The organism is Streptomyces sp. NPDC051109 (assembly GCF_044455885.1).
In the GTDB taxonomy this organism is placed as follows: domain Bacteria; phylum Actinomycetota; class Actinomycetes; order Streptomycetales; family Streptomycetaceae; genus Streptomyces.
The window spans coordinates 57672-111811 of record NZ_JBITFF010000014.1 but is presented as its reverse complement, the minus strand read 5'-3'; the positions used below and the strand labels follow the sequence as shown (position 1 = coordinate 111811).

The following is a 54140-nucleotide window of genomic DNA, read 5'->3' as shown; positions in this document are numbered from 1 at the left end:
CGCGGCTGCCGGTGCCCCAGGCCGCAGGCGAGTCCGCCTGGGAGAGGAGGTGCTGGTGGAACTGGACGGCGTGGCGGTCCCTCCGGTAGCCGATCGGGTGCGGCGCCGCAGACGCAAGCTCCGCATCCGGCCTCCCTTCTCAATCGCCGGGGGCTCGCTCGCCCTGCGGCCAATCCAGCCCCCGTTGAGCTGCGCACACTTGAAGCCTGACGCGGGCCGAATCCAGCCGACGCCGGCGATTTTGAGGCGCGGGGGCTGGCCGAAGGCGCGGCGTCGGAGCTCGTCTGCCGGGAGGCCGGTGATGCCCCAGTGGCCGGGGCCTTGCCGAAGGCCCTGACTGTAGGTCCGGCATCCCGGCGATGATCTCGGCCCTCCGGGTCGGGGTCCCGCCTTCACGGGTGATCTTTACGTTGGCGTACCCCACCCGCGGCGGCTCAGACGGCCCGGCCGGTGACGTGGCCGCCGTCCACGCGCAAGGCGTGACCCGTGATGAAGCCCGCGGCCGCCAGGTACAGGACGGCCTCGGCGATCTCCGAGGCCTCACCGACCCGGTCGAGGAGGGCGAGCCCGCCGAAGGAGTCCACGTCGGATCCCTCGTGCAGCGGGGTGCGGATGATGCCGGGTGCCACGAGGTTGACGCGGATGCCGTCGGCCGCCAGCTCCGCGGCCAGGCTCGTGGTCAGCCCGTGCACACCGGCCTTGCTGACCACCGGCGCGCTGGCCGGGAAGCCGGCCAGCCCGTGGTCCACCAGGACGGTGCCGATGTTGACGATGCTGCCGCCCTCGCCCTGCGCGCGCAGCGCCCGCACCACGGCCTGCGTGGTGAGGTAGGTGCCCTTGAGGTTGCCCGTCAGGAAGCCGTCGAGTTCGGCCTCCGTGACCTCGGTGAAGGGCTTGGAGGCGAATGTTCCCGCGTTGTTGACCAGTACGTCGATACGGCCGAAGCGCTCCAGCGCCGTACGGACGAGGGCCTCGCCGGTCTCCCGGTCGGCGATGCTGCCTGCGGCCCACGCGGTCCGCTCCGGGTGGCCGAGTCCGGCGGCGGCCTTGGCGAGGCGGTCGGCGTTCCGGCCGTTCAGGACGACGTTCGCGCCGCTCGCCAGGAAGGCCCGGGCGATGTCCAGGCCGATGCCGCTGGAGGATCCGGTGATGAGAGCAGTGGTCATGGTGAGTGCCTTTCGGGGTGTATCGGCAGATCGTCGGATCGGTTCGTCCGGCTGACACCACGAAGCTATGGGCCCTCAACCCATAACACCACGACGGAATTTGGAGCATGTGATAATCCAGCGTTATGGATGTGGACTTGCGTGACCTGGAACTCCTCGACGCCACCGCCGAAGCCGGCTCGTTGACTGCCGCCGCCGAGCGGCTCTACGTCAGCCAGCCGGCCCTCAGTCAGCGGCTGACCCGGCTGGAAGCGCGCCTCGGCATGCCCCTGTTCGACCGCGAGGGCCGCCGGCTGGTGCCGAACGCCGCGGGCCGCCGGCTGCTCGTAGCCGCCCGGCAGGTCCTTGCCGAGCTGCATTCGGCCAGCCGCGACCTGCGGGAAATCCGCGACGGGCGCGACCGGCGGGTCCGTTTCACCGCGCAGTGCAGCACCACCTTCCCGTGGCTGCCACCCGTGTTGCGCGCTTTCCGTGAGCGCGAGCCGGGCATCGACGTGCGCATCGAGACGGTCGCCGACGATGCGCCGGTCCCGGCGCTCCTCGCCGACCTGGTCGACGTAGCGCTCGTCACCAAACCCGACGTGCAGATGGACCGGGTGTCGCTGACCCGGCTCTTCGAGGACGAGATGGTGGCCGTGGTGCCCGCCGGGCACGCCTGGGCCGGCCGCAAGCACCTGACCGCCCGCGACTTCGACGGGGCCGAGCTGGTCCTCTACGACTTCTACGACCAGAAGCGCATCCCGTCGTTGCCGCTGCCGATCCCCGCCGGGGCCCGGCCCGGCCGGATCACCACGATGCCCGTGGTGACCGACCTGGTCGTCGAGATGGTGGCGGGCGGCCAGGGCGTGACGGTCCTGCCCAACTGGGTGGCCGCCCCGTACGTGGCCTCGCACGACCTCGCCGTGGTGCAGATCGGCGCGAAACCGCTGACCCGCACTTGGTTCTGCGCCACCCGGACCGGCGAACTCCCGCCGCATCTTCAGGTGTTCGTCGAGGAGCTCGTGGGCCGTCTCGGAGCCCCCCGAGGGGACCGGTGAGGTCATGGACTGGTGCTCCGACTGCTTGGCCTCCGGCTACGGACAGTGCAAGAAACCGTTTGGCAGGCGACCGCGACCACTGCTACGTTTCCGGAGGCCGTGCGAGAGAACGAGGAGGTGGTACCCGTGAACATTTCGACATGGGTGCTCTCCTTCGGGGTCACGGTCGGGCGATAGGTCGTCGTCCGGGAGCGCCATCTCTGAGCACTCCCGAAAGGCACGACCATGCACTTCACTTCTGAGCAGCGCCTCGACGACGGCGTCGTCGAACGCGAATTCACGCTCGGTGAGATCCCCGGCATCCTGTGGACGCCCAAATCCGCTTCCGCGGCCGCACCGGCGCCGCTGATCCTGCTCGGCCACCCTCCCCTCGGACTGCGCAAGATGTACCCCCGACTGGTGGCCCGGGCCCGGCACGCCGCGGCGGAAGGATTCGCCACGGCCACCATCGAGCTCCCCGGAAGCGGCGACCGCCCCCGTTGGCCCGTCGTCGAGCAGGCCCGCGCCGACCTGCGCCGGGCGATGGAGGCCGGTGAGCCGGTCGGCGACGAGATCATCGACGCCCTCGTCCTCCCGCTCGTCGACAAGGCGGTCCCGGAATGGCAGGCCGCCCTCGACGCCCTCCTCTCGCTGCCCGGGATCGGCGGCCCGGTCGGGTACTCGGGGGGAGTCATCTCCATCGGGATCCGACTGGCGGTGGTCGAGCCGCGCATCTCGGCCGCCGTCCTGTTCGCCGGCACTTTCGTACCTCGCGTCATGTTCGAGGAGGCCCGCCGGGTCACCATCCCGCTTCACGTCCTGTTGCAGTGGGACGACGAAGGGAACGACCGGCAGGCGGCCCTGGATCTGTTCGACGCCTTCGGCACCAAGGAGAAGACCCTGCATGCCAATCTCGGCGGGCACACCGGCGTGCCGCAGTTCGCGGGGGACGCCGCGGACCAGTTCTTCACCCGCCATCTGAAGTGAAGCCGGGCCGTGGGGCCACCAGCTGACGGTAAGCCGCGCTGAGCAGGAAACGGCTCGCCGCGGGACCGGCCCCAGTACTCCTCTGACGCAAGTACTCCTCTGATGCCCGTACCGTGGGTCCCTGCCGACGCGGCAGGGACCCACGCCGCGCCGCCTCATCGCCACGGGCGTGGGGCGGTGGCCGCTGAGAGCAGGAAATCAGCGAAGTGCTCGGTGAGCGGCTCCCCCGTCAGGGGCTCAAGGAACAGGAACTGGCCTTGGGGGTTCACCTCAAGCCATACCGGCTCACCCTCCGGTGTCAGCTTGAGATCGACCACGCCCATGCGCAGCCCCAGCCTGTGCAGCACCGTGCCCACTTTTCGACCGAGGTCTTCGGGGACAGGCCATGAGGACATGGGCACGTTGAGGTCGGGGCGCCAGTCGAGCGCATCTGTCTGAATGAGAGCCGCATACATCTGCTCGCCGAAGCAGTTCAGTCTGATGTGCCGACGGCCCTTGATGTACTCCTGATACATGGCCGGACATATCTCGAAGGACGCGGCCGGGATCGTTTCGGGGGCGTCCAGCCAGCGGGTGTAGAGCGCCGGCCCGCGAGCGCCGACAACCGGTTTGACGATGGTTCGCTCGACGGATCGCGAGAACGCGATCACGTCTTCGCGGGACTGTGAGACGAGGGTCCTGGGCACTCGGAACCCGGCTTCTCGGGCCACGCTCAGCTGGTACAGCTTGTCGGCAGCCTGGTCGGTTGCCTGAGGTGGTGAGATCCACTGCCCTCGAAAGGCGGCAGCGAGGACTCCGCCCAGTGCGCCGCGGCAGTCGTTGTTGACGAGGCTGCGTTCATGGGCGGTACCCCGGTGCGCGGTGGTCTCCTGGTCCATCTTGGGCCGGCGCCACCACAAAAGTTCCGCTTCCTCGACGGAGATCCTGATGTTCTCCGACGTAAGGAAGGTCCCAGCAGCGGGCCCGTCTTCTTCCTCGCCGTGCGAGTTCCAGGAAACTCCCTCTCTGCCGCTGATGTTGTCGGACTCCACGATATGGAAGTCGCGGGACCCCCTGGCGCGCACTGCGTGTTGAACGGCGAGAGCGTGCAGGTCATCGCGGTGGGAGACGGCCACTATCACGTCATTGCATTCCGGAGTCGTCGCTGTTGCACGCCTTTCCGAAGTTCGACCCGGTCTCGCAGGCAACCCCCGCGAGGTTTTCGGCGACGATCTCAAGTCCGGTGGTGAGCCGCACGTTGGCTTCCCAGGTCCGAAGCTGTTCAGGCGTCCGCATGGGGACGAAAGAGTTGGCCTGAACACTGAGGACAACGGGGGGAGGCATCTTTACGAGACCCTCCGCATCGTCATCCAGTGGTTCACCGATCTTGAATTCTGGCATGATTCCCACCTCGGATCATTCCCCGATGTGCGCTGACACTCCTCTCCATCAAAACACCAACGGGTCTCCGTCGCCCACCCAACTGCACCCTGGGCCACGGGTGGTGGTGGAAGCTTGAACTACCAGAACGCAGTGAGTCTTCGAGATTCGCCGCGTCGGTGAACAGGCCATGGCCGGCCGCTCATTCCAGCATTCCGAGGGCGGCGTCGGGCCGGCAATGAGGGCAGGCGGCCACCCCTTCGGCCAGCGCCCGGCGCGCCTCCTCCATGGTCGTGGCCCTACAGCGCTTCCTTGTATCCCAGCAGGTCCCGGAGTGGACGCGGACCGGCAGCCGCCCCGCGCCGATGCCACGCTCGATCAGCCACGCGGGCGGCTCGGGCGGCGGCCGCCCGCGCGCGGCGCGGGCCTCGGCCTCCTCGGCCGCGCTCAGGGCCCGCTCGGCCCGGCCGAGCTCGCCGCGCAGGTAGGTGACCAGTGTTCGCAGCCGGGGCAAGTCGGGCGGCAGTGTGGACATGCGGGTCAACTCCCGTTGTGCGCCTGCCGGGTGTCTTTGCACGTCGCGCACGAGGGGCTCGCCGGAGCTCCGTAACGCGCGCACCCCGCGCCGTACTTCGCACCCGGGCCGGGCTGGGACGGCGCCCACGTGGTCGGCCGGGCGGCCCGCGGGCGGGCGTATGCCGTCTGTGCGGTCATGCTCCCTCCCGTCCGTTGCGCGCCCGGCCGAGGGCGGCGCGGCGCAGCTCGATGTCCGGCCGCCGGCCGGGGTGCGCCGTCCAGTAGGGGTGGGCGTGCAGGTACCCGGACAGAGTGATCAGCCGACGCCGGAGTGCGGTCGTACCGGCCGCGGCCGGCGCCTGGGCGAGGTCGGCGTAGGCGGTGAGCCGGGCCCGTTCGAGGGCGAGGAGATCCTCGGGGAAGCGGAATGGTGCTCTCACCCCTACATTGCAACACATGTTCGATTATCTTGGGAAGTGCGGCAGTGGCTTGCGGGGCCACCCGCCGCCTCCCTCGGGTCGACCCCCCAGGCTTCGGGTCTTCATCCGTGTGTGGAATACCGGGGAGGCGCTCCTGGTTCCCGGGTATAGTTGAATCGTAAACAACATTCGGAAGGGGAGCCATGCAGTTCGGGATCTTCACCGTCGGTGACGTCACGGCCGATCCGACGACCGGACGTGTGCCCGGCGAGCACGAACGCATCAAGGCGATGCTCGCCATCGCGCAGAAGGCCGAGGAGGTCGGCCTCGACGTCTTCGCCACCGGCGAGCACCACAACCCGCCGTTCGTCCCCTCTTCGCCTACGACGATGCTCGGCTACATCGCCGCGCGCACCGAGAACCTGGTCCTGTCCACCTCGACGACACTGATCACCACGAACGACCCGGTGAAGATCGCCGAGGACTTCGCGATGCTCCAGCACGTCGCGGACGGCCGCGTCGACGTGATGATGGGCCGCGGCAACACCGGCCCGGTCTACCCCTGGTTCGGCAAGGACATCCGCGACGGCATCGACCTCGCCATCGAGAACTACGCGTTGCTGCGCCGCCTGTGGGACGAGGACGTCGTGACCTGGAGCGGCAAGTTCCGTACGCCGCTGCAGTCCTTCACCTCCACCCCGCGCCCGCTCGACGGCGTGGCGCCCTTCGTGTGGCACGGCTCCATCCGCTCCCCGGAGATCGCTGAGCAGGCCGCGTACTACGGTGACGGCTTCTTCCACAACAACATCTTCTGGCCCGCCTCCCACACCAAGCAGATGGTCAACCTGTACCGGGAGCGCTACGCCCACTACGGCCACGGCACCCCCGAGCAGGCCATCGTCGGCCTCGGCGGCCAGGTCTTCATGCGCAAGAACTCCCAGGACGCGGTCCGCGAGTTCCGCCCGTACTTCGACAACGCACCCGTCTACGGCCACGGACCCTCCCTGGAGGAGTTCACCTCGCAGACCCCCCTGACCGTCGGCTCGCCGCAGCAGGTCATCGAGCGCACCCTCTCCTTCCGGGACTACGCCGGCGACTACCAGCGCCAGCTGTTCCTGATGGACCACGCCGGCCTGCCGCTGAAGACCGTCCTGGAACAGCTCGACCTGCTTGGCGAGGAAGTCGTACCGGTGCTTCGCAAGGAGTTCGCGAACCTCCGCCCGGCCGGCGTGCCCGACGCGCCGACGCACGCCGCCCGCGTGGCGGCGGCCACGAACGTCACCGAGCCCCAGGGCGGCGCGAAGGACGCGAAGGACGCGAAGGAGGAGACTCGGGCATGAAGCTCATCGTCGTATCGGCCGGACTCAGCTCGCCCTCCTCGACCCGCCTGCTCGCCGACCGCCTCACAGCCGCGACCCTCAGCCACGTGGACGCCGAACCCGAAGTGATCGAACTGCGGGACCTCGCGACGGACATCGCGCAGCACTTCGTCACGGGGTTCCCGTCCGCCCGGTTGGCCGCCGCACTCGACGCGGTGGCCGCCGCTGACGGCCTGATCGCCGTGACCCCGGTCTTCGCCGGCTCCTACAGCGGCCTGTTCAAATCGTTCTTCGACGTCATCGACAAGGACGCCCTCACCGGCAAACCCGTCCTCCTCGGCGCGACCGGCGGCACGGCCCGGCACTCCCTGGTCACCGAACACGCCCTGCGCCCCCTCTTCACCTACCTGCGCGCCCTCGCCCTCCCGACGGCCGTCTACGCCGCGTCCGAGGACTGGGGCGACGAGGGCCTGGCCCGGCGGGTCAGCCGAGCGGGCGCGGAACTGGCACGCTTCATGGCGCCCGCCACCGGGGACGCCGCTCTGAATGTCGACACCGCCGGCGCGATCGCGCCGCGCTCCCTCACGGGCGCGATCACGTCGGTGGACCCGGCGGGCGGTTTCACGGTGGTGCCGTTCGAGCAGCGACTGGCCGCGCTCAGGGCCGAGTGACCGCAGTCAGAGGTTGCCCCTGGGGAATGCGAGCCACACACGGAACCCGGCCGCCGCCATGCCGGCCAGGGAGCCCGCCACGCCGGACAAGGCTGCCGCCCCGAGCCCGACGATGAGGCGCGCCCGGGCGTCGTGCCCGTCACTGGCCCGGGCGTGCGAATCACCCTGATCCGGTGATGTCTCCGCACCCGCCTGGTGGAAGGATCAGGGTGGCCCGCCTCCCGGCGGGAGCGGCGCCGACGTCACCGTATGGCGCAAGGCAGGGACCGCTCCGTTCCTGCAGCTCGCCCTCCCAGCGCATCATCCGCATCGTGAACGACAGGAGTTCGACATGAGCGAAGCAGTCGACCGGAACGCGAAGGTCATCGCGGAGTTCCGGGCGAACGAGGGCAGGGTCGGCGGGGTCTTCGAGGGCGCTCCGCTGGTTCTCGTCCACCACCGCGGCCGCAAGAGCGGGCAGGAGTACGTCAGTCCGATGATGTACCTCCCGCACGACTCCGCGCCGGACATCGTGTACGTCTTCGCGAGCAAGGGCGGAGCACCCACCAATCCGGAGTGGTACCGCAACCTGACCGCCGCCGGCGAGGGCACGGTCGAACGCGGTACCGAGACCTACCAGGTGACCGTGCGAGAACTGAACGGCTCCGAGCGCGACAGTGTTTTCGCCGAGCAGGCGCGGCGTTATCCCGGCTTTGCCGAGTATGCGCGCCAGACTGACGGGATCCGCGTCATTCCCGTGCTCGAACTGCGACGGGCGTAACCCGCGCCACGGTCGCGCCATCCGCGCCGGGACGTCCCAGGCGACGGGCACGGCAGGCAGATGCGGGCTTGTGGGCCAACCGTCTCGAAACGCCCCCGATGGTGCGGCGGGGCCCCATCGATCACTCTGGATGCATGGGGTCGATCATCGTGTTGTTCGAACTGGAAATGGACCAGGCCATCGGACCGGACGGTGTGGAGCCGGTCGTACGCGGGGTCCACGCGGCGGGCGCGGACCCCGACGCGCCCGAAGACCCGCTCCCGCAGACCCTCTGTGGCCTGGACACCGACGCGATGGAGCACTCCCACTACCGGCCGGCGGGGCCGGGCGAGCCGTGGTATCCCCCCGCACTCCACGAGCAGCGGTGCCACCAGTGCGAGGCAGCGCTCCGCCTCGCGTGAAGGCCCGGGACACGGCCCCGTCGCGGCCAGGAGGCCGGACCGTGCCCCGGTACCGGACCCCTACCCGGGGGCGGCCCTGATATCGGCTCCGACAGCAGCGGGTCCCGCAAGTCACGCAGGTGTTCGTACGCAGGAGGGGCATGCGCGGGGGGCGGTCCCGGTTCAGGGGCGCGGGGATTCGGTCATCGGCCGGTCCGCGCCCGGCTCGCCGCCTTCGGCGACCGCAGTACGCGGGGGGCGCGGCGCGTACCGGGACACCGCAACACCGGCCAGGCAGAGCACGCCGCCGAGGAGGGTCAGCCAGGCCGGTACCTCGCCCAGGAGCGCCCAACTCAGCAGGACGACGACGGCCGGGACGGCGTACGTGGTCGACCCCAGCTTGCCCGCGGGCATGCGGGCCAGGGCGTAGGTCCAGGTCGTGAAGGCGAGGGCGGTCGGCACCACGCCCAGGTAGACCATGTTCCAGGTGGCGGACGCCGGTGCCCGGGGCAGTTCAGCGAGCAGCTGCCCGCTGAAGGGCAGGCAGGCCGCGGTTCCCGTCAGGCAGCTGTACGCGGTGATCTGCAGCGGTGTGCCGTACGAGAGGGCGGGTTTCTGGGAGATGACGCCGGTGGCGTAGGCGACGGCCGCGAGCAGGCAGAGCACGACCCCGAGCACCGAGGTCGAGCCACCGCCCCCGGATGACATCGACAGCCCCACGACCACCGCTCCGGTGAAGGAGACGGCCATGCCCGCCATCAGTCGCGGCGGGAGCGCCTCGCCGAGGAGGCGGGCCGCGAGGAGCGCCATGAGGATCGGCCCGGTGTTCACGAGCAGGGACGCGGTACCCGCGTCGACCAGCCGCTCACCCCAGTTCAGTGCGACCGTGTAGCCGCAGAACCACACCACGCCGGACACCAGGATGCCGCGCCAGGCCTCGCGGGGCGGCAGGCCTTGGCGGCGTACCAGGAGCAGGACGGCGAGCACCAGCGAGGCGGCCAGCAGCCTGCCGAGGGCCAGTGCCCCGGGTGAGTAGGCGGCGCCCGCACTGCGGATCGAAACGAAGGCGGAGGCCCAGGCGAACACCGTGAAGGAAACGGCGCCGACCGTGAGGACGCCGGACGGGAGGGGACTTGAGCGGAACGTCATCGCTCCACCCTACGGGGCGAACGTTTCGGTGTCGACCGAAATGTTGACCCGGCTTCGGCTCCGGGTCCGGCTCCATATTCGGCTCAGCTCCACGCCGGGGGCGTGATCCCCAGCAGCTCCCCGAAGGCCCGCTCCCCGGCCGCCGTGACCTCCAGTCCACGACCGCCGCCCGCAGGCCGTACCACCCACCGGCCGTCCAGCGCCCGCGCGCACAGGCGTGCTCCGGCGAGGCCGCCCAGGTGGCGGCGGCGCTCGGTCCAGTCCAGACAGGAGCTCGCCAGCGGTCTGCGACCCGAACCGACCCCGACGAGGCTGATCCCGGCCTCGGTGCACCAGGTCCGGCCGTCCTCCGTCAGCTCGAACACGTCCTCGGTGCGCAGCAGTCCGCGTCGCTCCATCGCATCCGTGACCGCCATGCCGAACCGTCCGGCGAAGTGGTCGTAGCAGGTGCGCGCGCGAGCCAGCGGGTCCGGCGCGGCCACCACCGGTACGGCGTGCGCCGCGTCCCGGTCCGGAATCGCGTACGAGGCGATTTCGTCGACCAGGCGCGCGGTCGCGGCGTCGGCGATGCGCACGTAACTGTGGCGTCCCTGCCGTTCGGTCACGCAGATGCCGGCATCGAGCAGCCGGGTCAGGTGGCCGCTGACGGTGGAGGGCGCCACGGCGGTGATCCGGGCCAGCTCTCCGGCCGTCCAGGCGCGGCCCTCCAGCAGCGTCATGCACATCGCGGCCCGCGTCTCGTCGGCGAGGGCCGCTGCGAAGGCCGCCAGGCGGGCCGCGGGGGCCGGGGTGTCGGCGCGCGCCGAAGGGGTCAGCTCGTTCATGCCTTCAGGATGCCTGATTGTTTCGGTGAATGGCGAACGGTTCCATGTGATGTGCCGAAGCCGGACGGGCCCGGTGGCCGACGGTGGTCGCCTCGCCCGGGACACGTCCCCGCCCGCCGAGCCGCCTACGCCCCTTCGTCGTAGGTTCCCGCCTCGATTTCCAGGGCGAGTTCCCGGAGGACCTCGATCGACGTGACGTCCGTGCGGCCGCTGTCGTGTGCGATGGCGAGGCTCGTGAACGCCAGGCTGAATCCGGAGACCATCGTGTGCAGGGCCGGACCGAGCGCTTCGGCCACCAGTGCCGCCACCTGTTGCGGAGACGCGTCGGCCGGCACGCTGATGGACGGCAGCATTTCGTTCAGGAGCGTGGTGGCCACACCGGCCGTCGCTGCGGGGCCGTCGCCCTCCTCGTGGACGTCGCCGTAGCCGTCGTCGTCCTGGCCGGATTCGACGGCCCGGCGGATGTCCTGGGCTTCGGTGAGGATGCCGATCACCCGCTTGAGTACTTCTGCGCGTTCCATCCTGCGGAGCGTAGCCCGTGCTCGCCGGCCGGGGGCGGGGGTGCGCCGATCCCGTACTCACCGCACCATGGCCGTGTACCGGTATCCCGCGGCGAAGGAGGCGGCGATGTCCTCGGGCCCCGCCCCACGCACGACGTCCTCGGCCCCGGAAGAGGCCGCCGGATGCCGGCTGCTGCTGGTGCGGCACGCGAAGGCCGTACCCAAGGGTGATCCGGCCCGGGACGCCGAGCGGCCCCTCAGCGAGCGCGGCAGGGCCGACGCGCCGCGGGCGGGCCGCTGGCTGGCCGAGTCGGGCTTCACGCCCGAGCTCGCGCTGTGCTCCCCGTCGCGCCGCACACGGCAGACCTGGCAGTTGATGGTCCCGGCGCTGGCGGAGCCGCCGTCCGCCGTGTACGACGAGCGCCTCTACAACGCGCCGCCGAACGCGCTGGTCACCGTACTGGCGGAGAGGGCCGCGGGCATCGGCTGCGCGGTCCTGATCGGCCACAATTCCGGCATCCACGAGCTGGCCTCGGCCCTGTGCGGTTCCGGTCCGCCCACGCTGCTGGAGGAGCTGAGGGCGAGGCTGCGGACGTCGGCGATCGCGGTGGTGGACCTTCCGGGGGGCTGGGACGCCCTGACCCCCGGTGCGGGGTACCTGAGGGCCCTCTGGTCACCGCACCACTGACCTGCTTCCCGGCCGTCGGGCGCGGGTCCGGACCGTTCCACGAGGGGCCCGGCCGGCCCGCCCGGGAGCGGGGCCGTGAACCGCCGCGGGGGCGCGGCCAGGGGGCGGCGCCGCGTGTTCCGCGCATTACTGGGGAGACGCTCGGGGAAAGCGCGCAGCGCGCCCCGAACTTGCGCTGCCACGAGGAGAGGACAGGCTCATGAGCGACTCGGAAGCCCGCGGCGACGACGTCTACCAGCCCCAGCCCGAGGACGAGCCCTCCGAGCGGCAGCCGGACATGGACGACAGCGTCGGGGAACCCGGCACCGATGCCCTCATCGACCAGGGTTACTCGCCGCCCGAGCGGCTTTTCACGCGCGAGAGGGGGGACAGCCTCGACGAGCGCCTCGCCCGCGAAGTCCCCGAGCGGGAGCTGCCCGCCGACGACGGGATCGGGGACCTGACGGGTGGTGCGGGCGAGCCCGTGGATCCGCAGGCGGGTGGTGCGCGCGCCGGCCGGCTGGCCCCGACCAGCACGTTCCCCCACGAGAACAACGTGTTCGCGCACGACGTCGGCATCGACGCCGGAGCCGCCTCCGCGGAGGAGGCCGCCGTGCACGTCATCGAGGACTTGGACGAGGAGGAGGGGGAGCCGTAACGGCTCGGAGCACAGCTGGTCGCACGCCCGCGGGGCAGATCGCGGGGCTCCGCGCGGAGGGCCCGGAGGATTGGAGACCGTGGGTCGACGGCGGTGCGGCCGGGGGAGGCCGACCCACGCCGGCAGGGCTGCCTAACCCTGGCCTTCGGCCCGGTGCGTGACGTGGTCCCGCCGGATCCGGTCCGGCAGCGGCCCTCGCCGTGCCCCCGAGGCGGGGGCCGGCTCTTCGGGCATCGCCGCGAGCACGGCCCGCCGCGTCCGCTCGGGTTCGGCAACCGAGACGGCCACCCGGCTGAACGGCGCGCCGGGGCCCAGATCCATGCACAGCACCACGCTGCCGGCCCGCACGGCCACGAAGTCGTCGCCGCCGAGCGCGTGCCGGACGCCGATGCACCGGCCCGGGGCCCACAGACCCGTACCCGGCTGCCCGCGCAGCACGCGCCACCAGCTGGTCTCGACGTCGACCCGGCGCAGCGCCGAGACGGGTACGCGGACCTCGCGGCGCCGTGCGGCGAGCCCTTCCCGGAAGCCCAGCCGGACGACTACGTCGGACCCTCGGACGCTGACCCGTGCCATGGTCTGCCACCGTCCTTCCTACGGCCGGGAGACGGCCTCGCCCCGCGGGGTACGGGCCGCCGGGTCCAGGCCGGTCCGCGCTCCGCTGCCTGTCAGATGTTTCCGGGGTCCGGTCGGCCACAGCCGCCTCCAGGCCGTCGATGACGGCCGGAGCCCGGTTCGGAGCTTCGACTCCGCGGCCGGATCGTCCGGGCGCCCTTCCTCGCGGGGTGCCCGGCGCCTACCCGGCGACCGGCTGCCCATGCGGCCGTCAGCCCGCCGCGTGTGGCCTCAGGGCCTGTCCGACGGGTCGGGTCACCGGCTCGCACCCGACCTCACCATCACCCGAATGGGGCAACCTGAGGTGCCACCCGCATGGGTGAAGATCAAACTGGCTAGTGCCCCAACCGAGGCAATCCGTGAAAGGGAAACCACATGCGCATTCGACGAACCCTCGCCGCCGTCATCGCGACGGCAGCCCTCGCCGGACTCGGCCTCACAGGCGCAGCCACCGCCGCAACCGCCGCCACCGCACAGGGTGCCACCACCTACGTCACCCCTTCCGAGTGCAAGCAGGGCGGCGGAACGCCCGCGATCAACGATCAGGGCAACTACTGCCAGGGCGGCACGCACGACGGGGAGCAGATCGACTGAACCCGCCACGCAAGGCGCCCCGCAGCCACGCGCCGCGGGGCGCTGCCGCGCCAGCGTGGCCGGGAGAGTCGCAGGGCCCGTGCCCACCGTCGGACACCACCCGGGCAGGGGAGGGCGATAGGACCCGTCGAGCGTGGGTGGCGGCGGCGCAGCTGGGTAGCCGCATCCGCGGGAACGCCTTCGCGACAGGTGTGAGGAGGATGCCATGACGGCCGCGGGAGCGCTGGGCCGGTACCACCGGCGGCGTGACTTCTCCCGGACGGCCGAGCCGGAGGGCCGGCTCGCGGAGCCGTCCGGCGGACCGGCGTCGTACGTCGTGCAGATCCACGACGCGCGGAGCATGCACTTCGACTTCCGGCTCGAAGCGGACGGCGTGCTCAAATCCTTCGCCGTGCCCAAAGGCCCGTCCAGGGATCCGCACGACAAGCGGTTCGCGACACCGACGGAGGACCACCCCCTGGAGTACCGCGACTTCGAAGGCGTGATCGCGCAGGGCGAGTACGGCGGTGGCACGGTGATCGTGTGGGACGAGGGCACGTACCGCAACGTCTCGACCGATCGCGCCGGAGACGAGATCCCGCTCGCCGAGGCGTTGGAGCGGGGGCACGCCTCGTTCTGGCTGGACGGCCGCAAGCTGACCGGCGGCTACTCGCTCACCCGCTTCCGCACGGAGGAGGACGGCGGGAAGGAAGCGTGGCTCCTGGTCAAGCACGCCGACGGGCGGGCGGCCGCTGCCGGGACGCCCGACCCGCGACGGGCCCGCTCGGCCCGTACGGGACGCACGCTCAAACAGGTCGCCGCGGCCGCGCGAGGGGGAACCCGATGACCCTGAACCAGCAGCACGACTCCCACGCCCGGACCGCCGTGACGCAGCACACCACCGCACGGCGCCTGATGGAGGAGTACGGGCGGACCCACGCCCAGGAAGCGGGCATCCGGCTGCGGAACACACCCGCGCCGCTGTACCAGTTGCTGACGCTGTGCGTGCTGTTCTCCGTACGCATCAAGGCCGACATCGCGGTGGCCGCCGCCCGCGCGCTGTTCGAGGACGGCATGCGCACGCCCCGCGCGATGGCGGCGGCCTCGTGGCAGGACCGGGTGGACGCACTGGTCCGCGCGCACTACCGCCGCTACGACGAGAGCACCGCCACCGCGCTGGGAGCCGGGGCCGACCTGGTACTCGACCGGTACCGCGGAGACCTGCGCCGACTGCGCGAAGCCGCGGGCGGCGACCCGGACCGCGTCCGCGAGCTGCTCCAGGAGATCCCCCGGATCGGACCAGTCGGCGCGGACATCTTCTGCCGGGAGGCACAAGGCCTGTGGCCCGAGCTGCGCCCCGCGTTCGACGGCCGGGCCCGCCACGCCGCGGCGGAACTCGGGCTCCCGAAGACCGCCGAGGGCTTGGCGCGCCTCGTCGACGCCGAAGACCTGCCGAAGCTGGCGGCCGGCCTCGTCCGGTTCGAACTCTCAGGGAAGGTCGAACGCTCCCGATGGAAGGAAACCTAGCCATGGGCACCCCATGCACCCCTCCCAACGATCCCGTACCTCCCACCCCCACCCCTGCGCCGGGTCCCGGACCCGGCCCGCAGCCCGGGCCCGTGCCGGGTCCCGTGCCCGCCCCGGGTGGCCCCGACCCGGTGCCGCCGGCACCGCCGCAGCCGGAACCCGACCCGCAGCCGCCTCCTGCCCCGCGCCCCGATCCGCACCCGCAGCCGGGACCCCTGCCGGGCCCCGTACCCGCCCCGGAACCGGTCATGTGACCACCGGCCCGTCACCGGCGGGCCGGGAGACACGTCACCGGTGTTGCTTCAGGCCCTCGGCGATGAGCGAAACGCCGATGCCCAGCAGCCAAACGTCCTTGGCCAGCGCGATCCCCTGCTCGGTGGGGCGCAGGCCGCCTTCCTCCCGCATGCCCGGCGTACGGAGGTAGAGCCCGAGGGTGCCGGCGGAGAACGCGGTCAGCGCCACCCCGGCGACGGCGGCAGGAACGAACGGTACGAGCAGCGTGGCGGCTATGGCGAGCTCCCCGGCGGAGAGCACGCGGACGAACTTCTGGGCGTCCTGCTGGCCCAGGAACGGGTACGTTCCGGCAGCGAACTGATGGAGCCCCTCGGCCGTGGCCTCGTCCGCACCACGTTTCGCGAGCCCGGAATTCAGGAAGAACGCGCCGGCCGTGAGCCTGAGCGGAAGCTGCCGCGCCGTAGAACGCCATGCCTCAGCCGAAAGCCATGCCTCACAGGAAACCATGCCGAGCCTCCCAGCGATGACCCCGTGTTCCACCCTGCCACCCCTCCCAAGCGTGTCAAACGGGGATCGGTAAGAGCAGGTGGAGCGGCCCGTCCGCCGCGACGCCCTCCGGCCCCCGGATCGGCATGCGGGCTGCATCCGCCCGCCCGGTACCGGCCAACCTCGTGGAATTGCCGGGTCGGCGGGTGTCTGAGCCGGGGGCGGCCCCCACGGCGGTGTTTGCTGGCGGCAGCAAGGACCTCACCGCGAGGCCGCGATGCGCCAGGAGGAACCGGAAGCATGAAATTCGCCCAGATCATCGACTTCGAGACCGAGCGCATCGACGAGGTGCGCAACCTGCTGCGCTCCTACGAGGAGCGGGCCCGCTCGGAAGGCAGGACCGGCGCCCCCGACTCCCGCACCCTGCTCAAGGACCGGGCCAACCCCAACCGCTACCTCGCCGTGGTCGAGTTCGACTCCTACGAGGCCGCCATGGCCAACAGCAAGGCGCCCGAGACCAACGAGCTGGCCCAACAGCTCTCGACGTTGATGACCAGGCCGCCGGTCTACACCGACTGCGACGTGCAGGACCGGCAGAGCATCGGCTGACGCCCCGGGGCGTCAGCGTCGGCACGCCGGGGTCGACCCGTTCCGGGACGGTCCACCTGCATGCCCGCCGGGGTGGCGGGTACGACCCCTCCCGTACAGAAGGGCGCAAGGGCCGCCGAAGAGCGAGGGGTGTCGCAAGTGATTCGAAAGCTGCAGGCGGTGGCGCTGGACTGCGCCGACCCGGTACGGCTCGCAGGCTTCTACGCGGAGCTGCTCGGCGGCCGGGTGGTCGAGTCACCGGACGATCCCGACTGGGTCGAGGTGCACGGGTTCGAGGGGACGCCGCTGGCCTGCCAGCGGGTGGACGGCTACCGGCCGCCCGAATGGCCCGGCCAGCAGCACCCGCAGCAGCTCCACCTGGATTTCGACGTGGACGACCTCGACGGTGAGGAAAAGCGGGCGCTCGCCCTCGGCGCGCGCCTGCTGGAGCGGACGGACCAGCTCCGCCCGGACGCCAACTGGCGGGTCTACGCGGACCCGGCCGGCCATCCGTTCTGCCTCTGCCTCCACTGATCCCCGGCCCGCCCCCTCCCCGGCACGCCTACCCCGTACGAGCCCTGCGCACCGTCCCGTTGTGCGGCGGGGCTGGGTGCGCACCGCATCGGCGCGAGCGACCGGATGCGCTGCGAACACCCTGCGGCGGTGGGCGGTCGCCATCTGCACACCGGGGGATCGTGTCCTCGCCCGCTCTTGATCGTTTGACGAACCGGGTCTGTGATCCCGGGCCTTCGTGGCCGTGCCCGCGGGACGGAGCCGGTGGGTGAAGGCTCGGGCGCCCGGAGTCTGCTGTCGTCGTGAAGGGGGCGCGTGATGCGTGCCGAGGTACTGGCGCGGACGTGGAAGCGGTTCCGCCGCCGGGTGCTGAAGTCTGCGCTGAAGGGGTTCGCGGGGCTTTTGCTACGGCAGCCGCTGTGGGACGGGCGGGACGTGCCCTCACCCTCGGGCCGCTACGGCTCGGGCGCGGGAGCACCGTTGCCGTTCGTGCTCCTGGGGGACTCCTCGGCGGTGACCGTCGGAGTGCTGACGGCGGCGGACACCGTGGGAGCCCAGCTGGCCCGGCTGCTGGCCGACCGGCTGGATTGCCCGGTCGACCTCGACGTCACGGCCCGTGCGGGGGCCACCACGGCGGGGATGGCACGCCAGGTCAGGTCGGTCGCCGGACGGGGCACACCCGGTGTGGCGTTCATCCTGATCGGCGGGAACGACGTACTGCTGCCCGCGCCCCTGGGCCGGGCGGCCGACCGTCTGGGCCGGTACGTGCGCGAGCTGCGCGGCGCGGGATGGGAGGTCGTGATCGGCTCGTGCGCCGACATCGGAGCGGCTCCCGCCCTGCGGCGGCCGGCGGCCGTCGTGGCCTCGATCCGGTCGAAGTGGCTGGCCCGGCATCAGCGATCCGCCGTGGCGGCAGCCGGTGGCCGTGTGGTCCCCCTCGCGACGGACGCCTTCCGGAGTGCCCCGGGCCGGCTGTACTGCCCTGACGCGTTCCATCCCTCCGCCGAGGGCTATCGGCTCTATCTCGGTCTCGCAGCGCCCGCGGTGACCGAGGCGGGCGAGGCGCACCTGCGTGCCGGAGCGTCCGCGCGGCGTGGCCAGGTGGCCTTGGTGCAGACCTGTCGGCCGGCCTCGCAAAGCACGGCAGCGCGAGGCCACGCCCAGCTGCCCCGTCCGGCCCGCCGCCCGACCCCGCGGCCGCTCCGGCATCCCACCGAGGTGGGAGCCGAGGTCGCGCCCCGGCCGGGGGCGGCCGGGCGGGACCGGCGGTGACGGCGAAGCGGCGTTCCGCTCGAACGGCGTGCGCGGTCACCGCGCTTGCGGTGTTCATGTGCGGGCTCGACCACTTGGTGCTGCTCACCGCGCTGACCGCGATCCGCTCCGATCTGGGTCGGGATGCCGACGGCGTAGCGGCTGCCTGGTTCGTCAACGCCTACCTGGTGCCGGTGGCGGTGCTGCCTCCGCTGATGACCCGGCTCGCCGCGCGGTACGGGCAGCTGCGCGTGTTCACCACTGCGCTGGTCGTGTTCAGCATGGGGTCGGCCGGGGCCGCGTCCTCCTCGACCGCGCAATTGCTCACGATCGCCCGTGCCGTGCAGGGAGTGGGCGCCGCCGGGGTGCTGCCGCTGAGCCTGACCCTCGTGGCGGGCGCCGTGTCGGCTGCCCGCAGGCCCGTACTGCTGGGAGTGTGGGGGGCCTTGGGCGGGTTGGCCGTCGCGGTGGGCCCGCTGGTCGGCGGAGCCGTCGTCCAGTGGGGCGGATGGCAGTACGTTTTTTGGATCAACGTACCTCTCGGGCTCCTGCTGGCGGCCACGGCGCTGAGCTTCATGCGTGAGCCGCCCGCGACCAGCGCCGGGGCCCGGACCCCCACCGCCCGCGGCCGGGAGGCCGGAACCGGGCGCCGCGGGCGGGCTTCGCGGGGTGTTCTGGCAGTGCACGTCTGCGGGTTTCTGATGCACGCCGCCGTTTTCGGGACGGTCTTCTGGCTGGCGCAGTTTCCCCAGATCGTTCAGGGCCACAGCCCCTGGGTGGCGGGCCTGCGGATCCTTCCGTGGACGGCGATGCCCTTGGTGATGGCTCCCGTGGCCGGGCTGACGATGGCACGGACCGGTCCTCGGCCGGTCCTGGCGGCCGGGTTCGTGCTGACCGCGGCGAGTTCCGCCTGGTTCGCGCTCATCCTGTCCCCGCAGACCGCTTACGTGATGCAGCTCCCCGGCCTGCTGGCAGGAGGTGCGGGCATGGCCCTCTTCTTCACGGCGGCGCCCGAAGCCCTGCTGGTGAACGCGCCCGTGGCGAGCGCGTCCGCCGCGGCGGGAGTCAACAGTTCGGTCCGGGAGATCGGCGCGCTGGCCGGAGTGGCCGCGTCCGCCGTGCTGTTCGCGCACACGGGCTCGACGGACGGACCGGTCCAGTTCACGAACGGGCTGGCGGCAGTGCTGTGGGGCGGTGCGGCCGTTGCCGTGCTGGGAGCCCTCACCACGGCTGCGACCGGCCCCGCCGTCCGTCTGCTGCGGTCCGAGGTCCTGGAACCGGCCGCGCCGAAGCGGCCGGCGGTGACCTGAAGTCCATCGTTGCGGCCCCAGTCCGGCGGCCGGCCCAGTCCGGCGGCCGGCCCAGTCCGGCGGCCGGCCTCCTGGGCCGAACCGCTCACCCACCGTCCGACCGGCTGCCGGGGCCGCCCGGCCACAAAGCCTTCATGGCATGCGGCCGAGCGGCGCGGAGCGGGATCAGCCCGAAACCATCGGCCTGTCCGCCAGAACCTTCTCGACCACGTCCGCCGCGGCTGCGGCGCCCCCGGCCGCCTCGATCTCCTGCCGCAGCCCGGCCACCGCCGCCGCGACCTGCCCATCCTGCATGACGGCCCGTACGGCGTCACGAAGCGCCTGGGCGGTGGCCTGCTCCCGGGGGAGCCACTGGCCGACACCCAGCTCCCGGACCCGGCCGGCGTTGACCCGCTGCTCTGCCATCTGCGGCACGACGACGACCGGCACGCCCAAGGAGAACGCCTCCATCAGGCTGCCCATGCCGCCGTGCGTGACGAACGCCGACGCGGCTGCCAGGACATCGAGCTGCGGCACACTCGCGTGCACCTCGAAGCCGTCACCCACCGCACCGAGCCCGGCCGCCGCCACTTCCGCCCCGACACTCATCACCACGTGCCACCCCTGGCCGGCGAACGCCTCCAGGCAGGACCGGTAGAACTCCGGACGCCGGTTGAACTGCGAGCCCAGCGACACGTACAGCACGGGCCGTCCGTTGTCCGGCCGGCGCCAGCGGCCCTGGAAGGACCGGTCGGAGATCGCCGGCCCCACCCAGTGCGCTTCGCCCGCCTTCACCGTCTCCGGCCGTCGCTGGAAGGAGCGGGGAAAGAAGGCTACGGTCCGCGGCGGCGCCAGCGTCAGGGAGTGGACCCCGCCCGGCACACCGAACTGGTCCAGCGCCCCGGCGAGTTCGGGGAACCCGGGGATCTGGGAGATGTCCTCAAGGCCGAAGAACTCCCGCACCAGACCGTCGTAGGGGATGTGCGTCGGCGCCAGCTGGACGGCGGGCACCCCCCAGCGGGCCGCGAGCAGGGGGCCTGCCCACGCGTATACGTCGGACAGAACGACATCCGGCACATCGGTGCCGAAAGCGGCTTCCAGCTGCGGCAGCGCGGCCACGTTGACGACGACCGCCTGGGTCACCCCCACGGCCATGTCCTCGGGAGCCTCACCCGCCGCAGGCGCCTCGTACACGACAGGCTGTGCTCCCGCGGAGCGTACGTCATCGGCGAATTCCGCGGTCACCGCGTAGCTCACCCGGTTTCCGCGACGCACCAGCTCCCGTACGACCGCCAGCGTCGGGATCACATGCCCGTGCATCGGCACGTTGAACACGGCCACATGAGGCGCTCGTTCCGCACCGCCGGCCGGGATACCCGTCATGACCACCACTCCAGACTCCATCGCGCGGCACCGCCGCGGCTCAAGATCGATAGGCTTGCCGCTTCCTCAACGCCGTTTCCGGGCGCGAGGACACCGCCGCCCACGTCCTTTCATCTGCACGTGAGGGGTGAGGTCCGGGGCCGGCCTCGGGACTCACCCGGCGCGGCCGGGAACACGCAGTCGGGTGTCCGCCGCGGAGAACGTGAGCGAGGACCCGATGGGGCTGACGCTGGTGTAACGGTGGTCGGCGCCGTCGAGGACGACTGCCAGGTGGTGCCCCTGGGCGACGTTCCATGCCATGGCGGGCATCTGCACGTCGGCAGTGACGGGAGTGCCCGGCCCCACCCCCGCGAAGCTGTACGGGGCATGACTGATCAACCGGGCGATTCCCAAGGGGTCCACGTCGTACAGGTACGCCACGAAAGTGCCCCGCGACGCAGTGGAGGTCAGGCGGGTGCTCACCCTGGGGGAGCCGCGCAGCGCCCACGGTGAGTCCAGTGGACCGCTGCGCCAGACCGCCGCGAGGGGCGGGGCGAGCAGGGGAAGAACGGTGGTGGGTGGCAGACCGATCGAGTCGGCCAGGCCCGCGACGGGGAAGGGGCCCGAGTCGGCGGGCGAATCCGAACCCGCGAGCAGCCGCCTGCTGCCGCTTGCCGCTGCGCCGTCCGCCCGGAGCGTGACCTCGGAGGGCGACCGCTCCAGAGCCGACCAGCCCGGGTAGGTCTCGACTTCCTCGGCGTTGCGCGGCCGCACCATCAGCGGTGGGAGCCGGTCCGCACCGTTGGGACGGGCCTTGAGGAACCGGTCGAGCCAGCGCCGGGCGTGTCCGCGGACGGCGCCCCGGGGTTGCAGCAGCGCGGCTTCACGGGAACTGGAATCCCCGTGGCCGCCGGGACTCATCCACAGCTGCTTGGGACCGGTCAACTGGTCCAGGAATCTTCCCGTGTGGCCGGCCGGTACCAGGGGGTCGCTCCACTCCCCGGCCATGAACACCGCCGTACGGCGCGCGTTGAGCCTCCCGGCGAACGTTCGGGGCGAGCGCTCCCGCGCCCAGGCGCGCACCTCCGCCGTGTGGCCGCCGCTCAGCCGTTCGAAGGCCTGGACCGTCGACGGGCTCATCCGGCCGTTGGCGGCGCCGATCAGTGCCTGGAAGGTGGTGATCGGTCCGGCGTGGGTGTCGTTGCGAACGAACGATTCGAACAGATCGGTCCACGGGCACAGGGCCGCGACGGCGACCACGCGCGGGTCCCGCGCGGCCGCGTTCAGGCTCAGCGCCCCTCCGTACGAGGACGAGTACAGCCCTACGCGCTTCGTGTCCGCCGGCGTATGGCCCAGCGCCCACGTGATCACGTCGGAGACGTCCGCCACGTCCGACGGCCCGGCCATGTCGGCCTCTCCGCCCGAACGCCGCAGCCCCCGCGGATCGTACGAGACCACCACGTAACCCGACTCCGCCAGCTGCCGCTTGTCGTCGAGCAACGCGTCCTGCGGCATGTTCCACCAGGCGCCCGGCATCACGATCAACGGATGAGGACCCGCCGCCGCCGGAACGTACGCGGTGGCGGCGATCCGCGTGCCGTCGCGCATCACGATCGTCGTGCCGGCAACCGAGACCGGTGTGCCCTCCCGAGCGGCATGACCCGGTCCGTCCCCGCCGGAACCCGCCGCGGCCGGCAGGCCGTGCGCCGCCAGTACCGAGGCCAGCAACGCCACGGAGAGCGGGCCCCGCCATGCCCGCGCCTTCCGCATGCCGCTCATGGATTCACCACAGTGCCGTCCACCCTTCCGCCAGGCCAACGCGAGCGCCTTCGCGATCACGCCCGTCCAACGACCCCGGGCCCGCCCCTGTCACGGATCCTTCGGCCCACGTCTTGGCGGGTGGCGGTCGGCTCCGGCTGGCCGGCGCTGATCGCCGTCACGTGCGTGGTGCCGTCGCGCAGAGCGGTGATGCGGACCTGCCCCGCGGGGAAGGGGTCCCTCCCGTTCGGGCCGGGTGGCCGCGAGAACGGGGTCCAGGAGCCGTCCGGCTTCCTGGCGTTGTGCCAGATCCGGCCGTCGAGACCGACCGGCACCACCTGGGCGGAGCCGTCGGGCGTCCCCGCGATGCCGATGGCGCTGGCTCCCATGGTGGAGGTGGTGACGCCCCGCGGCGGCCGGAATCCGGTCCAGGAGCCGTCGGGCCGCCGCTCCTGGTGGTACACCAACCCGTCGAGGCCGATCGCGAGGACCTGGGCGGAGCCGTCGGGCATACCGGTGATCGACACCTTCGTCGCACCCCAGCGGCTCTGAGCGGTGAGTCCGGGCAGGGCCCTGAACCCGGGCAGGGTGCCGTCGGCGCGGCGCTGCTGTTGGAGGACGCCGTCCATGGCCGTCACCACGATCTGGCAGGTGCCGTCGGGGAAGGCGGCGATGTCCGCCTCCCGGACGGTGGACCCGGTCGAGCCGTCCGGTCCTGCGACGCGCTGCCAGGGCCGGATCGTGCTCTGACCCCGTACGGTCGTCAGCCACAAACCGTTGTCGGGCGCGACGCCCAGCACCACGACGGAACCATCCGCCATGCCGGCCGCGGCGCTCTGGACTCCCGCGAACGATGCGGCGTCCGGCGCGGCACCCGGGAGCGGACGCATAATGCCCCACGACCCGTCGGGGCGGAGCTCGGTGTGGAAGAGCGCGCGCCGCTCGACGCCGTAAGGGGGCAGTTGCGCGGAGCGGAACCACACCGGGTTGGTGATGGCCACCAGCTGGTCCAGCGTGGTGGAGGCGGGGCTCGGGCCTGCGCACCTCGGCCCGCGCGAACCCCGCGCATTGCCCTTGGCTGCCGCACAGCAGTGTCCCCGTTCACATGAGGCGGCAGGGAGGGCCTGCGGGTGCGGGTGTGAATGGGGGGCGGTGGTGCAGGTACGTGGGCGAGGGCGTGCGGGCGGGGACGGATCCGCGGCGGGGTGGGGGAGAGGGGGCGAGGGGCGGTCCCGCCCGGCGGCGCGGGACCGCCGCCCGCTGGGAAGCGTCGTCCAAGTTGCGCCGGCCGGACGGGGCTTTGACGACACGGCCTAACGGCGTGAGCGCTGGGCGTCGACGATCTGTCGCACGGAGCCATCGACGTCAGCCCGGGCCTGGACCCGCTCCGCGAAGCCGGGGAACTGCCCCGCGACGGCGCTCAGCAGCCGCAGTTCCAGCGGTGCCACGTTGACCTCGCACCGGTCGCGGCGGACGGCTCGTACGACGCCGTCGGCGACCTGACCGGGCCTGACGGTCCTGATGCCGTTCGGCGTCGCGGCACCGGTGGCCGCGAACATCCCGGCGTCGCGGACGAAGCCGGGCTGGACCACCGACACCCCCACACCCGTCCCCCGGAGGTCCTGGCGCAGGCCGAGTGCGAAGCCGCGCAGCCCGAACTTCGTCGCGTTGTACAGGGAGGTCGACCTCGTCGCCGCCTTGCCGGAAAGGGAACCGACCAGCACGATGTGGCCGCGGCCGCGGGCCGCCATGCGTTCCGCGAGCAGCCGGGTCAGCAGGACGGGTGCGCGCAAGTTGACGTCGAGGGCGCGGTCGAGCTGCTCCTCGGTGTAGTCCAGGAGCGCGCCGCTGGCGGGCAGGGCGGCGTTCGCGACGAGGACGTCCGCATCCGCGCAGGTCTCCGCGAGGCGGACGACATCGGACCGGACGGCCAGGTCGGCGACGACGGTACGGGCGCCCCAGGCGTCCGCGGTGGCCTTGAGGGCTTCCTCGCGCCTCCCGGTGACCGTGAGGCGGGCCCCCTCCGCGGTCAGCCGCGCGGCGAGGGCGGAGCCGATGCCTCCGGTGGCCCCGGTGAGTAGAACGTTCGATCTGGATATGTCCACGACGACTCCCGTGCGGCGTCTCGTTGTTGTTCGTTCGAACGAACAGTAGGGATCGCTCCGCCCCCGTGTCCACACCGCGGTCGCCCCCAACTCCCCGTCCTCCCCGGACAGTCGCGCCGGGGGATGAGGCAGAATGTCGACATGCCCCAAGCTTCCGCCACCCGCCAGAGCATCATCGACGCCGTACTGCGGATCATCGGGCAGGACGGCATCGCCGCTGTCACCAACCGGCGGATCGCCAAGGAGGCCGACGTCTCCCTCGGTTCCGTCACCTACCACTTCGCCACCCAGCACGAGCTGCTGCGCGAGAGCCTGCTGCACTTCGTGGGCGAGGAGACCCGGCACTTCACGGCACTCGCCGACGCATGCTCCGACGACCGCTTCGACATCGGGCAGGCGGCCGAGGTGGTGGCCCGGGTCGCGGGCGGCAACGCCTTCGACAGCCGCCACATCGCGCCCTTCGAGCTGTACGTCCAGGCCGGCCGCGACGAGCGGCTGCGCGCCGCCGCGGCGGAGTCCTTCGCCGCCTACGACCTGCTGGCCACCCGGATCCTGGCCCAACTCGGCGTGCCGGACCCCGAACGCCTGGCCGGTGCGGCCGTCGCCCTGGTCTTCGGTCAGCAGTTGCGCCGCCTGGCCACCGGTGCCCCCGCCGAGGACCTCGTCGACACCCTGCTGATCCTCGCGAGGTTCACGCCGGAGCAGACCCCGTAGGCGGTGCGGTCGAGGGCTGCTCGCCTTCATCGCCGCCGATAATTGAATAAGTGTTCAAGAATTGGGCCGGGAGGTCCCGTGGGTGGCCGTGACCCTAGTCCTTTTCGGCTGCCGTCCGCGATGACGCGGCCCCGGTCTGCGGGGTGGGCCACTTGAGTTCGATCTCCAGCTCGATCTGCCCGTCGCCGACTTCGACCTCGATCTCGGTGCGCAGTTCGTCGGGGACCCGCAGGCTCAGGGTGCCGGGGCCGAGTTCCAGTTCGGCATTGCCGCCGTGCCTCAGTGCCTCCGCGAGCGCGGAGAGCTGATCGGCGGCCTCAAGGCGTGACAGGGAACGTTTCTGCTCAAACTTGAGGTCCTTCACGGATGCCTCCAATCCGCCGCGAACAGCGGGTGCAGCAGGTACGGCTCATTGTGGCGCGGCGCGGCAGGTCGGGCATCCCCGGGGCGGGAGGCGGCCGGGACGCCCGCAGGGGCCGGCCGGGTCCGGGCTCCCGGCCGCGGCCGGCATCGGCGTATGCCGCCCGGGGGCTCCAGAAAGCCGTGCCTCGGCCGTTCCGGGTCGGCAAAATGGCTTGAGCTCGGGCGGCGGCACCGACAGGATCCGGGAACACCGATGAGTTCTTCCCGGCGCCGCGGTCTGTCAATGTGACCCGCCCCCGTGCGGAGGACACTCACATGACGGAAGGCGCCATGCTCGCACCACACGCAACGCCCACCCACTCGCCCGCCCGCGTCACCGCCGTGCTGCGGATCCTCGTGCTGTCCACGTTCGTCGTCCTCCTCAACGAGACGATCATGGTCAACGCGATCCCGCGGCTCATGCGCGATTTCGAGGTCACCGCGGCAGCCGCAGGGTGGCTGTCCACGGCGTTCATGCTCACCATGGCTGTCGTCATCCCGGTGACGGGATGGTTCCTGCAGCGCGTGACGACTCGGACCGCCTTCGGCCTCGCCATGGCACTGTTCCTCGCCGGCACGGCGCTGGCCGCGGCCGCGCCCACCTTCCCGGTACTGCTGGTCGCCCGCGTCATCCAGGCCGGCGGCACCGCGATCATGATGCCGCTGCTCATGACGACGCTGATGACCCTCGTGCCCCCGCACGATCGCGGCCGTGTCATGGGCAACATCACCCTCGTCATCTCCGTCGCACCCGCCCTCGGCCCCGCCGTCTCCGGTGTGCTGCTGCAGCTGGGGTCATGGCGCCTGCTGTTCTTGGCCGTACTTCCCATCGCCGGGGCCATGGCCATATTCGGTCGACGCAAACTGGTCAACATCGGCGAGCCGCAGGCCGGCCCGATCGACTGGTTGTCCGTCCCCCTTGCGGCAGCGGGCTTCGGCGCGCTGGTGTACGGCCTGAGCGGGCTCGGTGCCGGGAACGCGGCCCAGGCCCCCGTCCCCCCGGAGGCCACGACCCTGGTCGGCGCCGTGCTGGTGGGCCTGTTCGTATGGCGACAGCTGGCGCTGCAGCGCTCGTCCGCGCCGCTGCTGGACCTGCGCGCCCTGACGTTCCGTCACTTCTCGGTCTCGCTCGCCCTGATGTGCCTGTCCTTCATGGCCCTCATGGGTGCGTTCATCCTGCTGCCGATCTACCTGCAGGAGGTGTGCGGCCTGACCTCGCTGCAGACCGGGCTGCTCCTCATCCCCGGCGGCCTGACCATGGGCCTGCTCGGACCACAGGTCGGAAAGCTCTACGACCGAGTGGGCGCACCACGCCTGGTCGTACCCGGAGCCGTCCTCACAGCGCTTTGCCTGGCGCTGTTCGCCCTCACTGGCGAACGGACCTCGCCGTGGCTGGTGCTCGCCCTCCACGTGGCCCTGAGTGCGGGCATGGCGTTCGTGTTCACCCCCGTCTTCACCTCCGGCCTGTCCGTACTGCCGCCGCACCTCTACCCCCACGGCTCCGCCATCCTGGGATCGCTCCAGCAGGTCGCGGCCGCCGCCGGCACCGCCCTGGTCATCAGTGTCATGTCGGGACACGCCGCCACGGCAGCAGCCGCGGGCGCCGACGCCACCGGCGCCCTCGCCACGGGCGTCCGGTGGGGCTTCGGCATCGGCGCCGTGCTCGGCGCCCTGGCCGTGCTGGTCGCGTTGCTGATCCGCACCCCGGCCGCTCCGCAGCAGCCCGCCGCATCGGAGGCCCGGGACGAAGACGGCACCACGACGAACAAAGCCACCCACACACCCACCTGACGCCCTGGTGATCGGGGGGTCCAGCGGGACGGCGGCGACAGCCGGTCGGCGTCCCTTCGTTTCGCCGTGGTTCAGAGTGCGTTCGACCCCTGCCAGGGACCCTCCACGGCGGCCCCGCAGTCGCTCGGGAGGTGTGCGACGACGAGCGCGGCGGCCTCCTGGGGTGTGGCCACCATGCCGAGGAGTTCGGCGTGGTCGGCGCCGTACACCAAGTAGGCCCCTGCTTCGCCGGCTATGCGGGGAAGGTCGTTGCTCCATGGGAAGTCGGTGTTCCGGTGGAAGCTCAGGGAGCCGTGGCTCGGAAAGGGGAACAGCCGGCGCAGACGCGGCTCTGCGGACGCGGCTTCGATCACCTCAGGATCCCCGCGGCGGGCTTCGGGGTGGCGTTCCAACAACATGCGCCAGGTCTTCTCGACCACGGTTTCCGTACTCATGTCATTGATCATCGGCAGTGGCGCTTGCCGGAGCAACCGTCAGCCGCCGTCAAGTGCGTGTGGATTCGCCAATTCAGTGGCACCGTACACCCGTGGGCCGTTAGCGTGCTCCCGACCGTAGTCGCCCCTGGGAAGGACGTGCCGTTGTACACCAGGTGAGACCCCCGAGCGCTGAACCGTCGCGCGTCGCACCTGTGCGCCGCGCCCCCTTTTCGCTGCGGTCTTCTCACTGGAAACGGTGTATCTCCATGTCACGAACCCGGGTGGTCGTTCCCACCTACCTGCCGATCGTTCTCCCCGGTTGCCGCGGGTGTCCCTCCGCGTACTTCAGGGCGCACGGGAAGTTCCGTGCCAACGCGCACCACAAGCTCCTCGACCTGGGTGTCTCCGGTCGAAGCGACCGGCCGGCCTGGCAGTCGCCGTACGGTCCGCCGTCGCACCGGGCGCACCGCGGCCGGTGGGCCCCCGTGCCGGGGGTGGCGAATCCTCGGTCCTCCTTGCCGCGCGAATACCTGTGCGGCCGGTGCGACTGATCGCCGAAGTGTAAGGCGCCGAGTCCCTCCGACTCGGGGGCCTGTCCGGCGGTACCTGATCCGCTGGGCGGGCCCTCAGGGGAGGGAGTCGTCCGCCACACGTCCGAGTACGAGCCGTAGTGGCTCCGGAACGCGGCAACGTGGTTCGAATATCTTATGAACGGCCTCCTGTGTCGTTTCGGGTAGCGGTTACGTTAATTCGGGTTAACTATCGCTACCTTCGACCGAGTTATCTTTGGTGATCGCAGGTCTCACCCTATGGTCCCGGCATATTGACCTCGACCCCTACGAGGCGGTTGGTCCGGGAGACCTGCATGAGTTCAGTCGAAGCCGTCCGCGCGGTGCGGTCCGCCGCACACAAACAACAGACCCTTGAGCGGCGTCCCCGCGGATCTGCCGACTCGGATCTGTTGCCGGTGCCGCCGTCGGACGTCGAGAAGTACTGCTATGTCGGACGCCGTCTATGGGTGTTGACAGTGGCGTCGCTGGTGAGCATCGGCTGCCTCACCGTGAGCCAGTTCCGACTCTTCTCCTCGACGCCGCTGCTGCGATACTTCTACCCGCTTCTGGCATTCACCGTCCTCTATTACTTGATCTCGCTCCGGGTGAATCTGTTCAGTCGTGATTTCGATCTCTCACGCCACAAAAGGCTCGTGGGTGCCTGGCGCCCCGAAGTCTATCCGTCGGTGGACGTCTTCCTTCCGGTGTGCGGCGAGCCGATCGAGATCCTGCGCAACACCTGGACCCGTGTGCGTGCACTCGTGGCCCGCTACCCGGGGATGTGTGAGCCGTTCGTCCTGGACGATTCGGCCAGCCCCGAACTGCGGGCCATGGCAGCTGAGTTCGGATTCCGATACGCCACCCGCGCCAACCGGGGTTGGTTCAAGAAGGCCGGCAATCTGCACTTCGGGTTCGAGCGTACCCAGGGGGCGTACATCCTGGTTCTCGACGCCGATTTCGCCCCGCGCGCGGATCTGCTCCACGAACTCCTTCCGTATCTGGCGGAGGACGAGCGCCTCGCCATCGTCCAGTCCCCCCAGTACTTCCGTGTGCTGGACGCCCAGAACTGGATCGAACGAGGTGCCGGCGCCGTCCAGGAACTCTTCTACCGGGCTGTCCAAGTCTCCCGGCAGAGCAGCGACGGGGCGATCTGCGTCGGAAGTTGCGCCGTCTATCGGCGGGCGGCGCTGAAAGAGAACGGCGGCACCACGCTCATCGAGCATTCGGAGGACGTCCACACGGGATTCGACCTGCGGTGCCTCGGGTGGGACCTGCGCTACGTGCCGATCGCGCTGTCGACGGGTGTGTGCCCGGACGACGCGGAGGCCTTCTTCCATCAGCAATACCGCTGGTGCGCCGGCTCGATGAGTTTGCTGTGCAGTTCCAAGTTCTGGCGGGCGAAGATGCGCGTTTCGAGCAGGCTTTGCTATCTTTCGGGCTTCCTCTACTACATCCACACGGCCGTGTTCACATTCGTCGCGCCCCTCGTTCCGATCCTGCTCCTGCTGGCGTTCCCGGAGAAACCGAGCGCGGAGACCCTGTGGCTGGTCTTGCCCAGCGTCGTGTACACGACCACCGTTTTCCCCCTGTGGCACAAGGTTCCCTACCGCCTCGAAGCCTGGGCCGTGCGGATGATGTACGGCTGGGCACACACCTTCGCGATCTGGGACATCGTGCGCGGGCGGCGTGTGGGCTGGCAGGCGACCGGTTCTCGCGGCGCGAAGCGCGGCGGCACCAAGCGGCACCGGATCGGCCTGTGGTCGTGGGGCGGCGGGACCGCGCTGCTGTGGGTGGGCGCCGCCGCCTGGCGCACCCTCACCCTCGACCCCGTCGACTTCGTCCTTCTCCTCTCCTCCGGACTCTTCTACGCTGCGGTCGTCGCGAGAGCCCTGCTGCAGCCTCGTACGATGGGAACCCCGTGATGCGCGTGACGCGCGCCCTCGCAGTCGTCGCGCTGATGACCCTCACGGCCTCGATGACCGGGGCGTCCGGACGCGACGTCGGTGCCGCGGCGGCTCCCGAGACCTCGCCGTACGACGTACGCCCCCTGTTGCACCCGTCGAAGAAGTACTTCGGCGTCTCCCGGCCCAAGGCCCCGCATTCCATGGAGCCGGTGCGTGACTGGGCTCGGAAGGTCGGCAAGCAGCCGAACCTGATCGTCTATTTCGCGGGCTGGGGCGACGGTTTCGATGCCTCGGGCACCCGCAACGCCTGGAACTCGGGGGCGATGACAGCCGTCTCCTGGGAGCCGCACGGCACGACGCTCACCCGCATCGCCGACAGCGCCTCCGACACTTATCTCCGGGAATACGCGAAGGCGGTCCGGAGACTGAACGTCCCGATCGCGATCAGCTTCGCGGACGAGATGAACGGCGACTGGGAGCAGTGGGGGACCTCCGAGACCACGCCGCAGGAGTACGTCAGGGCCTGGCGCCACATCCACGACCTCTTCGATGCCGCCGGGACCACCAACGTGATCTGGACCTGGACACCGAACATCCTCCGACCGGGCACGCACACGGACTTGAGCGCCTTCTATCCCGGCGACGCGTACGTCGACTGGGTCGGTCTGGTCGGCTACTTCACGGACTGGGACCCGCACTCCTTCGACGGCCTGTTCGGAGCGACCCTGACGGAGATCGCGCGCTTCAGCCAGAAGCCGCGACTCCTCCTGGAGACCGCCGCCATGCCCGGCCCGCACCGCAAGGGCGACGTGCGCGCCCTGTTCCAAGGAGTCTCCGCCTCCCCGGGCGTGATCGGGTTCGCGTGGTTCGACCACAAGGCACGCGCCGACTGGCGGATGGACGCGAGCCCGGAGGGCGTCGCGGAGTTCCGGCGCATGAGCGCCGACGACCTCTACGGCTTCGATGTGCGGAGGCTTCGATGACACGCACGCAGCACGCTTCCCGGACCCTTTCCCCCGTCCCCGCGCAGGCCGGCGACCACCATGCGCCGGCTCACCAGCCGCCGAAGGCACCCACGGTCGCGTGGAGTGCGGCCGGATGCCGACGGCGCACCCGGGTCAGCCGGGCCGTCCTGCTGACGATCCTGGCCTTCCAGGCGATGCTGTCGCTGAGGCTGTCGAACACGGCGTTCGAGGAGGAGGCCCTCTCCCTGACAGCCGGTCATGCCGAGGTGAGCCGCCTGCTCCACGGAACACCGGTGCAGATCGACCACGCCGCGTACTTCTCCGGCTCGCCACGCCTGTACCCCGTGCTCGCGGCCGTGGTCGACAGCCAATTCGGGCTGTCCGGCGTACGCCTGCTCAGCCTGCTCTTCATGCTGGGCACCACTGCGCTGCTGTACTCGTTCACCCGGCGGCTCTTCAGCGAGCGGGCAGGGCTGGCCGCCGCAGGCCTGTTCTCCGTGGTGCAGTCGACCATCGTCATGGGGCACTTCGCCACCTACGACGCCCCCGCGGTGTTCCTCCTGGCCTGGGCCACCTGGATCGTCGTGCGCACCGCCGGCATGTCCGCTCCGAGCGTGCTCCTCGCCGCACCCGTCGCGGTCCTGGCCGTCGGTGTGACGTACGCGGCCGGCCTGTACCTGCCGACCATCGTCGCGCTGGCGCTGCTCACCGCGCTGCCCCATCGGCGCGGCGGCGCGCTCCTCCGGTCTTCGCTGCTCGGCCTCGGTGTGAGCGCTCTCCTCGTGCTCGGCGTGTACGGCACCGATCTGTCGGCGGGCGTGCGCCAGGCCCCGACCAGCCGTGAACACGGTTCCGACGGTGTCGTGTTCCTGCTTGAGCAGTCGGTCGCGTGGGGAGGCCCGCTGTTCCTCGCGGCGGTCGCGGGCGCGATCTCGTACGCCCGGCGACATCGCCTGCACGAGTCACCGCCCGCCCCCGGGGCCGGCGGTCCGGGACCCGTCCAGCGGTCGCTGCTCGGTGCGCTGCTGTGTGCCACGGCGCTGCTCGCACCCGCGTACCAGATGCATTCGGGAACGGTCGTGGCGCTGTTCGAACACGTGGGCTTCGGCCTCCTCTTCGCCGCCCCGATGGCAGGCGTGGGCCTGACGCGACTTGTGGGCGCGCACTTTCGCCACACCCACCTCGGTATCGCCCTGTGGTCGGCGATGCTGTGCATCGGTATGGCGCAGGCGGACTGGCGCCTCGAGAGCCGGCCCGACTCCTCGACGATGATCCGGACGATTTCCTCCCACGTCGACCGCGAGGGCCACTACCTCAGCTCGACGCCCGAAGTGCCCGCGTACCACCTGCGTGACAGGACGTCCCACCGCCAGTGGCAGGGCGTCTTCGGCATGCAGTACACGGACCGGCGGGGGGCCCGCCACACCGGCGCCGACGCCTACCGGCAGGCGCTGCGCGACGGTGAGTTCGACCTCGTCGTCCTCGACGGGGTCACCAACCCGCGGATGAACGGCGTCATCGCGGACGCGTTGGAACGGAATCCGCACTACCGTCTCCTCGCCGCCCTGCCGTTCCACAGCGCCGGCGACGGAGTCCGGGACCACCTGCTGCGCGCCGTGCCCCGCGGTGAGCACGACGGCCGCTACCGGATCTGGTCGAGGCGATAGTCGCGTGGCCTGCCTCCGGTCAATCAGGAAGACGAGACGGTCCGGTTCGCAGTAGGCTGTTCGCATGTGCGTGCACTACTTCTTCCTCTGACGATCCCCGGTGCGCCGGACGGATGCGGCCCCCGCCGGGCCGCCCGTCGGCGCAGCCCGACGCAGGAAGAAGGCCCACGTACCCCGAGGAACCTCATGCGCCCCACCGTCCCCGCTCCCGTCTCCCCGTCCGCCCGTCGCCCCGCAGTGCCCGTCTCCCAGCTGGCCCTCAGCGGCGTCGGCAAGGCCTACGGCGACCGCGTCGTTCTCGACCAGGTCTCCCTGACCCTGCGACCCGGCGAGAAGGCCGCCGTGATCGGCGAGAACGGCTCCGGCAAGTCGACCCTGCTACGGCTGATCGCCGGGGCCGAGCAGCCCGACCACGGCCAGGTCACCCTCTCCTTCCCCGGCGGCGTCGGCCATCTCGCGCAGACCCTCGACCTCGGTCCGGAGCGTACGGTCCAGGACGCCGTCGACGCCGCCCTGCACGAGCTGCGCACGCTGGAGGCCCGCATCCGGACCGCCGAAGCCGCGCTCGCGGGCGCCGGGCCCGCGGAACTCGACGCGTACGGCGACCTGCTCACCGCGTTCGAGGCCCGCGAGGGCTACACGGCCGACGCCCGCACGGACGCGGCCCGCCACGGCCTCGGCATCGGGCACATCGGCGTGGAGCGGCCCCTCGGCTCGCTCTCCGGCGGCGAACAGTCACGGCTCGCCCTGGCCTGCGTCCTGGGCGCGGCCCCGGAACTGCTGCTGCTGGACGAGCCGACCAACCACCTCGACGAGCCCGCCGTGACCTGGCTGGCGGAGCGGCTGCGCGCGCACCGCGGCACGCTGGTCGTCGTCACCCACGACCGGGCGTTCCTGGAGGCCGTGGCCACGACCGTGCTGGAAGTGGACCGCGATCTGCGGACCGTCACCCGGTACGGGGACGGCTGGGCCGGCTACCGCGCCGCCCGGGCCGCGGCCCGCCGGGGCCGGGAGCAGCGCCACCAGGAGTACCTCGACGCGCTCGCCCGCACCCAGCGCCTGGTCGAGTCCGCCGGGCAGCGGCTGGCAGCCACGGGCAAGGACCCGCGCGAGGGCTTCGGCAAGCACCGGCGCTCGCACGACGCCAAACTGTCCGGGCAGGTCAGGGCGGCACGGAGGCATCTGGACCAGCTCCTGCGCGAGCCGGTAGCGGCGCCGCCCGAGCCACTGCGGTTCACCACGCGGATCGACGAGGACACCACCGCCCTGCCCGAGGACACCCCGTACGTCGCCGAACTGGCCGGGGTCGTGGTCGAGGGGCGGTTGTCGCTGCCGGAACTCGCCATCGGGCCGGGCGCACGACTGCTGGTGTCGGGCCCGAACGGGGCCGGGAAAACGACCCTGCTGAGGGTCCTGGCCGGCGATATCGCGCCGGACCGGGGCACGGTGCTGCGCCACACCGCGGTGGGCTACCTGCCTCAGGAGATCGCCTTCGATGCCCCCCGGCACCCGCTGCTGCACGGCTTCGCGGCCGGGCGCCCCGGAGATCCCGAGGAGTACGCGCAGGAACTCCTCTCCCTCGGTCTGTTCCGTGCGGAGGACCTGCACGTACCCGTCTCCGCCCTGTCGGCGGGCCAGCGCCGGCGGCTGGAGCTGGCCAGGCTCGTGACGCGCCCGGCGGGCCTGCTCGTCCTGGACGAGCCGACCAACCACGTGGCGCCCGCGCTGGTCGAGGAACTGGAGGAGGCACTGGCAGCCTTCACGGGCGCGGTGGTCGCCGTCTCGCACGACCACCGCTTCCGCTCGACCTTCACCGGCCCGCGGCTGGAACTGCGCGCGGGCTCGCCGGTCGAGGGCTCGGCACGACGCGCCTAGGGGCCGGTGCGGCCGGGTTCAACGCGGCCGGGACCGCCGCGCGCCTGCTGCGCGAAGACCACGCGATCGAACGGCCGGCTCCGGCGCCTTGGTGGCGCCGGCGTCGGAGGAAAGCAGCTCGGCTTGCAACTGCGCCTCCTGGTCGTGGCGCGCGTCCGCCGGACGACACCCTTGCAGTCTGTGGCCCATGTCACACGAGGTTCCTGTCAGCAATCGGGGCGCTGTTCCGCTCAAGTCACCGAGAGCAAGCGAGCCGACAGGAGCATCACATGAAGCACCGCATCGTCGTCCTCGGCGCCGGATATGCCGGGGCCTACGCCGCCGGGACCCTGGCCCGTCGGCTGTCCCCGGCGGATACGGAGATCACCGTGGTCAACGCCGAGCCGGACTTCGTCCAGCGGCTGCGGCTGCACCAGCTCGCGGCCGGTCAGGAGATCGAGGCACCGCACCTCGCCGACGTCTTCGCGGGCACGGGGATACGGCTGCGCCTGGCCCGTGTCACCGCCGTCGACCCCGAGCGCCAGGTCGTCGCCGTGGCCGACGCCGACGGCGGCGGCGAGCTCGGCTACGACACGCTTCTCTACGCGCTCGGCAGCCGCGTCGCCGACCACGGCGTCCCCGGCGTCGCCGAACACGCCTTCCACGTCACCAGTCGTCCGGCGGCGCTGCGCCTGCGCGAGCACCTGGACGGCCTGGGCAAGCGGGACGGAGGCGGGAGCGTCCTGGTGGTGGGCGACGGGCTCACCGGCATCGAGACCGCCACCGAGATCGCCGAATCCCGGCCCGGCCTGTCGGTGTCCCTGGTCGCCCGCGGCGAGCTGGGCGCCCCGCTCTCCACTGGGGCCCGGCGCCACCTGCGCCGAGCCTGTGACCGGTTGGGCATCACCGTCCTGGAGCACACCAGCGTCGAGGCCGTCGAAGCGATGGGGGTGCGGTGCGCCGACGGGACCACCCTGGCGTCCGACGCGACCGTGTGGACGGCCGGGTTCGCGGTCGACCCCATCGCCGCCGCAGCCGGACTGGAGGTCACCGGCGACGGTCGGATCGTCGTCGATCGCACGATGCGGTCGCTCTCGCACCCGAACGTCTACGCCGCCGGTGACAGCGCCCACACCATCGGCGACAACGGCCGGCCGCTGCCGATGTCCTGCGCTTCCGCCGGCTTCACCGGCCTGCAGGCGGTGAAGGCCATCGTGGGAAGCCTGACCGGCGGCAAGACGGCGAACGTCAAGCTGGGCTACCCGGGCAACCACATCAGCCTCGGGCGGCGGGACGGCATCCTGCAGATGGTCGACGGCGAGGCGCAGGCGAAGCCGAAGTACGTGGCCGGCCGGAATGCCGCGCGGATCAAGGCGGCCATCCTCAAGATGTCGCTGTGGACCACCTCGCACCCCACGTTCGGCCTGCCGCAGCGCAAGCGCCACCTGGCCGCCGCGAGCCCGGCATGATCGGCGAGACACCCCCTTGGTCGATCCCCGTGGACAGCAACGCCCCCGACCGCTTCGACACCAGTCGGTTCGAGGCCGGCCGCAACCGGCTGGCCTCGCTGGCGTACCGACTGCTGGGCTCGGCCGCCGACGCCGAAGACGTCGTACAGGACGCGTTCCTGCACTGGCAGGCCGCCGACCGGCAGCGGATCAAGGTGCCGGAAGCATGGCTGACCAAGGTCGTCACCAACCTGTGCCTCGACCGGCTCCGCTCGGCACGGGCCCGCCGCGAACGCACCGTCGGCGCCTGGCTGCCCGAACCGCTCCTCGACGGCGACCCGATGCTCGGCCCGGCCGACACGTTCGAGCAGCGCGAAACGGTCTCCCTCGCCGTGCTCACCCTCATGGAACGCCTCTCACCCCTGGAGCGTGCCGTCTACATCCTGCGCGAGGCGTTCTCCTACGGCCACGCCGAGATCGCCGAGATCCTCGACATCACCGAGGCCGCAAGCCAGCAGCACCTCCACCGGGCCCGGCGCCGCATCACCACGGCGCGCCGCGGCAGCGGCGAACTCGACCCGGCCTCCGCGCGCAGGATCGTCGAGGAATTCCTCGCCGCCGCCTCCTCGGGCCGCACCGAACGGCTGGTGGCGCTGCTCACCGACGACGCCACCGCGATCTCCGACGGCGCCGGCCTCACCAGGAAGCTGCTGCAGTACGACACTCCGGAGCGCATCGCCGCCGTCGCACGGGCCGGCTTCAGGTCCACGCCCGCGAAGCAGCGACTCGCCGGAGGGGTCTCCGAGGTCCACTTCGCGCTCGTCAACGGCGCCCCCGCCCTCCTCTTCGTGCCGGGCGGCAAGGTCGTCGGCGCGGTGACGTTCGACGTCAAGGACGGCAAGATCGAAACCGTGCGAGGCATCGCCGCCCCTGCCCGCCTCCTCCGCCTCACCGACGCCTGGCGGCAGCATGAACCGGACGCGCCGCCGCTCATCACCGAGTGGTGACCCGGCGCCCGCCGCGGCCAGACGCAGCACCCGCACCGTGTCGAACCGTTCCCGGGTTCCCGGGGCCGGCAGGGGATTCAGACCGGGTACGGATGCTGCGACGCCGTGGCCGGGGCCCCGGCACCCCTGACCCTGGCTCGCCGCCGGACCCAGGCCATCAGGAGGACGAGGGCCGCCGCCGCGCCGTACGCGATGTTGCTCAGCGAAGGCTGGAAGTGGAGCGTCGGGGCGAGGACGTAGACGGCGGCGCCGGCGAGGGGGATGCCGAGCCATTCCCAGCGTCCGTCCAGCGCCACGAGGGCGATCAGGAGCAGCGCGTACCAGGAGTAGCCGGGGGTGAGGAGGACGAAGGTCCAGCCGGTGACCAGCAGAGCGCCGCTCCAGGGGCGTCGCGGGTCTCCGCGCCACATCACGTACAGGGACACTGCCGCGACGATGACGAGTAGCACGGGGAAGGCCCAGGTGTCTGGCAGGACCAGGCGCAGGAGCGAATAGCGGGACCCGGCCGAGGCGTCGTCGTAGCCCTCCTCCTCGACGTAGCCGCCGAGGTAGCCGAAGACCGATCCGTGCGAGAGGAGGACGTACGGGAGGTAGGCGACCACGACGAAGGCGGCGGCGGGCAGGAGTACGGCGGCCGCGTCACGGACGCGGCGGACCCCGGACAGCGCCCCGGGGAGGACGACGGCCGGCATCAGCTTGGCGGCGACGGCGGCCCCGATCAGCACGCCGCCCGCCGCCCGCCGGGCCGGCGCCCGGGAGGCGACGAGGCCGAGGCCGGCGACCGTGAGGAGCACGCCCAGGACGTCGACGTGCGCGTTGTTGACCGCTTCGACGGGGACGGCCGGGCACCAGGCCCAGTACGCGGCCTTGCGGAGGTCGTCGCCGCGCCGTCGCAGGATCAGGAGGAGGGCGCCGGTGACGCCGAGGGAGATCAGGGCGGCGCCGATCTGGAGCGGCTTGTGCCGGGAGTCGGCGGGGGAGAGCCGGTCGACGGCCAGGAAGTACACCTCGGCGACTGGCGGGTAGATGGTGGGGACGGCGGGCCTGTTGATGCGGGTGCAGTGGGGCTCGCTGCCGGTGTGGGGGATGGCGGGGCGGTCGGGCCCTTTGCAGGCTGCGCCGGTGGGGAAGAGCCAGGGGTCGCGGAGCCGGGCGAGCGCCGGATCCTGGGGGGTGTGGTCGTACGGGGAGACGCCGGCGGACTGGACCCTGCCGTCCCAGGCGTAGCGGTAGGAGTCGGTGCTGGTCCGCGGCGGCCCCATCAGCCCGGTCAGGGTGACGGCGACGGCCCCCGCGGCGATCAGCCACGCGACGCGGCGGGCCGGGACCCGGCGCAGCGCCAGCAGCGCGACGGTGAAGAGCACCCAGCAGGCCGCGTACCACCAGAACAGTCCGACGGGGTCGCTGGAATAGCCCCCGTACAGGATGGTGCGGGCGAGGAGCGTCGTGAGTGCGGCAAGGGCGAGGGCGGTGGTCACCGGCGCGGTGCGAGGAGTGGGGGAGGTGGGGGTGGTGAGGGCGGTGAGGGCTTTCACCTGCGGAATCGTTCCAGGGATCGGCTCTCCCGTGGGCCGTGCCGTCTCGGATGTCCGTGTTCCGTAAGGTGTTCCGGCAGCCTGCTCGGGCCTCGTCGGGGGTGCGATGGGGGCATGCGTTTCACCCTGCCCTCCGGGCCGCCCGTCGCCTTCAAGGCGCGCCTGCAGGATGCCCGCCCCGGATCGCCGTCGGCGGCCGCGTTGGCCTTGGTCTTGGCCTTGGCCTTGGCCATTGCCGTCTGCCGGCTCCTCCTGGGCTCGCTGATCCTGCACCTCGCCGTGCGATCTCCGAAGATCCGCGACCCCTTCACGCTGCGCTCCTGCGGAACCCCGGCCCGCCCGGGGCCGACGGGCCGGACCGGCGGCCCCGGGCGGAGGGGGTGCCGGCGCGTTGTTCTTGAATGGTCATTCATGTATCTTCCTCTCATGCCCAGACCACGAGAGTTCGAGCCCGATGCCGTTCTGAACGTGGCCATGCTGCGGTTCTGGGAGCGCGGGTACCGGGCAGTGTCCGTCGAGGACCTGGTGAAGGCGACCGGGGTCAAGCCCGGCAGCCTCTACAGCGCCTTCCCGGGCGGCAAGCGTGCCCTGTTCCTGAAGTCGCTGGAGCGGTACTCGAAGCTGGTCGTGCCCCAGAAGCTGGGCGAACTGGAGGCTTCTGGCGCCTCGGTGGGCGAGATCCGCGGCTACTTCGACGGGCTGGTGCGCGATCTGCTCAGCCCCGAGGGCCGGCAGGGCTGCCTGCTCGTCAACACGGCCATCGAGAACGCCGCCGAGGACGACGAGGCGGCGGCCGTGGTCCGCGGCCACCTGGCGCGGCTGGAGCGGTGCATGACGCACGCGCTGGAGAACGCGGTCCGCAGGGGGCAGGTCCGCGCCTCCCTGGACTGCGCCGGCAGCGCCAAGCTGCTGGTGGCCACCTGCCAGGGGCTCATGGTCGTCGGGAAGGCGAACCCCGACGAGGCGCTCCTGCGCGCGATCGTCGACAACGCCTTTACCGCTCTCGCCTGACGGCGAGGCGCACGGGCCACCGTTCGCGGTGGCCCCTTTCTTCGCACCGATAGTTGAATAGCCGCTCAAGAATGGACTCGGTACATGAAGGCCATCGTCATCTCCGCCCACGGCGGACCCGAGGTGCTCACCCTCACCGAACTGCCCGACCCCGTGCCCGCCGACGGCGAAGTGCTGATCCGGGTCGAGGCGTTCGGCCTCAACCATGCCGAGGCGTACATGCGCAGCGGTGCCTGGGGGAAGGTCGCCGCCGTCCCCGGAATCGAGTGCGCCGGCGTGGTGGAGGCCGACCCGTCCGGCGAACTCACCGTCGGGACACGGGTCGTGGCGATACTCGGCGGCATGGGGCGGACCCGCAACGGAAGCTACGCGGAGCTGGTGACCGTACCGGCGACCAATGTGGTGGCCGTCCGCTCTCCGCTGGACTGGGCCGATCTCGCGGCGGTTCCCGAGGTGTACGCGACGGCATGGAGCGGCCTGTTCGGCAATCTGGACCTGCGGCCGGGCGAGACCGTCCTGGTGAGGGGAGCGACCTCCTCGCTCGGCCAGGCCGCGGTCAACCTGGCGGTCGACCACGGCGCGATCGTCCTCGCCACGACCCGCGACCCGCTGCGGGCGCCCCTGCTGAGGGAACTCGGCGCCGCCGACGTGCTCATCGACGACGGCGCGCTCGCCGCCCAGGTCGCGGAGCGGGAGGTCGGCGTCGACGCGGTGTTCGACGTCGTCGGCAACAGCGTCCTGCGTGACTCTCTGGCCCTGGTCCGGCCGCGCGGCCGGGTCTGCCAGCTCGGCTTCCTCGGCGGCTTCGAGCCCGTACGCGACTTCGACCCGATCGCCGACCTCCCCAGCGGAGTCCGGCTCAGCTTCTTCGGCAGCGCCTTCGTCCTGGGCACCCCCGCATTCCCGCTCACCGACGTACCGCTGGACGAGATCTACGCCAAGGTCCAGGCCGGTGTCCTGCGGGCCCGCCCCACCCGCGTCTTCCGGTTCGAGGAGATCGTGGAAGCCCATCGGGCCATGGAAGCCGGAGAAGCCCTCGGGAAGATGGTCGTCACCGTCGGCTGAAGCCCCAGCCCCTCCGGCGGCCCAGCGAGGGGTGCCTGGCGAGAGTCAGCGACTCCGGGTGGGATCCGCACTGCTGCGGATCCCCCCCGGCTGTTCGCCGCTCGGCATCCCGTCAGCGAGTGAGGTGCACGAAGTCCGACCGGCGCGGGGACCTGCCGCCCGCCCGCTCGGTACGGCCCACGGGCCCGGCGAGCCGGGCGGTCATCGCGTCACCGCGCACAGGCCGTGGTGCAGGGCGGCGAAGCGCGTCCGAGGGGCTGCGGCCGCGACCCGTTCCGCGTCGGCGGGCGTGTCCACGTCGCACAGCTCGGGCAAGTCCCGTACGGAAAGCCCCGCACCGGTCAGGCGCTGCCGCTGGACCTCGCCGGTGTGGTCCACGGACATCGGGACGCCGAGCAGCAGGGCCGGGTCGGGGACGGCGAGGCCGAGGGCCCAGAACCCTCCGTCGTCGGCGGGCCCGAACCAGGCGTCCGCCTCGGTGAAGTCGAGCCCGGGCGCGAGCAGGCCGGGAGTGACCTGTGGGGTGTCCATGCCGATCAGCAGGGCCGGCCCTTCGGCCAGGGCGAAGGCCGCGGCCAGTCGGACGTCCAGGCCACCTGTGCACTGCGGGACGACCTCGATGCCCTCCGGGATCCAGGGACCCGGCTGTCCGTCGAGGACCAGGACACGCCGCTCGGCCGGGGTCGCCAGGACCGTCGCGAGGGTGTCCTGGAGTGAGGCGAGGGCCAGGTCGGCTGCCTGCTGCGGGGTGAACCGCGTGGTCAGTCGGGTTTTCACGCGCCCGGCGACGGGTGCTTTGGCGATGACGAGGAGGGTGCTCATGCGGAGATCCCCCCGGTCGGTGCGGGGCGGGCGCTCGGAGGCTCGGCGAGGACCTTGCGCATGTCCCGTACGGCGTGCCAGGTGCCCCGCCAGGTCCCGGTGACCTTGGACTTCCCCGAGCGGGGCAGGTACGGGACGTCCGTCTCGGCCACCTTCCAGCCCGCGTCGGCGGCCCGTACGACCATCTGGAGCGGATAGCCGCTGCGCCGGTCGGTGAGGTCCAGGCCGAGCAGTGCCTCGCGGCGGGCGACCCGCATCGGTCCGAGGTCGTGGAGCCGCAGGCCGGTGCGGCGGCGCAGCATGCGGGCCAGGGCGATGTTTCCGGCCCGCGCGTGCGCGGGCCACGCGCCGCGGCCCTGCGGGCGGCGCCGGCCGAGCAGGAGATCCGCCTCGCCGGCCGCGACCCGCTCGGCCATGGGCGCGAGCAGGCCGGGGTCCATGGAGGCGTCGCAGTCGCAGAAGCAGACCAGCTCGGCGCGTGCGGCGAGCAGCCCGGCGTGGCAGGCGGCGCCGAAGCCGCGCCGCGTCTCGTGCACGACGGTGGCGCCGAGGGAGCGGGCGATGTCCGCCGATCCGTCGGTGGAGCCGTTGTCGACGACGACGGCCCGCCACCCGGCCGGCACCCGCCCCAGGACCCAGGGGAGGGCTTCCGCCTCGTCGAGGCACGGCAGTACGAGGTCCGCGCGGGGCGGACGACAAGCAGAAGGAGTCACCCTCCACACCGTAGGAACCGAAGGGCGCAGAAAGCGGCCGGAAGACCTTACGAAACGCGGACACCGCGTCGCGCGGCACATGGCAACCAGCGACGAAGCCAACCGAGGCCGGGCTCCCGAGACGCCGCGGGCCGAGTCCTGGTGGCCGCCGGCGATCCGACCGTCTCGGAGGTCGTCGCACCGTGCACCGTGCACCGGGCCGCGGAAGGACCGGCCGCGTTGGAGTCCGCCGCCCTGCACCGGCCCGACCTCGTCGTCTGGTCGGCGCGGACGACTACGTGCCTGCGCAGGCCGTGCTGATCCGGCCGACGACGTCGGCCGGATCCCGGGCTCAGCCGGACGCACCCGCCGACTCGCGCTGGCCCGCCCGGGCGAACTCGGCCATCCCGTCGGCGAAGCCGACCGTCGGACGCCAGCCCAGCTCCCTGCGGAGCCGTGCGGAGTCGGCGGTGATGTGCCGTACGTCGCCGAGCCGGAACTCGCCCGTCACCACCGGCGCCGGCCCGCCGTGCGCCGTGGCCAGCGCCGTGGCCATCTCACCGACCGTGTGGGGCTCCCCGCTGCCGGTGTTGTACACGGCGAGCGCGCCCGCCGTCCGGGCACCGACCGCCTCCAGTGCCACCGCATTGGCCGCGGCCACGTCCCTCACGTGGACGAAGTCCCTTCGCTGTGCGCCGTCCTCGTACACCCGGGGCGCCTCGCCCCGGGCGAGCGCGGAGCGGAAGAAGGAGGCCACCCCGGCGTACGGGGTGTCGCGCGGCATGCCCGGTCCGTACACGTTGTGGTAGCGCAGCGACACCGCCCGACCCCCCACGCACCGGGCCCAGCTCGCCGCGAGGTGCTCCTGGGCCAGCTTCGTCGTCGCGTACACGTTCCGCGGATCCGTCGGCGCGTCCTCGCCGACCAGACCCGGAGCGAGCGAGGCCCCGCAGTCGGGGCAGCGGGGTTCGAACCGGCCCGCCGTCAGGTCCCCGGCCCGACGCGGCCCGGGGCGTACCGTGCCGTGCCGTTCGCACGTGTACCGGCCCTCCCCGTAGACCACCATCGATCCGGCGAGCACGAGCTTGCCCACCCCGGCGGCCGCCATCTCCGCCAGCAGCACCGCCGTACCGAGGTCATTGCAGCCTACGTAGTCGGGGGCATCGGCGAAGTCCTTGCCGAGGCCGACCATGGCCGCCTGGTGGCACACCGCGTCGATTCCGCGGAGCGCCGCTCTGACCGCGTCGGCGTCCCGTACGTCGGCGCGCACGAACTCGGCGTCGGGCAGGGGCGGCGTGCCGGGGTGGGCGGCGGGCAGCAGGGCGTCGAGGACGACGGGGTCGTGTCCTCGGTCCTTGAGGGCGGTGACGATGTGGGAGCCGATGAACCCGGCCCCTCCGGTGACGAGTACGCGCATGCGACGGACGCTACGCAGTGGGGAGCATGCGGGGGGTCTCCCACGCGTGCACGTAAGACTTCCGTCATAGGGGAGCGCTGGGTACGGCGACGGGGGGTGACGGCCGGGGGCTCCTGCCGGATGCCGTCCGTCGCCCGGCATGTCGAGGCGGGCGGTGAGCGGTCGGCGCCACGGGGGAGTGGAGGTGGGTGCGGCGGAGCCGACGACCGGCGGCCCGCGCCGCCGCCCGCTTCCTCCGCAGCGGCTGGTCCACACGTACGAGATCACCGCACGAGCCCGGGCGCCGACCGGTGATGCGCACACGGGCAAGGACCTCGTTGTACGGGTGCCCGCGCAGGACACCGCCGCCGACGTGCCAGTGCGGGCGGCGCACGCGACCATGGGGAAATGGAGCCGTCGTCACTGGGAGATGTCAGTACCCCCGGGCGGGTCGCATCCGCCGGGGAGGGCGTCGGCCTGGACGAGCTGGCCCTCGCCGCCCGCAACCACGGGCTGCCCCTGGAGGCCCTGCGCTACGAGGTCACCCCTGCCGGGCTGCACTACGTACTCGTCCACTACGACATCCCCGCCGCCGACGAAGCCACCTGGCAGCTCACCGTCCACGGCCGGGTCCGCACGCCCCTGGCCCTGGACATGACCGCCCTGCGCGCGCTCCCCGCAGTGACGCACCGGGTCACCATGGAGTGCGCGGGCAACGGTCGCGCGCGGCTGTCCCCGCGGCCCGTGAGCCAGCCGTGGCTGGTGGAAGCGGTGGGTACCGCCGACTGGACGGGAGTGCCGCTGCGCGCAGTGCTCACCGAGGCGGGGGTGCAGCCGGACGCCGTCGAAGCCGTCTTCACGGGCGCGGACCACGGCGTGGAGCGCGGGGTCGAGCAGGACTACCAGCGCAGCCTTCCCCTGCCGCTCGCCATGGGCGCGGACCCTGAGGTGCTGATCGCCTACGCGATGAACGGCCTGCCCCTGCCCCCGCAGCACGGTTACCCACTGCGCCTCGTCGTGCCCGGCTGGTACGGCATGGCACACGTGAAATGGCTCCGGGACATCACCCTGGCAGACGCCCCGTTCACCGGCTTCCAACAGGTCGCGGCCTACCGACTGCGGCAGACGCCCGACGAGCCCGGCGAACCGGTTACGAGGATCGCGCCACGGGCCCTGATGGTCCCGCCCGGCTTCCCCGACTTCATGTCGCGCACCCGCGTCGTGCGACCGGGACCCGTGGCGCTGGAGGGGCGAGCCTGGTCGGGGTACGGGCCGGTCGCGAGGGTCCAGGTCAGCGCCGACGGGGGCCGCACCTGGACGGAAGCCGAGGTGGCCCCGAGGGAGCGGCGCGTGTGGGCTTGGCAGGCATGGCACTGCGACTGGACGGCCACCCCGGGGACGCACACCCTCATCGCGCGCGCCACGGATGCCGAGGGACACACCCAACCCCTCGAACAGCCTTGGAACCGCGGTGGCTTCGCCAACAACCTCGTCCAGCACGTTACGGTCCTGTGCTGCGCCGCGAACCGCTTGCCGCGCAAGTCGTAGCTGCGGGCCCGGGCCGTCCGCTCCTCGGCGGTCGTGCGGTGTGCCACGACAGCTGGGTCTCGGCGCGGGCCCGGTGCGGTGGTGCAGCAGGCCGGCCGACTCGTGCAGGCGCAGCAGAACGGTCAGGACGGGCGGCGGCGTCGTGGTCGTGGACCCCGCGCTCGCAGCCCTCGTCGTACGAGGCTTCAGGGGCGTCGTCGGCTCGTGGGCAGCCCGGCTGTGGCAGGCGGAGCGACGGGCGCCCCAGAAGGGCTCGACGTGCAGCTGCTCGATCGCCTCGATCACGAACCAGGCGAGGACGGCTTGGACAGCAAAGGTTTGTGCGGCACCCCGCTTGGAAATCAGGTGCCGGAGTTGTCGACGAACCCCACGATGTCGAGGTATTCGATTTTGGGCGGGGCGCCATAAATCCCCGTCACCTTGTCGATGAGCTCCTCCGTGAAGAAGGTGCGGCCTTTCTCCTCGTCGTCCCACACGTAGAAGTTCCTTGCCCGACCGCCGTCTTCGTCGAGCATGAAGCTTTTGAAGCGAAGGCCGGCCATGCCTTCGAACGGTGCCCTGAGTTCGCCGGCGATCTTTGCGATGGTTGCACGATCGAACTTGTCGGTCTGTGTGAAAGTCACGAGCACGCCGATCATCGGGCCTCCTGTCGATCCAGTGATACCAGCGGCGGAGCCTAATGCACGTGGCCGGAGATTCCGGTCGTTAGGCCGCAAGTGGGAGGTTTGGCCCGCGGTACCCTATTCGGGCCAGGAGCGCGTCGAATCGGCGAAGCACCGTTCGACCACGGGCCGGTCGCGGTAGAGGACCCGGTCGAAGGCGGGGGGCGGCCGCCCGTGTCAAGTTCCGTGATCTGTACGGTGAACGGGGCTATTCGTACACTCGCGGCGTGAACGAATCCATCGGCTACGCCAAGTGTTCGCTCGACACACAAGCCCGCACCGCCCGGCGCAGCATCCTTCTCGGCGTCGGCGTCGGCGTCGGCGTCGGCGTCGGCGAGGGCCGCGTCTGCCCCGCCTGGGTGACGGCCCACCGCGTGCTGGAACGCCCCCAGGACACGTATGCAGGGGTGCGATGAACTCCCCGGTCTGGCCGAAGCCGCTGCGGCAGGGTGATCCCCGGGCGGTAGGCGATTTTCGGTTGGAGGGGCGGCTGGGCGGTGGCGGGATGGGGCAGGTGTTCCTGGGGCGCTCTCCTGGTGGCCGCCCGGTCGCGGTCAAACTGGTGCGGCCCGAGCTGGCCGAAGATCCCGGATTTCGACGCCGGTTCGCCATAGAGGTCGAGGCAGCCCGCCGGGTCGGCGGGTTCTACACCGCCCAGGTGGTCGAGGCTGACCCCGATGCCGACCCGCCGTGGCTGGTCACCGCCTACATACCCGGCCCCTCCCTCCACCAGGCCGTCGAGACCCACGGCCCGCTGCCCGCGGAGGGGATCGCCGTGCTGGGAGCAGGACTGGCCGAGGGGCTCCGAGCGATCCACGCCTGCAATCTGGTTCACCGCGACCTCAAACCCTCCAACGTGATCCTCGCCGCCGACGGCCCCCGCGTCATCGACTTCGGCATCACCCGCGCACTGGACGCCACATCCCCCACGCTCTCCCGCGCCGTGGTCGGCACCCCGTCGTTCATGTCCCCGGAACAGGCGCGCGGCCACGAGATAGGCCCACCCAGCGACGTGTTCTCCCTCGGACTTGTCCTGGCGTTCGCTGCCACCGGGCGCAGCCCGTTCGGCACCGGCTCGGCCGAAGCGATCGTCTACCGCATCGTCCACGACGTACCCGACCTGACCGGCCTGCCCGCTCATCTGGCGGACCTGGTGCACCGCAGCCTGGCCAAGAGCCCCAGGGACCGGCCCCAGGTGGCCGACATCCTCAGGGAACTCGCCAATCCCACCCGGACGACGGCCCAATGGCTCCCCGCGCCGGTCACCACGATGATCGCGGAGCGGCAAGTGCAGACCCCGCCGGACCCGTTACCGTCGCCTCCTTCTGATCCCGGTCCCCGCGAGGCGGGGACGCCGGGCCGTCCGGACAGCGGACGTCCCAGCGGATCGGCCCCACAGCCGGGGCGGTTCGGCCCCAAGCTCGCATGGATCGGCGTCGCGTGCGCCGTCCTCGTCCTCGGCCTGGTCGCCGCCTTCGCCTTCGCCGGCCTGCCTTCCTTCTCCCACCGGCAGGCGGCCCCCACATCAAGCTCTACGACCACGCCCAGCCCCACCGCCACTCCCACTCCCACTCCCAGCCCCAGCTCCAGCCCCAGCCCGACGCCCAGCCCCAGCGCGACGCCCAAGCCCAGCCCCACCCCGGACGCCGTCAGCGGGGCCTTCGCTGCGATACGGGAGGGCGACTGCTTCCACGTAGGAGACGGACCCCCGGGTGACTTCACCCTCAGCCAGCCGAACGACACGCTCAAGCCGGATACGGTGCCCTGCGACGCGTGGAACGCGTACTACCGCGTCACCAAGGTGGCGCCTACCGGAACTGAGTGCCCAGGGCCTCCCAACGAAGGCAGTGCAGAGTGGGTCCACCACGGCGGCTCCCCTGACATCACCCTGTGCATCGACCGCCAGTTCCGCGTCGGCGACTGCGTCCTCGGCGACGGCGACGGCGGCAAGCTGGACACCGTCCACTTGCTGGAAGGCTGGAACTGCGCCGACTCCCGCATTCCCTCCGGCCGCGACCACCTCGTGCAGATCTCCCGGATCCTCGGCCCCGACAAGCGCGACCAGTGCAACGCGAGCTCGGTCCAAGCCCTCCACGACACCGTGACGTTGTGCCTCAAGGTGGTCTGAGCTCTGTCGATCTTCACGATCGGGTGATCTGCGAGGACCGGCGCGCCCGAGGTCCTCCGCCGTCACGCCACGGCGTCCGGGTGGACCGAGGCCGAACCGGTGGACCAGCGTGCGGGGCCGTCACTTCGTCACGCCGGGGGTCCGCCGCTGAGCACGGTTCCAGTGCCGGGTCCGTACGACCAGGACCAAGGCCGAGGCCGCGAACAGTGCCGCGGTGATCAGCAGCCAGCGTCCGAGGAACCCGTCCGCCGGAAGGGCGGTCGCGGCCGTGTAGTGCTCGACCCGGCGAAGCACCAGGGGCCACCAGACGAGCAGCAGGACTCCGGAGACGAACGCGGGTACACGCACGTGGTTCACGCTCACCCGTGGCACGGGCGGAGTGGGGCCAGGTGCCCGGTTGAACAGCGCTTGCGCCGCCCGGTCGGTCACCGAGTACAGGGGTAGCAGGACCAGGTCGTGGAGGAGGGCCGCTCCGACGAACCACACCGCCACTCCGAGCGTGTTCCCCTCGAACAGGCGCAGACCGGCGTAGACGGCGAGGGCGAAGGAGACCAGTACGAGGAGCAGGTGCAGGGGGGACGCCCCGTAGCGGCGCCGGAAGGCCGTCGGCGCGCTCATGCGGGCTCTCCGAAGGTGAGCCGGGTAACCCATTTGGTGTTGTGGACCCCCGGAGCTCCCGCGACGATGGCCCGAGCCGGGTAGCCGTGGTCGGCGGAGAGGACGGCCCCGTTGACGCGGACGGCCAGGAGGGACCGGTCGTCTCGGACCTGGCTGTCGCTGAGCACGGCCGAGCGGAACGAGCCGCCGCGTTGCACCGACTCCACGAGGGCCTCGGGCGTGTTCGCACCGAGCCCGACGAGTGCGGCCAGATCGGTGAGCCGGACCCCGCCCCACCGCTGGTCGGGGGTCGACCAGCCCTCCACGCAGGCGATGGGCAGAGCCGACTCGTGCTGCGGCAGGGCCAGGAGCTGCTCGTACGTCAGGTCGACCTGGCGCCCCGGGCCGCGTACGGTCAGCCGCCACGCGGGGCCGACGTCGCTGGGCCGGATGCCGACCGAGGCGGCGGTCTTGTTGATCTGGAAACCGTTCGGGCCCGTGCCCGGGTCCCGGCCGTGCGGGGCGAGCAGTGCGGTCTGCCGCCACCATCCGCCGATGCTCTGGCCCGCCGTGACGACCAGCAGCGCGACCGACCCGAGCCCCACCATGGCCAGGGCGCCCCGGCGTGAGATGGTCGGTGCCGCGGGGTCTGGCGAGACAAGCCCGACCGCTTCCTCGGTACCCGCCGCGGGCTCCCCGCGGCGCGCCCGTACGGCCCGCAGGGCCCTGGGCAGCCGGAAGGCCACGTGCACGACGAAGGCGCCGATGAAGACCCAAGCCCCGTAGAAGTGCAGGGTGTAGAAGGAGCCGGGGAAGATGTAGTGGAGCTGGACGTTGAGGATGCCGGTGACGAACTCGAAGCCGGCGCCGCCGACCAGCAGGAGCAGGGACAGCCGATCCAGAGCGTGGCTGACCGAGCGGATCGGCGGCCACTCGAACAACTTGGGAATGACCGACCACAGCTTCGCCAGCAGGACGGGCACGAGGACGATCCCCAGCGTCACGTGTACGCCCTGGGTGAGCCGGTAGAGCCAGTACGGGGAAGTCGGCCAGGAGAACAGGTAGAAGCCGAGCCATCCCTTGTCCGGCGTCTGGTCGTTGACCGCCGCGAGGTCGGGGTTGTACGCCGCGTACGACAGCAGGCCCGTCACGAAGAGCACCGTGACCCCGAACAGCAGGACCAGCCCGAACACCGCGGTCAGCCACGGCCCGCGCAGCGGACTCCGCCAAAACTCCGGACGAGCCGGCCCCGGGGGCGGGCCCGCTCCCAGGGCCGTGCTCCCGGCCTCTCGCAGCCGCTTCAGCGGAGCGGACCGGACCTTCGACGGGGCCGGCTTCCGGGCGCCGGGATCCCGGCCGGGCGGAGGCCCGGCTGCAGGAGGGGCGTCGGCGTTCTCCGACCGCTTGCCCGTCGGCGGTGGCACATCGTCCGGCTGGCCCCGCCCGATGCCGCTCGCGCCCATCGGGCACCTCCATCGACCGCCGATTTCTGGCTTTTCTTCCAATTTCTCCAGCTAGAAGAACATGCCGCACCGGTGCCGCACCTGCTCCGGCGACACGCCAAGTGGGGAATCGCCGCGGTGCTCTCACGTCGCGAGGCCATGCGGCGTGGGCGGCGGGGTGGGTGGACCGGCAGGCCACCGCGGATCGCGAATGCCTCTTCGCGTTCGTGAGCTCACTCAATACGGCGGCGTCCGCGTGCCTGAGTGCGGGCGTTCGAGCAGGGCGTTCGGGCTGGTTTGGTCTGGTCTGGGTGACGGCGGGGGCGGTCCGGCTCCCGCGGTGCGGAAGCTCGCCGGAGCCCAGAACCGGGGATTCCCATGGGTGGCACACCACTTGGAGGCTGCGTGCCGGGCGAACCGGGCCATCCGCTCACGGCGGCCGTTCCGCGCCCGTTCCCGGAACGCGCTGATGACGGATCCGGCTTCTAGCCGCCGCCTCTGTGGAGGAAGAGAAGGAGGTTGTTCGCTTGGGCGGGGGTCAGTTCGACCGGCACTTTCTGGGGAGCCGGCCTCCCATCGGCGATGGCGGTGAGACAGTCCTCGGCTTGCTCGGGTGGGACGCTGTCGAGGATTTCATTGATCAGTTTCATCATTTCCTCGTCAGAGAGTGCTCCCGGATCGGCCGGGTCTTTCGGCTTCTTCTTGTCCATTCCCATCCTTACCGCGTAGTGAGTGTCCGAACCTCCGTGCCTGTGCTGCGGTCGCACCAGAGGGCACCGTTGAGGTCGGGCGGTGTCCCACCATGACGAATCTGCCCACTGGAATCGTTCCGACCCGCTGGCAAGCCATGCGAACGAGCGAGCCCCGATCCAGCGGGCTCGCGCCGTCCTCTTCGGCGGCGCCGTCGGACCAGGCCAACCGGCACAGCGAGGAGCCGGCGTTCGCGGCAGCGTGCCTCGCGTCGGCAGATGGCTGCGACATCGAATGCCCAAATCTCATGATGACCTGACAAATAATCAGTATGGGGTAATTTCACGCAAAGTCCTTATGTGCCTCGGACATGCTGCGCTGTCATATTCCTGCCAGATAGCCCCGTTCATCTCGTTGAACCCATCAGGGGAAGGCAGGAAAATGGGCAGGTTCAGGTACGGAACCACGGCGTCGGCCATCGCGCTGGCCGCCTTGGGATCGCTCGCGGCCGCGGGAGGCACGGCTCACGCGGAAGCGGGTCAGGACACCATCACCATGCTGAAGCAGGAGAAGACACAGTGGTGCTGGGTCGCCTCCGGGCTGACCATCGCCAAGTTCCACGGCTTAGGTTCCACCCAGACGGACTTCTGCAACCGGGCCCAGCCCTACTACGGCTGCAACAACCAGCCCGCCACGCTCGACGACATGGCCAGGGGGTGGAACAGCCTCGGGATGGCACACACCGGCTCGGGCCTGAGCACCGCGGCCACGTTCAACCAGGTGTACACGGACGTCAAGGCGGCCCGGCCGATCGGTGCCCGCATCGGGTGGACGTCCGGCGGCGGCCACATGAACGTGGTCTACGGCTTCGACACGTCGAACACCACGATCGCCGTGGCCGACCCGTGGCCGGACACCACCACGTACACGTGGTGGAACTACAACGACTACGTGAGCAACAGCTCGTCAAAGTGGACCCACTCCCGCATCGGCATCTCCCGCTAAGGCAGGCGACATGCGCGACACCGAAACGTCCATCAAGCGGGCAGCCTCTCGCTCCTCCCGCCTGTCCATCGTCATCGCACTGAGTGCCTCCGCACTGCTGTCCGTCGTCGGCCCGGTCCACGCGGCCCCGGCCAAGGACCCCCTCCCTGCCGACATCCCCGACTATCAGGCTGCCCTGGCCGCGGTGAAGTCCGCCGACGTCCGCAACGCCGTCTGCCGTTTCCTGCGCACTCCGGTGCCCACCGGCGGCGTCGGCGGGCCGGTGGAGACGATCCCCGAAACGGCCGAGCCGTGCCAGGGGCTCCCGGTCTTCACCATCAAGGACCCGGTGGCACGGAACGAGATCACCCCCGGGTTCGTCGCCGGTACCGCCAAGCCGCTGCCCACCGAGGCGATCAAGCTGACGCAGCTGGTCTCCTCGCTGAGCACCACCGTCAACGGCCGCAACGCGACCGTCATGCTCGCCCCCACTCAGGGCGGCGGCTGGCACCTGGCGGCCGTGCGTGACGGCGACGTCGACGCGGCGTACGCCGGCAAGGCCACCGTGGGCACGCTGGTCTTCACCGAGCCGCAGATCCGGGGCTGGTACCAACTCAAGCTCACCACCGTCGAGCCCCTCAACGACCAGGCCCGGGAAGGCCTGGGCGGCCAGGCATCGGTGTCGCTCGGCGACTACCAGAAACTGGTGAAGGCCCGCTACGCCGACAAGCTGCCCGGCTCGGAGTACGACACCAACGGCTACTCCAGTGGCTACGGCACCCAGCGCAAGGCCGACGACGCCTCGTCCTCCGCCCTGCTCCTCGCCGGCGGTTCCAGTGCGGCACTCGCCCTCGCGGGCGGGGTCGTCGTGCTCCGCCGGCGTCGGCGCACGAGCACCAGCTGAGCCCAACCGGTACGTGCCCCCGTTCCATCCCGGCAGCCGGCCGGGACGGAACGGGGGCACGGTCAGGAGCGGTTGGCGTTCGACGGGCCGAAGAACTCGCTCTCCGAGATGCCGACCTGCTCGTCCGCGCCGGTCGCGTGCGCCGACTCGACGATGAAGCGGACCTTCGCGACCTCGCCGACGACGGGAGGCCGCGGTGCCAGGGTTCCGGCTGCGGCGCGGACCGGCTCGGGGGCCCTGACCGGCAGCGAGCGCCGCATCGCGGAGCTGGCCGGGGTGGGGCGGACGAACACCGAGACCCCCGACCTGCTGCACCTGGCCCGCCGTACCGTGGAGACCCATCTGACGAGCACTTACCGGAAACTGGGTATCCGCAGCAGGTCGGAACTGCCCGCCACCCCGGCTCGCACCCGCCCTCCGACCGCCGACACCCCGGAACCCGCCTGACACCTCTTCCCGCCGGCCCGCTCGACGCCCCAGAGGCCGGCGTCCCCGTCGAGTACGGCCGCCGCCGCCTCAGCGGCGTCTGCGACCCCATCCGCGGGCAGGCCGCGTGCCACCCAAGCCGGCGAGGTGCAGCGCGAGTGCGGTGAGACCGATCAGCATGAAGTTGGTCGAGCTCAGGACGTCGTTGGTGGCGATGTGGGCGGCGTTGAGGAGGAATGCGACGAAGAACAGGACTGCGGCGGCGATGCCCAGCATGGACGGGCTCCCTTCGGTCGGTACCGACCGTGTGCCCCGTGCGGGCCGGGCCATGAGTATGCGAAGCCCGTTCCCCGCAAGGGTCCGGATCTTGGCGTGCGCCGAAGGGAAAAGGGTTTGCGTACAAGCAGGGCCTCGGCTTGAGTTCGTGCCCGTGACCGCACTGAATGATCTTGTCCGTCCGGACCGCTATCCCCGCTCGTCCCGCTACGATCCGGCCTGGCTCGTCGGCCTCGACATGGGGCCCAACCCGTTGTGGCTGCTGGAAGACCTGGCCCGAGACCTCGATCTGCGCCCCGGAATGAGAGTTCTCGACCTCGGTTCCGGCAGGGGAGCCACCTCGGTGTTCCTGGCCCGCGAGTACGGCGTGGACGTGGTGGCGGCCGACTGGTGGATCCCCGCCCAGGACGCGGAAGCCGTCTTCACGCAGGCGGGTGTCGAGGACAAGGTGCAGGCCGTGCGCACCGAAGCGCACGTCCTGCCCTTCGAGGAGGAGAGCTTCGACGCCATCGTCAGCATCGACGCCTTCGAATACTTCGGCACGGCGGACG

At 71.5% G+C, this 54140-nt stretch carries 58 protein-coding genes (1 of these 58 only partly in view); 32 read left to right on the top strand and 26 right to left on the bottom strand.

What is annotated here, in order from left to right; translation table 11 throughout:
- Window positions 1–434: 434 nt before the first annotated feature.
- Window positions 435–1166 (bottom strand): SDR family oxidoreductase, encoded by a 732-nt coding sequence (locus ACIBAD_RS24890; RefSeq protein ID WP_134067634.1) that lies wholly within the window; start codon window positions 1164–1166, stop codon window positions 435–437.
- 125 nt (window positions 1167–1291) lie between these two features.
- Between ACIBAD_RS24890 and ACIBAD_RS24885 the strand changes: the two genes are divergently transcribed.
- Both ACIBAD_RS24885 and ACIBAD_RS24880 read left to right on the top strand, forming a co-directional pair.
- Window positions 1292–2203 carry a LysR family transcriptional regulator gene (locus tag ACIBAD_RS24885; protein ID WP_398908493.1) on the top strand — a complete coding sequence of 304 codons (912 nt, stop codon included), beginning with the start codon at window positions 1292–1294 and terminating at the stop codon, window positions 2201–2203.
- Window positions 2204–2428: 225 nt separating this feature from the next.
- Complete coding sequence (locus ACIBAD_RS24880; RefSeq protein ID WP_398908491.1) at window positions 2429–3169, top strand: alpha/beta hydrolase; 741 nt, start codon at window positions 2429–2431, stop codon at window positions 3167–3169.
- Between the two features lie 155 nt (window positions 3170–3324).
- Here ACIBAD_RS24880 and ACIBAD_RS24875 read toward each other — a convergent pair whose 3' ends face one another.
- From ACIBAD_RS24875 to ACIBAD_RS24860, 4 genes are all read right to left on the bottom strand, one after another.
- A complete protein-coding gene (locus ACIBAD_RS24875) occupies window positions 3325–4200 on the bottom strand; it encodes a RimK family alpha-L-glutamate ligase (protein ID WP_398908489.1) in 876 nt (291 codons plus the stop codon).
- A gap of 91 nt (window positions 4201–4291) precedes the next feature.
- Window positions 4292–4549, bottom strand: coding sequence for a hypothetical protein (locus ACIBAD_RS24870; protein WP_053694158.1), 258 nt, complete (start codon window positions 4547–4549; stop codon window positions 4292–4294).
- A gap of 181 nt (window positions 4550–4730) precedes the next feature.
- Window positions 4731–5063, bottom strand: a complete 333-nt coding sequence (locus ACIBAD_RS24865) for a DUF6233 domain-containing protein (RefSeq protein ID WP_134067626.1) — start codon at window positions 5061–5063, stop codon at window positions 4731–4733.
- Window positions 5064–5238: 175 nt separating this feature from the next.
- Window positions 5239–5484 (bottom strand): hypothetical protein, encoded by a 246-nt coding sequence (locus ACIBAD_RS24860; RefSeq protein ID WP_398908486.1) that lies wholly within the window; start codon window positions 5482–5484, stop codon window positions 5239–5241.
- A 182-nt stretch (window positions 5485–5666) separates the two neighbouring features.
- Between ACIBAD_RS24860 and ACIBAD_RS24855 the strand changes: the two genes are divergently transcribed.
- From ACIBAD_RS24855 to ACIBAD_RS24840, 4 genes are all read left to right on the top strand, one after another.
- On the top strand, window positions 5667–6803 hold the full coding sequence (locus ACIBAD_RS24855) for an LLM class flavin-dependent oxidoreductase (RefSeq protein ID WP_398908484.1): 1137 nt from the start codon (window positions 5667–5669) through the stop codon (window positions 6801–6803).
- Window positions 6800–7453 carry a CE1759 family FMN reductase gene (locus tag ACIBAD_RS24850; protein WP_398908482.1) on the top strand — a complete coding sequence of 218 codons (654 nt, stop codon included), beginning with the start codon at window positions 6800–6802 and terminating at the stop codon, window positions 7451–7453. The genes ACIBAD_RS24855 and ACIBAD_RS24850 overlap by 4 nt, the downstream gene beginning before the upstream one ends.
- Before the next feature lie 331 nt (window positions 7454–7784).
- Window positions 7785–8213, top strand: coding sequence for a nitroreductase family deazaflavin-dependent oxidoreductase (locus ACIBAD_RS24845; RefSeq protein WP_398908481.1), 429 nt, complete (start codon window positions 7785–7787; stop codon window positions 8211–8213).
- Between the two features lie 134 nt (window positions 8214–8347).
- Window positions 8348–8614 (top strand): hypothetical protein, encoded by a 267-nt coding sequence (locus tag ACIBAD_RS24840; RefSeq protein ID WP_398908479.1) that lies wholly within the window; start codon window positions 8348–8350, stop codon window positions 8612–8614.
- 162 nt (window positions 8615–8776) lie between these two features.
- Here ACIBAD_RS24840 and ACIBAD_RS24835 read toward each other — a convergent pair whose 3' ends face one another.
- The 3 genes from ACIBAD_RS24835 to ACIBAD_RS24825 all read right to left on the bottom strand — a co-directional run bounded on the left by ACIBAD_RS24835 (window position 8777) and on the right by ACIBAD_RS24825 (window position 11087).
- Window positions 8777–9742 carry a DMT family transporter gene (locus ACIBAD_RS24835; protein ID WP_134067614.1) on the bottom strand — a complete coding sequence of 322 codons (966 nt, stop codon included), beginning with the start codon at window positions 9740–9742 and terminating at the stop codon, window positions 8777–8779.
- 83 nt (window positions 9743–9825) lie between these two features.
- The gene (locus tag ACIBAD_RS24830) at window positions 9826–10566 is read right to left on the bottom strand and encodes an ArsR/SmtB family transcription factor (RefSeq protein WP_398908477.1); all 741 of its coding nucleotides are present in this window, start codon (window positions 10564–10566) and stop codon (window positions 9826–9828) included.
- Window positions 10567–10691: 125 nt separating this feature from the next.
- The gene (locus ACIBAD_RS24825; RefSeq protein ID WP_134067610.1) at window positions 10692–11087 is read right to left on the bottom strand and encodes a hypothetical protein; all 396 of its coding nucleotides are present in this window, start codon (window positions 11085–11087) and stop codon (window positions 10692–10694) included.
- Window positions 11088–11154: 67 nt separating this feature from the next.
- On the opposite strand from ACIBAD_RS24825, the gene ACIBAD_RS24820 reads away from it, so the two are divergent.
- Together ACIBAD_RS24820 and ACIBAD_RS24815 are read left to right on the top strand one after the other, a co-directional pair.
- The gene (locus ACIBAD_RS24820) at window positions 11155–11754 is read left to right on the top strand and encodes a SixA phosphatase family protein (protein WP_398908475.1); all 600 of its coding nucleotides are present in this window, start codon (window positions 11155–11157) and stop codon (window positions 11752–11754) included.
- 199 nt (window positions 11755–11953) lie between these two features.
- Window positions 11954–12391 carry a DUF5709 domain-containing protein gene (locus ACIBAD_RS24815; RefSeq protein ID WP_134067608.1) on the top strand — a complete coding sequence of 146 codons (438 nt, stop codon included), beginning with the start codon at window positions 11954–11956 and terminating at the stop codon, window positions 12389–12391.
- A 132-nt stretch (window positions 12392–12523) separates the two neighbouring features.
- On the opposite strand, the gene ACIBAD_RS24810 is transcribed toward ACIBAD_RS24815, so the two are convergent.
- Entirely contained in the window at window positions 12524–12967 is a 444-nt protein-coding gene (locus ACIBAD_RS24810) for a hypothetical protein (protein ID WP_398908473.1), read from the bottom strand.
- A 414-nt stretch (window positions 12968–13381) separates the two neighbouring features.
- Between ACIBAD_RS24810 and ACIBAD_RS24805 the strand changes: the two genes are divergently transcribed.
- The 3 genes from ACIBAD_RS24805 to ACIBAD_RS24795 all read left to right on the top strand — a co-directional run bounded on the left by ACIBAD_RS24805 (window position 13382) and on the right by ACIBAD_RS24795 (window position 15106).
- Entirely contained in the window at window positions 13382–13600 is a 219-nt protein-coding gene (locus ACIBAD_RS24805; protein ID WP_398908471.1) for a hypothetical protein, read from the top strand.
- 205 nt (window positions 13601–13805) lie between these two features.
- On the top strand, window positions 13806–14426 hold the full coding sequence (locus ACIBAD_RS24800; protein ID WP_134067602.1) for a DNA polymerase ligase N-terminal domain-containing protein: 621 nt from the start codon (window positions 13806–13808) through the stop codon (window positions 14424–14426).
- Complete coding sequence (locus ACIBAD_RS24795) at window positions 14423–15106, top strand: endonuclease (RefSeq protein WP_398908469.1); 684 nt, start codon at window positions 14423–14425, stop codon at window positions 15104–15106. The genes ACIBAD_RS24800 and ACIBAD_RS24795 overlap by 4 nt, the downstream gene beginning before the upstream one ends.
- 288 nt (window positions 15107–15394) lie before the next feature.
- On the opposite strand, the gene ACIBAD_RS24790 is transcribed toward ACIBAD_RS24795, so the two are convergent.
- On the bottom strand, window positions 15395–15847 hold the full coding sequence (locus tag ACIBAD_RS24790; RefSeq protein ID WP_134067596.1) for a hypothetical protein: 453 nt from the start codon (window positions 15845–15847) through the stop codon (window positions 15395–15397).
- A gap of 279 nt (window positions 15848–16126) precedes the next feature.
- Between ACIBAD_RS24790 and ACIBAD_RS24785 the strand changes: the two genes are divergently transcribed.
- From ACIBAD_RS24785 to ACIBAD_RS24770, 4 genes are all read left to right on the top strand, one after another.
- On the top strand, window positions 16127–16435 hold the full coding sequence (locus ACIBAD_RS24785; protein ID WP_134067594.1) for a hypothetical protein: 309 nt from the start codon (window positions 16127–16129) through the stop codon (window positions 16433–16435).
- Window positions 16436–16573: 138 nt separating this feature from the next.
- Window positions 16574–16948 carry a VOC family protein gene (locus ACIBAD_RS24780; RefSeq protein WP_166681915.1) on the top strand — a complete coding sequence of 125 codons (375 nt, stop codon included), beginning with the start codon at window positions 16574–16576 and terminating at the stop codon, window positions 16946–16948.
- 297 nt (window positions 16949–17245) lie between these two features.
- Window positions 17246–18199, top strand: coding sequence for a GDSL-type esterase/lipase family protein (locus ACIBAD_RS24775; RefSeq protein WP_134067590.1), 954 nt, complete (start codon window positions 17246–17248; stop codon window positions 18197–18199).
- The gene (locus ACIBAD_RS24770; protein ID WP_398908465.1) at window positions 18196–19488 is read left to right on the top strand and encodes an MFS transporter; all 1293 of its coding nucleotides are present in this window, start codon (window positions 18196–18198) and stop codon (window positions 19486–19488) included. The genes ACIBAD_RS24775 and ACIBAD_RS24770 overlap by 4 nt, the downstream gene beginning before the upstream one ends.
- A 165-nt stretch (window positions 19489–19653) precedes the next feature.
- Here the strand turns inward: ACIBAD_RS24770 and ACIBAD_RS24765 are convergent, their stop codons facing one another.
- The 4 genes from ACIBAD_RS24765 to ACIBAD_RS24750 form a co-directional block, all read right to left on the bottom strand.
- Window positions 19654–20850: a macrolide family glycosyltransferase gene (locus tag ACIBAD_RS24765; protein ID WP_398908463.1), complete on the bottom strand. Its 1197-nt coding sequence runs from the start codon at window positions 20848–20850 to the stop codon at window positions 19654–19656.
- Window positions 20851–21003: 153 nt separating this feature from the next.
- Complete coding sequence (locus tag ACIBAD_RS24760; protein ID WP_398908461.1) at window positions 21004–22608, bottom strand: CocE/NonD family hydrolase; 1605 nt, start codon at window positions 22606–22608, stop codon at window positions 21004–21006.
- A 56-nt stretch (window positions 22609–22664) separates the two neighbouring features.
- Window positions 22665–23588, bottom strand: a complete 924-nt coding sequence (locus tag ACIBAD_RS24755) for a hypothetical protein (protein WP_398908459.1) — start codon at window positions 23586–23588, stop codon at window positions 22665–22667.
- Between the two features lie 312 nt (window positions 23589–23900).
- Window positions 23901–24692, bottom strand: a complete 792-nt coding sequence (locus ACIBAD_RS24750) for an SDR family NAD(P)-dependent oxidoreductase (RefSeq protein WP_398908457.1) — start codon at window positions 24690–24692, stop codon at window positions 23901–23903.
- 141 nt (window positions 24693–24833) lie between these two features.
- Between ACIBAD_RS24750 and ACIBAD_RS24745 the strand changes: the two genes are divergently transcribed.
- Window positions 24834–25406: a TetR family transcriptional regulator gene (locus tag ACIBAD_RS24745; protein WP_134067578.1), complete on the top strand. Its 573-nt coding sequence runs from the start codon at window positions 24834–24836 to the stop codon at window positions 25404–25406.
- Window positions 25407–25500: 94 nt separating this feature from the next.
- On the opposite strand, the gene ACIBAD_RS24740 is transcribed toward ACIBAD_RS24745, so the two are convergent.
- The gene (locus ACIBAD_RS24740; RefSeq protein WP_134067576.1) at window positions 25501–25770 is read right to left on the bottom strand and encodes an amphi-Trp domain-containing protein; all 270 of its coding nucleotides are present in this window, start codon (window positions 25768–25770) and stop codon (window positions 25501–25503) included.
- 329 nt (window positions 25771–26099) lie between these two features.
- Here ACIBAD_RS24740 and ACIBAD_RS24735 point away from each other — a divergent pair, with 329 nt between their 5' ends.
- Window positions 26100–27599 carry a DHA2 family efflux MFS transporter permease subunit gene (locus ACIBAD_RS24735; protein WP_398908455.1) on the top strand — a complete coding sequence of 500 codons (1500 nt, stop codon included), beginning with the start codon at window positions 26100–26102 and terminating at the stop codon, window positions 27597–27599.
- Window positions 27600–27670: 71 nt separating this feature from the next.
- Here the strand turns inward: ACIBAD_RS24735 and ACIBAD_RS24730 are convergent, their stop codons facing one another.
- Window positions 27671–28033 carry a DUF6193 family natural product biosynthesis protein gene (locus ACIBAD_RS24730; RefSeq protein ID WP_134067572.1) on the bottom strand — a complete coding sequence of 121 codons (363 nt, stop codon included), beginning with the start codon at window positions 28031–28033 and terminating at the stop codon, window positions 27671–27673.
- 847 nt (window positions 28034–28880) lie between these two features.
- Here ACIBAD_RS24730 and ACIBAD_RS24725 point away from each other — a divergent pair.
- The 6 genes from ACIBAD_RS24725 to ACIBAD_RS24700 all read left to right on the top strand — a co-directional run bounded on the left by ACIBAD_RS24725 (window position 28881) and on the right by ACIBAD_RS24700 (window position 37411).
- Window positions 28881–30488 (top strand): glycosyltransferase family 2 protein, encoded by a 1608-nt coding sequence (locus tag ACIBAD_RS24725; protein WP_134067570.1) that lies wholly within the window; start codon window positions 28881–28883, stop codon window positions 30486–30488.
- A complete protein-coding gene (locus ACIBAD_RS24720) occupies window positions 30488–31453 on the top strand; it encodes a glycoside hydrolase family 26 protein (RefSeq protein WP_398908452.1) in 966 nt (321 codons plus the stop codon). The genes ACIBAD_RS24725 and ACIBAD_RS24720 overlap by 1 nt, the downstream gene beginning before the upstream one ends.
- Entirely contained in the window at window positions 31450–33102 is a 1653-nt protein-coding gene (locus tag ACIBAD_RS24715) for an ArnT family glycosyltransferase (RefSeq protein ID WP_398908450.1), read from the top strand. Before ACIBAD_RS24720 ends, ACIBAD_RS24715 begins: the two co-directional genes overlap by 4 nt.
- Before the next feature lie 237 nt (window positions 33103–33339).
- The gene (locus ACIBAD_RS24710; RefSeq protein WP_398908664.1) at window positions 33340–34977 is read left to right on the top strand and encodes an ABC-F family ATP-binding cassette domain-containing protein; all 1638 of its coding nucleotides are present in this window, start codon (window positions 33340–33342) and stop codon (window positions 34975–34977) included.
- 269 nt (window positions 34978–35246) lie between these two features.
- Window positions 35247–36425, top strand: coding sequence for an NAD(P)/FAD-dependent oxidoreductase (locus ACIBAD_RS24705; protein ID WP_398908449.1), 1179 nt, complete (start codon window positions 35247–35249; stop codon window positions 36423–36425).
- Between the two features lie 29 nt (window positions 36426–36454).
- A complete protein-coding gene (locus ACIBAD_RS24700; RefSeq protein WP_398908446.1) occupies window positions 36455–37411 on the top strand; it encodes a sigma-70 family RNA polymerase sigma factor in 957 nt (318 codons plus the stop codon).
- A 77-nt stretch (window positions 37412–37488) separates the two neighbouring features.
- Here ACIBAD_RS24700 and ACIBAD_RS24695 read toward each other — a convergent pair whose 3' ends face one another.
- Window positions 37489–38946: a glycosyltransferase 87 family protein gene (locus ACIBAD_RS24695; protein WP_398908444.1), complete on the bottom strand. Its 1458-nt coding sequence runs from the start codon at window positions 38944–38946 to the stop codon at window positions 37489–37491.
- A gap of 426 nt (window positions 38947–39372) precedes the next feature.
- Between ACIBAD_RS24695 and ACIBAD_RS24690 the strand changes: the two genes are divergently transcribed.
- Together ACIBAD_RS24690 and ACIBAD_RS24685 are read left to right on the top strand one after the other, a co-directional pair.
- The gene (locus ACIBAD_RS24690) at window positions 39373–39957 is read left to right on the top strand and encodes a TetR/AcrR family transcriptional regulator (RefSeq protein ID WP_398908442.1); all 585 of its coding nucleotides are present in this window, start codon (window positions 39373–39375) and stop codon (window positions 39955–39957) included.
- An 84-nt stretch (window positions 39958–40041) separates the two neighbouring features.
- Window positions 40042–41022, top strand: coding sequence for a zinc-binding dehydrogenase (locus ACIBAD_RS24685; protein WP_134067556.1), 981 nt, complete (start codon window positions 40042–40044; stop codon window positions 41020–41022).
- A gap of 201 nt (window positions 41023–41223) precedes the next feature.
- Here ACIBAD_RS24685 and ACIBAD_RS24680 read toward each other — a convergent pair whose 3' ends face one another.
- From ACIBAD_RS24680 to ACIBAD_RS24670, 3 genes are all read right to left on the bottom strand, one after another.
- Window positions 41224–41844 (bottom strand): DUF2064 domain-containing protein, encoded by a 621-nt coding sequence (locus ACIBAD_RS24680; protein WP_134067554.1) that lies wholly within the window; start codon window positions 41842–41844, stop codon window positions 41224–41226.
- Entirely contained in the window at window positions 41841–42557 is a 717-nt protein-coding gene (locus tag ACIBAD_RS24675) for a glycosyltransferase family 2 protein (protein WP_398908439.1), read from the bottom strand. The genes ACIBAD_RS24680 and ACIBAD_RS24675 overlap by 4 nt, the downstream gene beginning before the upstream one ends.
- Window positions 42558–42888: 331 nt before the next feature.
- Complete coding sequence (locus ACIBAD_RS24670; protein ID WP_398908437.1) at window positions 42889–43953, bottom strand: NAD-dependent epimerase/dehydratase family protein; 1065 nt, start codon at window positions 43951–43953, stop codon at window positions 42889–42891.
- A gap of 387 nt (window positions 43954–44340) precedes the next feature.
- Here ACIBAD_RS24670 and ACIBAD_RS24665 point away from each other — a divergent pair, with 387 nt between their 5' ends.
- On the top strand, window positions 44341–45480 hold the full coding sequence (locus ACIBAD_RS24665) for a sulfite oxidase (RefSeq protein WP_398908435.1): 1140 nt from the start codon (window positions 44341–44343) through the stop codon (window positions 45478–45480).
- Between the two features lie 341 nt (window positions 45481–45821).
- Here ACIBAD_RS24665 and ACIBAD_RS24660 read toward each other — a convergent pair whose 3' ends face one another.
- Window positions 45822–46118, bottom strand: a complete 297-nt coding sequence (locus tag ACIBAD_RS24660) for a hypothetical protein (protein WP_134067546.1) — start codon at window positions 46116–46118, stop codon at window positions 45822–45824.
- Window positions 46119–46369: 251 nt separating this feature from the next.
- On the opposite strand from ACIBAD_RS24660, the gene ACIBAD_RS24655 reads away from it, so the two are divergent.
- Window positions 46370–46558 (top strand): hypothetical protein, encoded by a 189-nt coding sequence (locus ACIBAD_RS24655; RefSeq protein ID WP_398908433.1) that lies wholly within the window; start codon window positions 46370–46372, stop codon window positions 46556–46558.
- The gene (locus ACIBAD_RS24650) at window positions 46555–48270 is read left to right on the top strand and encodes a serine/threonine-protein kinase (protein ID WP_398908431.1); all 1716 of its coding nucleotides are present in this window, start codon (window positions 46555–46557) and stop codon (window positions 48268–48270) included. Before ACIBAD_RS24655 ends, ACIBAD_RS24650 begins: the two co-directional genes overlap by 4 nt.
- Before the next feature lie 120 nt (window positions 48271–48390).
- Here ACIBAD_RS24650 and ACIBAD_RS24645 read toward each other — a convergent pair whose 3' ends face one another.
- The 3 genes from ACIBAD_RS24645 to ACIBAD_RS24635 form a co-directional block, all read right to left on the bottom strand.
- Window positions 48391–48888, bottom strand: coding sequence for a hypothetical protein (locus ACIBAD_RS24645; protein WP_134067542.1), 498 nt, complete (start codon window positions 48886–48888; stop codon window positions 48391–48393).
- Complete coding sequence (locus tag ACIBAD_RS24640) at window positions 48885–50060, bottom strand: molybdopterin-dependent oxidoreductase (RefSeq protein WP_398908429.1); 1176 nt, start codon at window positions 50058–50060, stop codon at window positions 48885–48887. The genes ACIBAD_RS24645 and ACIBAD_RS24640 overlap by 4 nt, the downstream gene beginning before the upstream one ends.
- A gap of 734 nt (window positions 50061–50794) precedes the next feature.
- Window positions 50795–51019 carry a hypothetical protein gene (locus tag ACIBAD_RS24635; RefSeq protein ID WP_134067540.1) on the bottom strand — a complete coding sequence of 75 codons (225 nt, stop codon included), beginning with the start codon at window positions 51017–51019 and terminating at the stop codon, window positions 50795–50797.
- Window positions 51020–51440: 421 nt separating this feature from the next.
- On the opposite strand from ACIBAD_RS24635, the gene ACIBAD_RS24630 reads away from it, so the two are divergent.
- Both ACIBAD_RS24630 and ACIBAD_RS24625 read left to right on the top strand, forming a co-directional pair.
- Window positions 51441–52004, top strand: a complete 564-nt coding sequence (locus tag ACIBAD_RS24630; RefSeq protein ID WP_134067538.1) for a papain-like cysteine protease family protein — start codon at window positions 51441–51443, stop codon at window positions 52002–52004.
- A 10-nt stretch (window positions 52005–52014) separates the two neighbouring features.
- Window positions 52015–52887, top strand: coding sequence for an LPXTG cell wall anchor domain-containing protein (locus ACIBAD_RS24625; protein WP_134067536.1), 873 nt, complete (start codon window positions 52015–52017; stop codon window positions 52885–52887).
- A gap of 62 nt (window positions 52888–52949) precedes the next feature.
- Here ACIBAD_RS24625 and ACIBAD_RS24620 read toward each other — a convergent pair whose 3' ends face one another.
- Window positions 52950–53240 carry a hypothetical protein gene (locus ACIBAD_RS24620; protein ID WP_398908671.1) on the bottom strand — a complete coding sequence of 97 codons (291 nt, stop codon included), beginning with the start codon at window positions 53238–53240 and terminating at the stop codon, window positions 52950–52952.
- On the opposite strand from ACIBAD_RS24620, the gene ACIBAD_RS24615 reads away from it, so the two are divergent.
- Entirely contained in the window at window positions 53164–53334 is a 171-nt protein-coding gene (locus tag ACIBAD_RS24615; protein ID WP_398908662.1) for a LuxR C-terminal-related transcriptional regulator, read from the top strand. The genes ACIBAD_RS24620 and ACIBAD_RS24615 overlap by 77 nt on opposite strands.
- A 69-nt stretch (window positions 53335–53403) precedes the next feature.
- Here ACIBAD_RS24615 and ACIBAD_RS24610 read toward each other — a convergent pair whose 3' ends face one another.
- The gene (locus tag ACIBAD_RS24610; protein WP_134067534.1) at window positions 53404–53589 is read right to left on the bottom strand and encodes a hypothetical protein; all 186 of its coding nucleotides are present in this window, start codon (window positions 53587–53589) and stop codon (window positions 53404–53406) included.
- 154 nt (window positions 53590–53743) lie between these two features.
- Here ACIBAD_RS24610 and ACIBAD_RS24605 point away from each other — a divergent pair, with 154 nt between their 5' ends.
- Window positions 53744–54140, top strand: the 5' portion of a protein-coding gene (locus ACIBAD_RS24605) for an SAM-dependent methyltransferase (RefSeq protein WP_398908425.1). 368 nt of this gene lie beyond the right edge of the window; 397 of the gene's 765 nt are visible here — the first part of the coding sequence; its start codon is at window positions 53744–53746; its stop codon lies beyond the right edge, outside the window.

Excerpts from the sequence above, each read along its gene's own strand:
- ACIBAD_RS24785 (WP_134067594.1), top strand. The coding sequence starts at position 16,127 with ATGAAATTCGCCCAGATCATCGACTTCGAGACCGAGCGCATCGACGAG.
- ACIBAD_RS24820 (WP_398908475.1), top strand. The coding sequence starts at position 11,155 with ATGGCCGTGTACCGGTATCCCGCGGCGAAGGAGGCGGCGATGTCCTCG.
- ACIBAD_RS24760 (WP_398908461.1), bottom strand. The coding sequence starts at position 22,608 with ATGAGCGGCATGCGGAAGGCGCGGGCATGGCGGGGCCCGCTCTCCGTG.
- ACIBAD_RS24730 (WP_134067572.1), bottom strand. The coding sequence starts at position 28,033 with ATGAGTACGGAAACCGTGGTCGAGAAGACCTGGCGCATGTTGTTGGAA.
- ACIBAD_RS24670 (WP_398908437.1), bottom strand. The coding sequence starts at position 43,953 with ATGCGCGTACTCGTCACCGGAGGGGCCGGGTTCATCGGCTCCCACATC.
- ACIBAD_RS24790 (WP_134067596.1), bottom strand. The coding sequence starts at position 15,847 with ATGGTTTCCTGTGAGGCATGGCTTTCGGCTGAGGCATGGCGTTCTACG.
- ACIBAD_RS24745 (WP_134067578.1), top strand. The coding sequence starts at position 24,834 with ATGCCCCAAGCTTCCGCCACCCGCCAGAGCATCATCGACGCCGTACTG.
- ACIBAD_RS24705 (WP_398908449.1), top strand. The coding sequence starts at position 35,247 with ATGAAGCACCGCATCGTCGTCCTCGGCGCCGGATATGCCGGGGCCTAC.
- ACIBAD_RS24845 (WP_398908481.1), top strand. The coding sequence starts at position 7,785 with ATGAGCGAAGCAGTCGACCGGAACGCGAAGGTCATCGCGGAGTTCCGG.
- ACIBAD_RS24815 (WP_134067608.1), top strand. The coding sequence starts at position 11,954 with ATGAGCGACTCGGAAGCCCGCGGCGACGACGTCTACCAGCCCCAGCCC.
- ACIBAD_RS24645 (WP_134067542.1), bottom strand. The coding sequence starts at position 48,888 with ATGAGCGCGCCGACGGCCTTCCGGCGCCGCTACGGGGCGTCCCCCCTG.
- ACIBAD_RS24825 (WP_134067610.1), bottom strand. The coding sequence starts at position 11,087 with ATGGAACGCGCAGAAGTACTCAAGCGGGTGATCGGCATCCTCACCGAA.
- ACIBAD_RS24855 (WP_398908484.1), top strand. The coding sequence starts at position 5,667 with ATGCAGTTCGGGATCTTCACCGTCGGTGACGTCACGGCCGATCCGACG.
- ACIBAD_RS24660 (WP_134067546.1), bottom strand. The coding sequence starts at position 46,118 with ATGATCGGCGTGCTCGTGACTTTCACACAGACCGACAAGTTCGATCGT.
- ACIBAD_RS24880 (WP_398908491.1), top strand. The coding sequence starts at position 2,429 with ATGCACTTCACTTCTGAGCAGCGCCTCGACGACGGCGTCGTCGAACGC.
- ACIBAD_RS24735 (WP_398908455.1), top strand. The coding sequence starts at position 26,100 with ATGCTCGCACCACACGCAACGCCCACCCACTCGCCCGCCCGCGTCACC.
- ACIBAD_RS24865 (WP_134067626.1), bottom strand. The coding sequence starts at position 5,063 with ATGTCCACACTGCCGCCCGACTTGCCCCGGCTGCGAACACTGGTCACC.
- ACIBAD_RS24840 (WP_398908479.1), top strand. The coding sequence starts at position 8,348 with ATGGGGTCGATCATCGTGTTGTTCGAACTGGAAATGGACCAGGCCATC.
- ACIBAD_RS24650 (WP_398908431.1), top strand. The coding sequence starts at position 46,555 with ATGAACTCCCCGGTCTGGCCGAAGCCGCTGCGGCAGGGTGATCCCCGG.
- ACIBAD_RS24635 (WP_134067540.1), bottom strand. The coding sequence starts at position 51,019 with ATGGACAAGAAGAAGCCGAAAGACCCGGCCGATCCGGGAGCACTCTCT.
- ACIBAD_RS24665 (WP_398908435.1), top strand. The coding sequence starts at position 44,341 with ATGGAGCCGTCGTCACTGGGAGATGTCAGTACCCCCGGGCGGGTCGCA.
- ACIBAD_RS24725 (WP_134067570.1), top strand. The coding sequence starts at position 28,881 with ATGAGTTCAGTCGAAGCCGTCCGCGCGGTGCGGTCCGCCGCACACAAA.
- ACIBAD_RS24850 (WP_398908482.1), top strand. The coding sequence starts at position 6,800 with ATGAAGCTCATCGTCGTATCGGCCGGACTCAGCTCGCCCTCCTCGACC.
- ACIBAD_RS24830 (WP_398908477.1), bottom strand. The coding sequence starts at position 10,566 with ATGAACGAGCTGACCCCTTCGGCGCGCGCCGACACCCCGGCCCCCGCG.
- ACIBAD_RS24625 (WP_134067536.1), top strand. The coding sequence starts at position 52,015 with ATGCGCGACACCGAAACGTCCATCAAGCGGGCAGCCTCTCGCTCCTCC.
- ACIBAD_RS24765 (WP_398908463.1), bottom strand. The coding sequence starts at position 20,850 with ATGACGGGTATCCCGGCCGGCGGTGCGGAACGAGCGCCTCATGTGGCC.
- ACIBAD_RS24630 (WP_134067538.1), top strand. The coding sequence starts at position 51,441 with ATGGGCAGGTTCAGGTACGGAACCACGGCGTCGGCCATCGCGCTGGCC.
- ACIBAD_RS24870 (WP_053694158.1), bottom strand. The coding sequence starts at position 4,549 with ATGCCAGAATTCAAGATCGGTGAACCACTGGATGACGATGCGGAGGGT.
- ACIBAD_RS24795 (WP_398908469.1), top strand. The coding sequence starts at position 14,423 with ATGACCCTGAACCAGCAGCACGACTCCCACGCCCGGACCGCCGTGACG.
- ACIBAD_RS24775 (WP_134067590.1), top strand. The coding sequence starts at position 17,246 with ATGCGTGCCGAGGTACTGGCGCGGACGTGGAAGCGGTTCCGCCGCCGG.
- ACIBAD_RS24885 (WP_398908493.1), top strand. The coding sequence starts at position 1,292 with ATGGATGTGGACTTGCGTGACCTGGAACTCCTCGACGCCACCGCCGAA.
- ACIBAD_RS24890 (WP_134067634.1), bottom strand. The coding sequence starts at position 1,166 with ATGACCACTGCTCTCATCACCGGATCCTCCAGCGGCATCGGCCTGGAC.
- ACIBAD_RS24685 (WP_134067556.1), top strand. The coding sequence starts at position 40,042 with ATGAAGGCCATCGTCATCTCCGCCCACGGCGGACCCGAGGTGCTCACC.
- ACIBAD_RS24680 (WP_134067554.1), bottom strand. The coding sequence starts at position 41,844 with ATGAGCACCCTCCTCGTCATCGCCAAAGCACCCGTCGCCGGGCGCGTG.
- ACIBAD_RS24800 (WP_134067602.1), top strand. The coding sequence starts at position 13,806 with ATGACGGCCGCGGGAGCGCTGGGCCGGTACCACCGGCGGCGTGACTTC.
- ACIBAD_RS24835 (WP_134067614.1), bottom strand. The coding sequence starts at position 9,742 with ATGACGTTCCGCTCAAGTCCCCTCCCGTCCGGCGTCCTCACGGTCGGC.
- ACIBAD_RS24805 (WP_398908471.1), top strand. The coding sequence starts at position 13,382 with ATGCGCATTCGACGAACCCTCGCCGCCGTCATCGCGACGGCAGCCCTC.
- ACIBAD_RS24690 (WP_398908442.1), top strand. The coding sequence starts at position 39,373 with ATGCCCAGACCACGAGAGTTCGAGCCCGATGCCGTTCTGAACGTGGCC.
- ACIBAD_RS24610 (WP_134067534.1), bottom strand. The coding sequence starts at position 53,589 with ATGCTGGGCATCGCCGCCGCAGTCCTGTTCTTCGTCGCATTCCTCCTC.
- ACIBAD_RS24720 (WP_398908452.1), top strand. The coding sequence starts at position 30,488 with ATGCGCGTGACGCGCGCCCTCGCAGTCGTCGCGCTGATGACCCTCACG.
- ACIBAD_RS24715 (WP_398908450.1), top strand. The coding sequence starts at position 31,450 with ATGACACGCACGCAGCACGCTTCCCGGACCCTTTCCCCCGTCCCCGCG.
- ACIBAD_RS24810 (WP_398908473.1), bottom strand. The coding sequence starts at position 12,967 with ATGGCACGGGTCAGCGTCCGAGGGTCCGACGTAGTCGTCCGGCTGGGC.